Origin of the sequence: Alcaligenes sp. AB3, from assembly GCF_031844565.1 — a bacterium.
Lineage (GTDB): Bacteria > Pseudomonadota > Gammaproteobacteria > Burkholderiales > Burkholderiaceae_B > Alcaligenes > Alcaligenes faecalis.
On the sequence record NZ_JAUZVM010000003.1, the window covers coordinates 1 to 56,792 of the forward strand.

A 56,792-nucleotide genomic window follows, 5' to 3' on the forward strand; every position below is an offset into this window, starting at 1 on the left:
TACATCCCTACATCCCTACATCCCTACATCCCTACATCCCTACATCCCTACATCCCTACATCCGGCTTCAGTTTCGGGGCTTGAGCACGCCTGTACAAGTCGTTAACCTCCTTCTACTGACCTATGTTTATGAATCCTTTTGTTCTTATCTCCGGCTGCTCCGGCGGCGGCAAATCTACTCTGTTATCCGAACTGCAAAATCGTGGCTATACGGTTATCCAGGAGCCTGGACGGCGTATCGTTCAGGAGCAGTTAGCCAATGGTGGCTCTGCCCTCCCCTGGCAGGATATGGAGGCATTCCTGAAAGAAGCGATAAAGGTCGCGCAGACTGACTACTCAAACGCGCCCAAAGATGGCCCTTGGGTATTTTTTGATCGAGGATTGATTGATGCGGCAGCTGCTTTAGAGGAATTAACAGGCACTCCACTGCTGGACGAGCTCAACAACACTCACCCTTATCATTCACAGGTGTTCTTTACGCCTCCCTGGCCTGAAATATATGAAGCTGATCCAGAGCGCCGTCATGATATGAACGCGGCTTTGCATGAGTATGAGCGTCTGGAGCGTGTCTATCCCCTGTTGGGATACCAAGTACACCTGCTGCCAAAAACAAGAGTAGAAAACCGCGCTGATTTTGTCTTGGAAACACTAAATCAATAGCGGATCACGTCTTGGGACGCAGCTCATCAGGCCATTGGAAAATGGCTGATCGCCACTAGAGTGGCTATGTTCTCAAGCACCTGTACTGCATTTCATTCCGAGCTTTATGTGCGCCTAAAAAGCACCGGCACACAAAAAGGGCCGCCAGTTTTAGAACTAGCGGCCCTTTGCACTTAACTTACGCGTGACTCAGCCTTTAAAACCAGGCATCACGCGCGACAAGGTTCCCGCCACCGTACGCTCCAGCACATCGACCAGAACAACCGTCTGTTGATCCACTTCGATATTGAGCCTATCGCCCGCCTTGTAACGAGAAAATGTTGTCTGGCGCAATGTTTCGGGAATCAGATTGATAGTCACAACGCCATCTTCCACGTCCGCCACGGTCAGGCTGCAGCCATTAACACCCAGAAAACCACGCGGGAACACATATTTCGCCCAGTCTTCCGGCATCTGAAACCGCAGACGGTTACCGGCCTCGGTAATGCTCAATTCCAGCACTTCAGCCGTTGTGGCGATATGGCCAGCCATCACATGGCCGCCAATCTCCTCGTTCAACTTGGCCGATCGCTCAATATTGACCAGATCGCCGGTCTTGAGTGTGCCCAGGTTCGTACGCTCCAGCGTGACGGGAATCGCATCAAAAGTGACTTTGGGGCCAGAAATACTGGTCACGCTCAGGCATGTGCCTTCCACGCTGACACTGGCGCCCAGTTGCAGATCCACCAGCAATTCGTCGGTGAAATCAATTTCAAACTCGGTACGGCCCAGCTCAGCCTTGACCGCGGTAAGAGGACGAACCGCTTTAACAATTCCGGTATACATCAGCACGCTCCTTCGCAGAATTCATGCAAAAGACCAATGGCTAATGCAGGGGAGAATTTCAGATTTTTCATTTGAACGCATCCTTGATTAAACAATGCGTCCTCCGGGCAGCAATAAAACACGCCGCTGCCTTGATCACAAGGCAGCGATGCTTCATCTTCTTTCATCCGGACTCTTACCGTCGGCTCAGGCTTTTCACCTGATCTGCTGACCTTTCCCAAGGGGAAAGCGCTCGCGGGCTGGGGAATGGCTCCCTTACCGCCGGTGGGGAATTTCACCCCGCCCTGAAGACGTTTGCAGTGTAAGACCGGAGCCCAAGTCTAATCAAGCCAGACCAGGCCGGTCGTCACGCTTAAGCCTTGCGATGCACGCTCAAGCCAGCAAAGCTTTGCGCCACAGGCATCAACTCGATGTAGTTGACGTTCATATGGGCAGGCGCGTTCATGATCCAGGCAATGGTGTTGGCGATATCCTCGGGCGTCAGCGCATCCACGTTCTGGTAAAGCGCAGCGGCTTTGTCTTTATCACCCAGACGCACGGCGGAGAAGTCCGTGCCGGAACAGAGGCCAGGAGCCACAGTAGAGACACGCACGGCCGTACCCGACAGGTCGGCACGCAGATTCAGGCCCAGATGATGCACAAATGCCTTGGTAGCGCCGTACACATTGCCACCCGCGTAAGCGTATTCGCCCGCGGTCGAGCCCAGATTGATGATGTGGCCCTTGTTCTGCTTGACCATACCTGGCAGCAAGGCGTGCGTAATGTGCAGCAACGCGCTGATATTGGTGGCCACCATGGTGTCCCACTGATCCATCTTGGCGTCTTGCGCCTTGTCCACGCCTAGCGCCAAACCGGCGTTATTGATCAGCACGTCGATTTGGGGGTAACGAGCTGTCAGATCGGTCAAAACCGCCTCGGCACGCGCGCGATCAGTCAAATCCACGCTGACCGGTACAAAACGCTCGCCCAGCTCGGCCGCCAGAGCATCCAGCTTGTCCTGACGACGCGCCAGACCCAGCACAGTATGTCCTTCAGATACCAATTTACGGGCAAGAGCAGCCCCAAACCCTGAGGAGGCCCCGGTGACAACGGCGGTTTTCATAGTGCGATCCCTATACAGCTCGCTGCTAGTTAAGCAGGCGACAATTAAAGCATTAAGGATAGCAAACTTCAGGAACTTCGTAGCCCCTTCCCCCTAGGGAAAAAGCGGACAAATCCGTCCATGGAAATGCCCGCTTTTTTCTGATCCGGGCATCAAGCCGCAGGACGCGCCAGACCCAGATGGCCACGCAAAGTGGCGTGCTCGTATTCCTGGCGGAACAGACCGCGTTTTTGCAGAACCGGAATTACCTGCTCAACAAAATCACGAATGCCATTGGGCAAGGAAGGTGGCATCAGGTTAAAACCATCCGCGCCTTCATTGCGCCACCATTGCTCAATCTGATCGGCAATGGATTCCGGCGTTCCGACCATGGTGCAATGACCACCACCGGCAGCGATCCGTCCCAGCAATTGGCGCACTGTCGGTTTTTCCATCTCCACAATACGCAGCATGGTGGCATAGCGCCCTTTGGGACCTTTGAAACTTTTCAAAGGCGGTAGCGGTGGCACAGGCGCATCCAGCTCCCAGTTCATGCAGTCCTGGCCGACAAACATGCCCAGCTGACGCAAGGAAGTCTCGGCTGGCAAAAGCTCATCCAGCTCCTGTTGCTTGCGGCGTGCCTCTTCCATGGTGGAACCCACATAGGTCACCAGACCTGGCATTACGGGCACATCCACGCCTCGACCCGTTTCACGCACGCGTCGTTTGATATCGCGGTAATAGGATTGAGCCGAAGGCAAATCATACGCCACAGCATAAATAGCCTCGGCTTTGCGTGCGGCCAAATCCCGGCCTTGTTCAGAGGCACCCGCCTGAAACAACACTGGCTGGCCTTGTGGCGAGCGCGGCAAGGTCAAGGGGCCATCAACCAAAAAGTGGTCGCCCTTGTGCAGGATCTGGCGCACCTGATCCACTTTGGCGTAATCACCCTTTCGGTCCATGACCAAGGCGCTGTCGCTCCAGGAGTCGAACAGTTTCAGGGCCGTATCCACAAATTCTTCAGCCCGCGCGTAGCGCCAGGCATGGTCAGGCATGGCTTCGTAACCGTGATTACGTGCTTCCGAATCGAACATGGACGTGACCACATTCCAGCCCATGCGTCCGTTGGACACGTGATCCAAAGAGCACAACATGCGCGCTGCCACAAAGGGAGTGTAAAAAGTGCTGGAAACGGTGCTGATCAGGCCGATACGATCGGTGGCTCGCGCCAGCGCGGCCATCATGGTCAAGGGCTCCAGAAACCAGCGTGGGCCATCAGACACGTTATCGCTGGACTGACCATCGGCGAAGAAAATGGCATCCAGCTTGCCGCGTTCCGCGATCTGCGTCAGTTCTTCATAGAACCGCACATCGCCTAAACGCTCGACCTGCGAATCCGGGTGACGCCAGGCTGCTTTGTGATGCCCGCAGCCCATGATGAACAAATTGAAATGCAGCTGTCTCATCCGTTTTTCACCAATCCACCGTCAACAACCAGATTCTGTCCTGTTACGGCACGAGCCCACGGGCCGGCAAAGAACAAGGCCGCATCGGCAAATTCTTCGGGTGTGGTCACGCGACGCAGCGGTGTGCTGGCCGCAATCAAATCAAACACCGCTTCAGGCGTGGCCGCAGACGCATCCGTTGTGCGCAGCAAGCCACCGGAAATCATGTTCACGGTAATCTGATCCGGTCCCAGATCGTGTGACAGGGTGCGTGTCATGGACAACAAGGCAGCCTTGGCGGCGGTGTAGTCGTGGTAAGGCACCACGGGGTTCTGGAACAGGTTCGTACCAATATTGATGATGCGACCAAAACCCGCTTGCTTCATACCGGGCAAAGCCGCTTGTGTGGTGTTCAAGGCACCGCCCACAATGCCTTCCAGCTGCTGGTTCAGTTGCGACCACTTCAGGGTATCCGCATGAGGACGGGCATCCCCGTTAAAAGAAAATTCAGGCAAGGCGTTATTGACGACCGTAGTGATGGCTTGGCCAAAATGCGCCTGGGCCTTGGCAAACAAGGCTTGCACAGAAGCGGCGTCCGTTACGTCGGCCTGCACGGCCAGACATTGCTGCGGAAACTCGGCCGCCAGCGCCTGGGCGGCTGCTTCACTTTTCAGGTAGTTGATGACAACCTTGGCGCCCTGACGTGCAAACGCACGTACCAGACAAGCCCCCAGGCCGCGTGCGCCGCCGGTGACCAGAACAAGTTGTTGGGAGAGTTCCGAGACGTGTTCCACAGACATGACATTCCTTGCAAAAATTCGGCGAGGATGTCGGCCCGGTTCGGACGCAGGGCTATGGCTTCGGACATCCCTTCGCCAGTATGAGCTGGATCAGGTTCGACGGGTTTTATCTCAGCCCTTTCCAAGAAGGACACCCCGTGCCGCAGGCAGACCATAGCATAAATTGGCCTCAACCGTATTATTGACATTTGAAAGAAGCTCTCCTACTCTTTCAGCCTGTTCCTGGGGGAGTCCTTAACGGGCTGAGATTCCGCATTCAAGCGGTAACCCTTAGAACCTGATCCGGATCATGCCGGCGAAGGGAAAGGAAACGCGGCCTGGCAGCCTGCCCGCTCTTGTCTGTGCGGCGCATTCACAAGCTCACACGCCCCATTTCAATCCCTCCATTTTTCTGCGCCCTGCTCTGGTATCCCGCCAGCTTGGCCGGTTTGTGCCTGTTCAATCAGGCTTTTGGGGAGATCTCATGCTGGACCAAACTGCCACCCTCCTGTGGCTGATCGTTTTTTCTGCTGCTTTTGCCCTGGCCGGAGTGCTGTACGCCCGCCACTATAAAAACTCGCTTGAAGACTTTGTAGTGGCCCGCAATAGCCAAAGCTCCGTCGCCACCATTCTGACTTTACTGGCCTCCTCGCTGGGCGCATGGATTCTGTTCTCGCCCGCGCAGGCTGCTACCTGGGGAGGTCTGAGCGCTGTCATCGGCTATGCCATCGGTTCCATGTCGCCCCGTCTGGCCATGATTCCGCTGGGCAAACGCATGCGTGAACTGCTGCCACGCGGCCACAGCCTGAGCGAATTTGTGATTGCCCGCTACGGTCGCCCCATGTATGCGCTGACGTTGGTCATCATGCTGTTTTACATGTTCATCTCCATGACGGCTGAAATCACCGCCATGTCCAAGATGATCACCCTGATTGCCCCGATTCCTTTGTGGGTCACTGCCAGCATTGTGTTGCTGGCCACACTGATCTACACCTCTTACGGCGGGCTGCGTGCGTCCATCTTCACCGACAAGGTGCAGATGTTTGTCATCCTGCCCATGCTGTTCCTGATCGTGATGTTTGGCTGGCAAGCCGTAGGCGGCCCGGTACAGCTGTTTGACAGCGTCAAGCTAGAAGCTCCGCGCCTGATCGAGCTCAGCGACCCGGTCGGTATCAAGGCCGGGCTGACCTTCTTTGTCGCCATCTTGTTAACCGGCCTGTTTCACCAGGGCAATTGGCAACGCATTTATGCTGCCAAAGATACCCAGTCCATGCGTCGCGGCTTTTTGCTGGGTGGCCTGTTTGTGGCTCCCTTCATTTTCCTGATGGGTTTGTTTGGCCTGGCTTTTGTCGGCCTGGGTTCATCCGGTGACAGCTCCGTGGCCTTGTTCAACGTTATTTTGCCGCATGTGCCGGTCTGGTTCCTGGTGTTGCTGATTCCTTTGGGCCTGTCCCTGGTGATGAGCAGTGCCGATACGGCCATCAGTGCTGTCTCCAGCCTGATTGCGGTGGACCTGGGCCGCATCATGCCCCATCGCAATACGGCGCAAATGATGAGTCTGGCACGCTCCCTGATCTGGGTTTGCTCCATCCCGGTGCTGTACGCTTCTTCGCAAGGTTTCAGCGTGCTGTACCTGTTCCTGCTGGCAGACTTGCTGTGCTCGGCAGCGGCGTTCCCTGTGTTCTTTGGTTTGTATAGCCGCCGCTACGATGGCTTTACCGCCACCATCAGCACCCTAGGCGGTCTGGTTGCCGGTCTGGCCGTGTTCCCGCGCCCTGATGGGCCAATGGATTACTTGCTGGAGTCCTTCTTGCTGGCCGCCATCGTGCCGGTACTGATCAGCGTTCTGATCATGCCCTTGCGTCGTCATCTGCCCAAGTTTGATTTGGGAACCTTGGCGTCCTCCACACGCGTACTGGACTGACGTCGAACGCGTTGAACGCAAGGCTCAAAACAACAACCCCGGTTTGTATGTCGCAAACCGGGGTTTTGTTTTAAAGGCTTATTGCACGGGGGTTTCAGCTTGTGGCTGAGGGGTCTGCACAATGATTTCAACCCGTCGATTCGTCGCGCGTCCTTGCTGCGTGGCATTGTCACCTAAAGGACGGGTATCGGCATAACCGACCGCGCTCAGGCGTTGGCTGCCTATGCCATTGGCTTCCATATAACGCACCACGCTGCCTGCACGTGCACCGGACAGCTCCCAGTTGGAAGGATAGCGATAGCTGCGAATAGGCACCGAGTCCGTATGGCCTTCAATCACAATCGGATGGGTGGATTTTTGCAATACAGCCGCCAATTGACGCAAAACCGTCAAGCCTTCCAGCCCCAGATCCGCACCGCCCGAGTTGAACAGGATCTCGCTATTGATGCGAAAGCTCACGGACTGATCATTCATGACCACGTCAATATTGTCGCCCAGGCCATCCAGATCCAGACCGTGATTACCCCTGCCTTGACCTTCACCCAGGCCGGAATCAGGAAACAGACCCGCGCCTGCAGGCAGCACACCGGCTCCATCCTTGCCCGCTTGTGCAACAACCGTCGCCCCGCCCTGGCCTTGCCCTTGCACAGCCGTTTGTGCCCGCTTGCCTGCAAAGGACAGCATCACAATCATCAAGACCAGCAACAAGGTCATCATGTCCAGGTAGGTGGTCAGCCAGGCCTCTTCCTCCTCGGGTACGGCCAGCCCCGGATCATTCCAGGGGCGGCTGCGACGGCGGCTGCCCAGATTGCTGGCCAGTTGCTGTTCAATTTTGGCTCCCCGGGCTTGCTCCAGTTCCTTTTGTACGGCTTTCTGGCGGTCAGCCAGTTCACCCAGGGTCAGGTCCTGCTCCATGTTTCCCATGGGATCAACCTCGCTCCGGAGCCGGGTCCGCGTCATCGTCGCGTCCACCCCGGTCATTGATCTCGTCCTGATACTGGGCCATGAAAGAGTTGAGTGTTTCGCGCATCAAGGCCGGGCCACGACGCTGGCTCATCATGGACACACCTTGCATGATCATGTTCATCAAGACCACGCGCTGCTCGGTACGGCGCTCCAGCTTCACGGCCACAGGCTTGAACACCAGATTGGAGAGCAGCACACCGTAGAACGTCGTCATCAAGGCCAGCGCCATTTGCTGACCAATCGAGGTAATGTCACCATCGCCCAGCAAGAACATCAGGTTGACCAAGCCAATCAGTGTGCCGACCATGCCGAAGGCGGGCGCAAAGCTGGCCATCAAACGGAACAATTGCGCTTCTGCGTGTTCACGAGCACGCAAACGGCTGATGCGCCATTGCAGAAGATCTTCAATATCTTCCTGGGGAGCCCGGTCAATCACCAACTGAACGCCGGTTTTCAGAAACGGGTTGGCCACTTTTTCCAGTGCCTCTTCCACTGCACGGATATCCCCCATCATCCACAGTCGGGAGATATTGATCAGCTCATCCATGTCCTGCTGGGTGTACAAGCGCTCGTTGCGCAGCACAGTTCCGATCAGTCCAAAGATACGGACCACTTCGCTTAAGGGATAGCTGATAAACGTGGCGGCCAAGGTACCTACCAGCACCACGGCCAGACTGGGCAGGTCCACAAACAAGGCGGGGTTTTCTGCCGTAAAAAACAAGATCACGGCAAACAGCAGCACGCTGGCGACGATGCCGATCAGAGTAGAGGGGTTCATGCACAAGTCCTGGTTATGGCCCGATGGGCATCAGGACTACATATCGGCAGTAACGCAGGTTTCTTTAGGCTTGTACTTTGAGGTGGATCAAATACAAACAGAATTAAATCGTTTATGCGGAAACGGTCTCGGCATGTCGGGCTATCGCTGGTAATTCACCCGGATCGATGCCCGCACCCGAACCGCCTCGGTGCTTCCTGCCCAACTCCAGACTTCATGCTCCAGCACAAAGCCATGACGTGCATCCTGGCCGGCAAAGGCCCGCGTGCTTAATACCGAACCGTTCATGTCCACGCAAGAACCGCCTTGCAAGCACAGACGGCTTTTCAGCACGGCTCGGCCGTTATGGTCATAGCTGACCTCCACCTTCCCCAGTGTGCTCGCCTGCGAGCGTATCGCCTCTGGCGGCATGAAGCTTTGTTGCGTGCGAGGAGAGCTTGTGGTGATGGCATTGCTGAGCTGTTCGCCATCCCAGGCCAAGGATGCACTGTGCCCTATTGCAGGGGCACTTCCCAATGCCATAAAAACAAATAAGGGATTTAAAAAACTGTTTATAAAAACAGGTTTTTTATAATTCCGGGATTTCAATAAAGACATAAGCTGTGTTTTTATACAGATAAAAATAAGTTTCATGATGATACGGTACAAATATCTTAAATTTTTTTTAACTTTGAGCCGTAAGATACTAATATAAAGAGGATTTTTTCTGGTAGCATAAGCGCATAAATTCTATCCGCCCTTCTGTTTCTCGCCTACCGGGAACTGAAAAATGCCTCAAACCAGAACAAACAAATTCATTCGACGCGCGCTATGTGTTTTATTTCTAGCGCCTTTTTCGGTTTCGTCCTTTGCGCAGACACTGGCGCTGGCCGAGCCATCCACACTGGATGAAGCCACAGCCGCCATCAGCTACAACGTGCCGCATCTGGTTTTTGAAAAAAACCTGCAGCCCATCAGCTACAGCGAAAACGACAGCCGCCGCGCCCTTAATGCCCTCAAACACGACGCCCTGATCCAGCATGCAGCCCTGCGTTCGGAAATTGCCTTTGTGCAGGATCTGGAATCGTCCACCGTGCTGTACCAGAAAAACAGCGACGCTGTGCGCCCCATTGCCTCCATCTCCAAGCTGATGACCGCCCTGGTCGTGGCCGAATCCGGCCTGCCCATGGATGAAATGCTGGAGATCATCGACGAAGATGTGGATCGCGTCAAACACTCCAGCTCGCGTCTTAGCGTTGGCTCCAAGCTGAGCCGTGCTGACATGATGCACCTGGCATTGATGTCCTCGGAAAACCGGGCTGCCCATGCACTGGGCCGCAGCTACCCTGGTGGCCTGCCTGCGTTTGTGCGCGCCATGAATGACAAGGCTCGCGCCTTGGGCATGCGCAATACGCGTTTTGTGGAACCCACCGGCTTGTCCAGTGATAACGTGGCCAGCCCGCGTGATCTGGTCAAGCTGCTGACTGCCACCAGCCAGCATGCCCGTATCCAGCAATACACCACGAACGATCAGTATTCGGTACAGCCTGTACGGGGTCGTCAGCTGGTGTTCAACAACACCAATCGTTTGGTGAAGAACGCCAACTGGGATATTCAGGTTTCCAAAACCGGCTTCATCAACGAGGCAGGCGAATGCCTGGTCATGCTGACCAAGATCGAAGATCGTGAAGTGGCGATTGTGCTGCTGAACTCTTCAGGCCGCTACTCGCGTATTGGTGACGCCGTACGCATTCGCGATCTGGTTGAGAAATCCAACGGTCTGGCCATGCTTTAAGACGTCTATCGCGCCTGAATACCACCACCTCAAATTCAGCAGTCCCTAACGCCCCAAATCCTGGCTATTCAGCCAGTTTTGGGGCGTTTTTATCGGGCTTTGTTATTGTTCCCTCTTTACCCCTTGCCTGGGGTGTTGACCTGCCTTCCCTCTTGTAAGGAGCGCCCCTTTCGTGTCCCAGCTCAAATTGCTTGAAGACTTTGTGACCCTGGCTCGTGCGGGCAGTTTTGTTCGGGCCGCAGAACAGCGCCATGTCACGCATCCGGCATTTGGGCGCCGCATTCGGGCATTGGAAGCATGGGTAGGAACGCCTCTGGTGGAACGCAGCAGCTTGCCCATCACGCTGACGCCGGAAGGACAGGTGTTCTACAACACGGCCAATCAAGTGCTGGAGCAATTGAACCGCGTACGTCGACAATTGCAGGCCTCGGACCAGGCCGGTCAAGGCAGCTTGCGCATTGCCACCGGCCGCAGTCTGGCGCGCACTCTGGTCACGGACTGGGTCAGCCGTCTGCAAAAAGGCAGCCATGCCCCTTTGTCGGCCCACGTCCCTATCGATATCAGCACGGGCATGATGGCCGATATGGCCAAGTTGCTCGCCCAGGGAAAGACAGACTTTTTATGCTGCTATGAACACCCAGCCTTGTCGATTGAACTCCTGGCCGAGCAAGTGACCTACATGACCATCGCTACTGACAAGCTGGTGCCCACCTGTCAGCGCCGCAAGAACGGTACGCCTTTGTATGAGCTCAATGCCGATAGTGGGCGCAGCATTCCTTTGATCTCTTATTCGGGTGGTTTGGCCATGGCCCGTATTCTGGGCGACAAGCTGCACCACTTTCCTTACCCGCTGGTCAGCACGGTGCGTTGCGACTCGCTGGATACCGCAATGGGTTCGGTACTGAAAGGCATGGGCGTCGCCTGGTTACCCCTGTCCATGATTGCCAATGAATGTCGCCGTGGCAACTTGGTGCAACTGGGCGGCAAAGGCGATGAAATTGCCTTTGAGGTGCGCTTGTACCGCTCCCGGGCTCCACTCTCTGATCTGGCTGAATCTGTCTGGGCGTTCACCCAGCAGGGTCGTTAACTTCACCCCAACCGAAAAAGCACGGTCATGTGCTGTAACGGCACATTCAGACCCGTTGCAACGGACACAATACCCTTTCATAACTAAGGATATACAGGCCCGCAGCGCCAACCCTGGCCGCTGGTCGGAGACCTATCCATCGAACGGGGAGCACATCATGTCTTTTTCCTTCTCCAAGCGCAGCTTGGTTCTTGGCATTCTGGGCGCCTGTAGCCTGCTGCAAGCCTCGGTCAGCCACGCCGACACGTATCCCTCGCGCCCCCTGACTCTGGTCGTGGGCTACCCTGCCGGCGGCAGTGTGGACCTGACAGCGCGTTTGCTGGCTGAGGAGCTGAGCAGCCGTTTAGGCCAGAGCGTCGTGGTCGAAAATGCAGGCGGCGCCGGTGGCACCATTGGTGCTCAACGTGTACAGCGTGCCGCTGCCGACGGCTATACCCTGCTGCTGGGCTCCACCAACGAAATGATCATCGCCGGCATGATCAACAAAGCCGTGCGCTACGACGGGCAAAAAGACTTCACGCCTGTTGGCATGATTGCGTCCCAGCCCTTGCTACTGGCCGCCTCCAAAGAATCCGGCATTCGCTCTGCTGCAGACTATGCTCAAAAGCTGCGTGCTGCCGAACCGGAAGCCTTCAGCTTTGGTTCCTCGGGCGTCGGCACAACGCTGCACCTGGCCGGTGAAATGGTAAATGCCTCTACCGGCACCACCGCCATGCACGTACCCTACCGCGGCGTGCCGCCTTTAGTCTCGGACTTGATGAGCGGACAGCTGGATACGGCTTATCTTGTCCTGTCCTCTGGCCTGTCACAAGCGCGCGCCGGTGCGATTGTGCCTTTGGGTATTACCGAAACCAAGGCTTCTCCTGCCGCTCCGGAAATCCCGCCGCTGGCCGATACTCCCGGCTTTGAGAAGGTCGACATCAACGTCTGGTTTGGTTTGTATGGTCCCAAGGATTTGCCTGAGTCCGTCACCAACACCTTGCGCCAGGCTCTGGACAGCAGCCTGCAGTCCGCCACCCTGCAAGAGAAGATGCAATCCAATGGGGCCACGCTTTACGCCCCTGGTATGAACGCGGCAGAGTTCCAGGCCAAAGAGGTCGAGAAATACGCCCGTCTGGTCGAGCTGGCCAAGCTGCAAGCCGAATAAAACACATGCGCCCCGACTGAGTGCCGGGGCGCTGGAGTCTTCACCATGCAATTTTCTCTTTCTTTCCCTGACATTCACGAAGAGCGTCGGGGCAATACCGGGGTTCCTGGCCTGTGGTGTCTGGATTCGGGTAAAGCAGGCCGTACCGTCATGATCAGCGCCCTGATCCATGGCAACGAGCTGTGCGGCGCCTGGGCCTTGAAAGCGGTGTTAGCCAGCGGCTTGCAGCCCCGTCGCGGCAAACTGATTCTGGCCTTTTGCAATCTGGACGCCTTTGATCGCTTTGACCCTGCGCAGCACGACGCCAGCCGCTACGTGGACGAAGACATGAACCGTGTCTGGAGCGATCAAAAGCTGTCGCAAACACAGACACAAGAACAACGACGCGCGCGGGCCATCTTGCCTTGGCTGGAACAAGCCGACTGGTTGCTGGATCTGCACTCCATGCATGAACCCAGCGCCCCCTTGCTATTGACCGGCACCTTGGCGCGCAATATCGAACTGGCACAAGCCTTGGCCGCCCCCGAGCATGTCATTGTGGATACGGGCCACAAGGATGGCGTACGCATGCGTGATTACGGTCGCTTCTCTGACCCGAATGCCCATGAGACCCGCTCCCTGTTGCTGGAGTGCGGCTTTCATGGCGACCCGGATACGCCAGCTATTGCACTGGACCTGATTGCCCGCTTTCTGCTCGCAGCCGACATTATCGACAAAGAAGACTTACCCGCGGACTGGCGCCGAGCCTCGCCTGATCAGCAGCGCATTTTGCAAGTTACCCATGCGATTGTTGCCCCTTCCATGCAAGTCAGTTTCAGCCAGAACTGGCAAGGTCTGGAAACCTTGACCAAGGCAGGCACATCGATTGGGCAAGCCGATGGCCAGCCCTTGCTGACGCCTTACGATAATTGCACCTTGGTGATGCCTTCACTGCGCCAGCTACGCCCTGGTGTCACCATCGTTCGTCTGGCACAAAACTACGCCGCGCCCTGAGGCCCGCTTAAAGACCGTTTCACGCTGGCGTTCAAACCCTGAACGCCAAGCCCAAAGCGGCATTCTCAATACCGAGAAAAAAAGCAAAACTTGGCGGTACTTTGGCTACCAAAGCCTGCATAGCCATCCTACAATCGGCACATGTGCATCGCTTATATCGCCGTCGGAGTTAATGCAGATTGGCCGCTGATTATTGCCGCCAATCGCGACGAATATCATGCTCGCCCCAGCCAGCCGGCCCAGCCCTGGCAGGACGAACCCCAGATTCTGGCGGGTCGGGACCTGCAAGCCGGAGGCACGTGGTTGGGCCTGACACAACGCCGTGGACGACTGGCCCTGCTGACCAATTACCGCGAAGCTCCCAGTAGCAAAAACAGCAAGCAACGCTCACGCGGCGAGTTGATTCCTCAGTTCCTGGTCGATGAGCGCAGTCCCGCCGAGTATCTTGAACAGTTGGCCAAAGAAGGGGCCGACTACGCAGGCTTCAATCTCTTTGTTCTGGAGTGGCCTGACACGCAACAGCCTGTGCGTCTGGGCTATTACAGCAATCGCCACCCCAACTGCCACCCGCAAAAACTGGAACCGGGCGTGCATATTCTGAGCAATGCCTGGCTTAACACGCCTTGGCCCAAAAGCCTGTTTCTGAAAGAAACCTTGCAGGCACAACGGTTTGACGGCTCGCCACAAGCAGTAGAAGGCTTGTTCCAGGGATTGCGCAATCAGGAAGTTGCTGCCGATGCCGACTTGCCTCAGACCGGACTGAGCCTTGAGCACGAACGCTTGTTAAGCAGCCCATTTATTGTCAGCCCCGATTACGGCACCCGCTGCACCACCGTTATTACCATTAATCAGCATGGGCACGGAATGCTGCGTGAACGCAGCTTCAACCCCCAGGCGGAACCCGTTCGTCAGCATGACTGGCCTCTTTTGTGGCCCAGCTTTCATCCTGACAGCCCGCTCCCCCCCTCTCATAACAGCAACAGGGCCACTGATGGCCTGCTTAGCCACCCTACTTCAAGCAAGGAAACCTCATGAGACCTCATCTTTCTTTGATCGGCATTGCCATGTCGCTGGCCTTATTGAGCAGTCCCGTCGTGCACTCTCAGGAGTTGCCGCCCAGTCAGTACTACGGTTCAACCGAATACATTAGCGGCGGGATAGGCAGTGATGAAGCCCAACTGTTTCGCATGGTGCGCAACACCTTTCCCTTGTCCGTCAATTTTTCAGCCAACCAGGGCGAGCGCGTCGGCTATATCTCCGATGTGCAACTGGTTATCCGTAATAGTGGCGACCAAACTGTGCTGAACAGCCTGATCGATGGTCCCTACTGCCTGATTCGTCTTGCACCCGGCAATTACAAGGTGTTTGCGACTTACCAGGGCCAAACCCAGGAACGCCAGGCCAGTATTGTTGAAGGTCAGCCCCGCGAGCTGAACTTCACCTGGAAGTAGGATAGTTACGTTCATAGGTTTCCAGGCCCATGGCCTGGATCTGCTCTTCGATCAAATGCTCGAAAGGCCGTAGCAAAGGGCTGAAATCCCGCTCCGGCTCCATAATCTGCATCAGCCGGACAATTGCTTCCAAGGTAGATACGGCCTGAGGGTCGGGCGCTTTGCGCAGTCGGTAGCGCGACGCCTCTCCTTCAGGCAGCACCCAATACGGCAAGGTGTGCAAGACCGGATTGCTGTGCAGGATCAGACGTGCCTTGCGCCAGGTGCCATCCGGCACCACGATCAAATCCGGTTTCTCTTCCAGGCCTGTTGAACCTGCCACCTTGGCCTGCGGCCCCGGAAACAGCAAGACAGGGCGATGCGCCCGTGCCAAGCGGGCCTCCAGTTCATCAAACTGCTCTCCCACCCATAGCTCCGTCCCTCTCAATCCCAAATACGCCAGACGTGCGGTATTCAACGCATGCCGGGCTTCGGAATGATGCTGCAAGATCAGCACAGGACACGCCGCGTCTATTGAAGGAATCAAGGAACACAAGCAACGAGCCAAAGGCCGCTGGCATTGAGCGCAACGGCCTGGACGGGAGGAAGCGGAAGAATTCATGCGAGAGCGCCAAACAGAAGGCCACAGTATATAAAAGTTCTGCTTTGAAACAGATGCCTGGTTTGCTGGCAAACAGTTTTACTGTATATTTATACAGCAACCAGGAGCACACCTATGGCAAGCGCACTTCGTTCCCTTTTAGACCTTCATCCCTCCCTTTGGACGGGCAAGCATTATGCGCATGCCGCGGGCGCGTGCCTGCCCAGCGGGTTTGACGCCCTGGATGCCGAATTACCGGGAGGCGGCTGGCCTGTAGGTAGCCTGATCGAGCTGCATGCACCGCAAGACAGCAGTGCCCTATCTTTATTGCTGCCAGCCCTGAACGCTCTGCAAGCAGAGCGCTTGCGGGTTTTGGTTGCCCCGCCCTATCAACCCATGCAACAGCTGTGGCACGGCACCCCTGCGACGACTGAGCAAAGTTCTTCTTCAGAAAACGCCTTGCTCGCCCGGATGATCTGGATACGCAGCCAACACCTGAACGACACCTTGTGGGCCAGTGCCCAGGCCCTGCGCCACGGCCATTGCGCTGCCGTGCTGAGCTGGTTGCCTGCTCATGTCCCTTTAGCGGCCTTGCGTCAGTTGCAGCTATTAGCCAGCCAGAGCGACAGCCTGTTTTTTTGTTTGCGTCCGGCGCACAGCCAGGCCAATAGCCCGGCCCTGCTACGCCTGGAACTTCAGACTCGGCAAGACCAGCAAGGACAGCCTTGGCTGGATGTTCATATCCGTAAACGACGTGGGCCACCTTGCAAGAACAGCATTGCTTTAGCGCCCCATCACACCTTGATGCCGCCAGCGGCCATTCCGTCCCATGTACCTGTGCCTGCGACTGCCCCAGAGCCTGCTTACGCCTGAGGCCAGCCCCAAGCAGCAGGACGATGTTCAAGCGGTTTTGCTGCGCTACAGTCCCCAACTGGCCCAGGTTCAAGCGGATTTATGGGTACTGAATATCAGTGCCAGCATTCGGCTGTTTGGTGGTTTGCGCCGTCTGTATCATCAGGTTCAGGCTGATTTGCAGACTCTTGTTCCCCAGCCCTGTCTGGCCCTGGCCCCAACGGCACGCGCCGCCTGCTTGCTGGCTTTATCCAAACGCAAGCAGCGCCGTTGCGTCCGTCGTTTGCAAGCCTGCTTGAACCCGCTTCCTGTCCACTTGCTGTCCCCACCCGCCGACCAGTTGCAGTGGCTGCATAGTCTGGGCTGTCATACCCTGGGCCAGTTACATCAACTGCCCCGTGATGGTTTATCCCAGCGTGGATTGCGCGGTCTTTTAGTGCAATTGGACCAGGCCTACGGCACACAAAGCTGGACGCTGGAATGGGTGCATGCCGCCCCGCAATTTACGCGCAGGCTGGAAATGGATACCCCGTCCAATAACAAACCCACCGTCTTGCGGGCCTTGAACCGGCTGTTGATCCTGCTGGAGGCCTGGCTGAATCAATATCAACTGGCTTGTGGACGCCTGGAACTGGTGCTTCACACGGAACGGTACAAGGACTATCCCATCGCCACCCGCCTGGAGTTGCAGATGGCCCGGTCCTGCTGGCGCACCCAGGACTTTCTGCCTGTATGGCAAGAACAGTTCCAGCAGCTGCAATTACATGCCGCCGTACAAAGCATGGTGCTGCAAGCCCAACAGCTGCACCCGCGCCAAACCCATGCCAGCAGCCTGTTTCCCGATGCGCGTCATTGGCAAGAGCAAGATCAACAGCTTCTGGAACGTTTGCAGGCCAGGCTAGGGGCTGAACAGATATTGACGCCCGCCGCCCAGGCCAGCTATTTACCGGAACAAGCGAATCAATGGCTGCCCCTGTCCAGCAGCCAGCCTAGCGCTCCTAGCAATGCCAGCTGCCCGGCCTTGCAACGTCCCTGCTGGATGCTGGACCCGGCTCAGCCTTTACACCACGATCAGCAATCCCCGCTTCTGGATAATCAGCGCTTGCGCCTGGTTCAAGGCCCGGAACGGATACAGACAGGCTGGTGGAGCGGTGCCGGGCATCAACAGCGGGACTACTTTATTGGCCTGTGTCCGCAAGGACGCTTGTACTGGGTTTACCGGGACTTGAGCCAGGAACACGCCTGGTATCTACACGGAGTCTTTGGATGAAACCCCACCTAGACCTCCTGTATTCCGAGCTGGACTGCCTGTCCAACTACAGCTTTCTGAATGGTGCATCCCACCCCGAGGAGCTGATCAGCCGCGCCGCCGAGCTGGGCTACAAGGCACTGGCCTTATGTGATTACGCTTCCATGGCCGGGGTGGTACGCGCCTATGCACAGGCCAAGCTGCATCCGGAGATCCGCTTGCTGGTCGGAAGCCGGTTCCGCTTTACGGGCGCGTGGAACAGTCCAAATCCACAAAGCACCAACCCCGAAGCCCGAGCCAGCAACGATGCTCAGGCTCATGAGCTGCTGATTTTGCCGCGCAACAAGGAGGGCTACGGCAATCTCTGCCAATTCATCTCGCACCTACATCAATCGCTGGACTTGAAGCAGGAGGCCTCCATAGACTGGTCTTTTTTGCAGCAAGCCCGCCAAGGTGCCCAACAGCAGGTTTTGCCGGACTGCCTGCTCATCTACAAGCCTGCGTATGGCCTGGATAGCGAGCACATCCAGCGTCAAACACAAAATCTGCTGGACTTGTTTGCAGGCCGCCTGTTTTTAGGGGTCAGTCTGCACAGGCGTGATCAGGATATGCAGCACTTACGTGCTGTCAGGCAGGCGGCGCAAACGTGTGGCGTGCGCTGTGCCGCTTTGGGAGGTGTTCATATGCATGTGCGCTCCCGCCAGCCCTTGCACGATACGTTGGCCGCCATACGCCTGAAAACGCCCGTGCAAGAATGCGGTTGGTCCCTGGCCAGCAATGCCGAGCATCACTTGCGCACTCGCTTTCAGCTGGCCAATCTCTACCCCGCCGAGCTGCGCGAAACCACCGAGTACATCCAGGAGCTGTGCCAGTTTTGTTTAAGCGAAATCAAGTATGAGTACCCGGTCGAGATTGTTCCACCCGGTCTCAGTGGCATTGAGTATCTGCGGCAGGAAACCGAGCGCGGCGCGCAGAGGCGCTACCCCAAAGGAATCAGCGACAGCTTGCGTACTCGCCTGGAAGAGGAACTGAGCCTGATTGCGGACCTGGGCTACGAGTCCTACTTCCTGACCTTGCATGACATCGTCGGCTACGCGCGCAGTCAAGGGATTTTGTGCCAGGGTCGGGGCTCCGCCGCCAATTCGGCGGTGTGTTATTGCCTGGGTATTACCGAAGTTGACCCTGCCAGCAGCCACACCTTGTTTGCACGCTTCATCAGCCGGGCACGGGCGGAACCACCCGATATTGATGTGGACTTCGAACACCAGCGCCGCGAGGAAGTCATCCAATACATTTACCGCAAATATGGCCGCCAGCGAGCGGCCTTAACGGCGGTGATCACCACCTATAGACGCCGTAGTGCCTTGCGAGATACGGGCAAGGCACTGAGCATTCCTCAAGCTTTGATCGAGGCCTTGATTCAATGCGATCGAGCCTGGCTGAAAGACACCCACATTCAGGATGAAGTCCTGGCGCGTTTTCCTGAATGCCCGCCCGAGCAAGCGCATCAATGGCTGTCCTTGACCCGTCAGCTAATGGGTTTCCCTCGCCATCTGTCTCAGCATCCTGGCGGTTTTGTGATTTCACAAACGCCCTTGCACAGGCTGGTGCCCATTCAGAACGCCGCCATGCCGGGGCGCAGCGTTGTGCAATGGGACAAGGATGATCTGGATGTGCTGGGCCTGTTGAAGGTCGACATTCTGGCTTTGGGCATGTTGAGTGCCTTGCGCCGTTGTCTGGACAGTATCAGCCAGCAAAAAGGAAAACCGTTTCGCTTGCAGGACATTCCTTTGCAAAGCGCCAAAACCTTTCGCATGATACGGCGGGCCGACACCATAGGCGTATTCCAGATCGAATCCCGCGCCCAGATGAGCATGTTGCCGCGCCTGCGCCCCCAATGCTTTTATGACCTGGTGGTGCAAGTGGCCATTGTGCGCCCCGGCCCCATTCAAGGAGGCATGGTGCATCCTTATCTGGAACGTCGTCGCGACCACAGCAAAGTCGACTACCCCGCCCCCGAAATCCGCCATGTACTGGAACGCACCTTGGGCGTGCCGATTTTTCAGGAACAGGCCATGGAGCTGGCCATGGAAGCGGCGGGTTTTTCAGCCGACAAAGCAGATGCCTTGCGGCGAGCCATGGCCGCCTGGCGTCGTCGTGGTGGTTTGGGGCCTTTTGAGCAGGAGCTGCTGGATGGCATGGACGCCAAAGGCTATGCCCCCGAATTTGCTCAGCGCCTGTTCGATCAGATCAGCGGTTTTGGGGAATACGGTTTTCCTGAAAGCCACTCGGCCAGCTTCGCCAAACTGGCCTGGTTCAGCGCTTATCTGAAGGCACGTTATCCGGAGCACTTTCTGGCGGCCTTGCTGAACTCTCAACCCATGGGTTTTTACGGCCCCAGCCAACTGGTTCAGGACGCACGCCGGCATGGCGTTCAGGTCTTGCCCGTTGATGTGCAATACAGCCTGTACGACAGTCATGTGTGTTCCGCGCCAGGCAGCTCGCGTCAGGTACGGCTGGGCCTGCACATGGTCAAAGGCTTGAGCGAGCAAGGGGCACAGGCCATTGTCAGTTACCGGCAAAACCACCCGGAACGTAAGCTGAATCTGGCCTGCCTGCGCCAGGAGCTGGCCCTGTCGGCCCACGATCAACAAGCGCTGGCCCAGGCCCATGCCCTGCGCAGTGCTTATAGCCAGCGCCGTCACAGTGTCTGGGATGCCCGCCGCCCCAGTCAGACGGGATTGCTTAGCCATGCGGAAACGCCGGACCACACTCCAGATCTGCCGCGGGCCAGTGTAGGGCTGGAGGTATTAAGCGACTACCAGGCCGTGGGCCTGAGCCTGGATCGTCACCCCTTGTCCTTGTTACGCACACAGCTGGCCCCCTTGCGATTTTCAACGGCAGAGCAGCTGAACCAAGCCTGCCCGGATCGGCGTCTGGCACGGGCTTGCGGGCTGGTGACTACCCGTCAACGCCCCGGCACGGCAAAAGGCACTGTCTTTGTGACGCTGGAAGATGAAACCGGCAGTGTGAATGTGATCGTGCGTGAAGAGCTGGCACAGGCGCAATCCCAGGCCTTGCTTCAATCTCGCCTGCTGGGTGTCTATGGTGTCTGGCAACGTGATGGCAGCGTATGTCATTTGATTGCCCGCCGTCTGGTGTCCATGAATCATCTGGTTGGTGATCTGGCCGCACGCAGCCGAGATTTTCAATAATCGGATTTTTCCCTACCCCGCCCTGCGTTAAACTAGGGCTTTGCCCGTTCAACCAGGAACCACCATGAGTCAAACACTCAAAACCCGTTTAGCTGAAGATATCAAAACGGCGATGCGCGCTCGCGATAGCGGACGCCTGGAGACCTTGCGTTTTCTGCAAGCCGCGATCAAACAACGCGAAGTGGATGAGCGTACCGAGCTGGGCGATGCTGAAGTAACCAGCATCATTGAAAAGCAAGTCAAGCAACGCCGCGAATCCATTCAGGCTTTTGAGTCTGCTGGTCGTACCGAAAGCGCCGAGAAAGAAAAATCCGAATTGCTGATTCTGCAGGAATATCTGCCTCAGCAAGCCGACAGCGCTGAAATTGATGCCGCCATTGCCGAGGCGATTACCCAGGCTCAGGCTGAAGGCGCTCAAGGCCCCGCTCTGATGGGCAAGGTCATGGGTTTGGTCAAAGCCAAGCTGGCCGGCCGTGCGGATATGTCCCAGGTTTCCGCTCAAGTGAAACAAAAGCTGAACCCATGAAGCATTTGCAGGCCGAACTGGCGCAGCCCAAACAGGATTTTTTCGGCACTCATATCCCCCTGATGCAGCACCTGGGCCTGCAAACTGTCAGCAGCACCGAGCAGGAAGTTATCACTTTTCTGCCCTGGCAAGCCTGTAATGCCAACTCCCGTGCCGATGTGCACGGGGGCACCTTGATGGCGATTCTGGACTTTACCCTTAGCGCGGCTGCACGAGCTCAACGCCTCGGCTCGGGCATGGCCACCATAGACATGAACTCTCAGTTCCTGCTGCCTGCGCGTGGCGATGTCTGGTTCAAGGCCCAATGTCTGTACCTGGAAGGCGATACCGCTTACTGCGAAGGGGGCGGGTACGATGAGAAAGAACGCTTGCTGGTCAAAGCAGCAGCCACATTTCGGGTAGTACGCGGCAGCTAAACGCCAAGGGCAATACGGCTTGGCATGAATGGGCCGCCACGAGCTTTCTTCACGTAAAGCACTCAGCCATCCAAGGCCAGCAGCGTGTTTCCAAGCGGCTATCGGATTGAAAAGAAGCGCATTAAAAAAGCCCGTTTGATACGGGCTTTTTTATTTCCGGCTACTTCACCGCAGACAGGATCAATGCGCCTGCAAATCCTCACCCACAGGCTGATCGCATTCAGGGCTGGACTTCAAGAAGGGATAATCCGTGTAGCCTTTGGGTCCCTGGGTATAGAAGGAACTTTGATCCCAAGCATTCAAGGGTGCACGCAATTGCAAACGCAAGGGCAAGTCCGGATTGGACAAAAAAGCCTTACCGAACGACACGGCATCTGCCATGCCTTTGGATAAAGTGGTCTGTGCCGTAGGCAAATCAAAATGTTCGTTGGCGATAATTGCACCACCAAACTGACATTTGATCATGGGCAACAAGCTGTCCGAAGCCGGGCTTTCACGCAGGAACAAGAAGGCAATATCACGTCGATCCAGCTCACAAGCCACATAAGAGAACAAACGGGCAGGATCGGAATCCTTCATCCCATGCAAACCACCACGCGGGGATAAATGCACGCCGACTCGGCCAGCCCCCCAAATGGCCACACAGGCATCCACAACCTCCAACAGGAAACGCGCCCGGTTTTCAATCGAACCGCCATACGCATCCGTGCGGGTATTGGAGCCATCATGCAGGAACTGGTCGATCAAATAACCATTGGCTCCATGGATCTCCACCCCGTCAAAACCGGCGCTGAGTGCATTTTGAGCCGCAACGGAAAAATCATCCACAATGTCGGCAATTTCTTCGCTACGTAAGGCACGCGGCACTACAAAAGGACGCTCGGGGCTTAAATGACTGACCATGCCCTCACAGGCAATTGCGCTGGGCGCCACCGGAATTTGGCCATTCAGAAACTCCGGATCAGAGACACGCCCCACATGCCACAACTGCAGCACGATACGGCCACCCTTGGCGTGTACGGCCTCGGTAATCGTGCGCCACGCATCCACTTGAGCACTACTCCAGATGCCCGGTGTGTGGGCATAGCCCACGCCTTGCGGCGATACCGAAGTGGCTTCGGCTACAATCAGCCCCGCACTGGCCCGCTGACAATAGTACATACGCATCAAATCATTGGGCATACGGCCCTCCGAGGCGCGCGCGCGTGTCATGGGCGCCATGATGATACGGTTCATGAGTTCAATATCACCCAGTTTGATTGGATCAAACAAACTAACCATTGTTTTACACTGTCCACTATTGATGTTTCCGCCAGGGCTTGAACGACACGCGCCCAAGGGAATACCCGATAAGGGTTTTTACCAGATATGTCTTTATACCATCAACGCTTAATTTGGCTTGAAATTGTTTCAAGCATCAAACGGATCAAATAAGCTATGGCACAGTTCGCCGTCATAGGATTAGGCCGCTTCGGTTCGGCCTGCGCCCTGGAACTCATGAAAATGGGCCACTCCGTACTGGGAGTGGATACCAATCCCAAATTGGTCAACAAATATGCGGACCAATTAAACCGTGCCGTCATTGCTGATGTCACTGACCGCCAGGCTTTGGAAGAGCTGGGGCTGGACAATTATGACGTAGTTCTGGTTGCAATTGGGGCTGATATTGAGGCTTGCCTGGTTTGCGTGGTTCACCTGAAAAGTTTCGGGGTTCCCACCATCTGGGCCAAAGCCATTTCCCACGCCCAGCATTTGATTCTGGCCAAAATCGGCGTAAACCGGATTATTCACCCCGAAGAAGAAATGGGCATACGAGTCGCCCAAATGCTGAGCTACCCCATGGTCAACGACTACATCACCCTGGGTAATGGCGATTACATTGTGGAAGTAACGGCCAGCGACAATATGAATGGCCAGACCATCAAAGACGTGTTGCGCGAGCAGATGGACGATGTGCAAGTGCTGCTGGTCAAGCGGCGTGGCCAAACCACCATCCAGCCCGATGCCGATTTTGCCCTGCATGCCAAAGACTTGCTGATTCTGCTTGGACAGCTGCAAGCACTTCGTACCGCCGCCCCCAAACTGGTTTGATGTATGCGCAACTGGCTGCCCAATAGTCTTACTCGCCGTCTTGAGGTCAATCCTCACGCCCGCACCCTGAGTGCCAGCCCGCCGCTGGTGTTGGCCCTGGGCTTTATGGCTCTGATTATCCTGGGCGCTATTTTGCTCAGCCTGCCGCAAGCGGCCGAACACCGCCTGGGTATTTTCCAGGCCTTGTTCATGGCCACCTCGGCCGTCACCGTCACGGGTCTGGCGGTGATTGACCCCGCCACAGATTTAACCCACTTTGGGCAAATTGTTCTGGCATTGCTGGTGCAAATTGGCGGCATGGGCTTTGTAACCTTTGCCGTGATCGCCGCCATCACCATGCACAAGCGCATCAGTGTCAGCCAACAAGCGCTGGCACTGGAAGCCTTTAATCAAACCAGTGTATCCCGCATTCGCAGCACGGCTTTTCAGGTATTCAAGATTGCCGCCCTGATTGAACTGACCGCCGCTGCGATTTTATTTCTGCGCTGGACGATTGATTTTCCCTGGACCACGGCTTTGTATCGGGCCCTGTTCCATGCGGTGACCGCCTTCAATAACGCGGGCTTTTCCTTGTTCCATGACTCCCTGATCCCTATTTCCGGCGATTTTGTTTCGGTCATGACCTTATCGGGCCTGATTATTCTGGGTGGTATCGGTTTTACCGTTCTGGCCGATGTAGGACAAAAAAAGCGCTGGCAAACCCTGTTGCCCTATACCAAGCTGATTTTGCTGGGCACCCTGATTCTGAACCTGATCGGTTTTTTCAGCCTTTGGGCACTGGAATTCAATAACCCCAAAACCCTGGGCATGCTCGGCGTGGGCGACCAGGCACTGGCGGCCTGGATGCAAAACGCCGCCACGCGTACCGCCGGCTTTACCACCATGGACATTGCCAGCCTGCGCGACAGCACCCAACTGACGCTGATCGTGCTGATGCTGATTGGTGGCGGCTCGCTCAGTACCGCCAGCGGTATCAAAATAGGCACCTTGATTGTTTTGCTGGCTGCCGTACGCTCTTACATCCGTCAGCGAGAAGAGGTGGTCCTGATGGAGCGCAGCGTCGCCCCTGAAACCGTCCAGAAAGCCCTGGCCCTGTTTTTGATTACCGGCGCCCTGTATTTCATCAGCGTCCTGCTCTTGACGCTGTTCGAGGACATGCCCATCACCAGCCTGCTGTTTGAAGCCGCCTCGGCCTTGAGCACCACCGGCATGAGCCACGGTATTACTCACAAACTGTCCACGCCCAGCCAGATCCTGATCATGGTGCTGATGTTCGCTGGTCGACTTGGCCCTCTGACCCTGATTTACTCGCTGGCCACACGCAAGCGCAGCCGTATTCGCTACCCGGAAGGCAACTTCCAGGTAGGTTAAGCCCCTCGCTAAACCACAGATATACAAGAAGTTTTAAGAAAAACGACTACTGTCATCGATTTTTGGTATGGTTAACGGATGTAAACATCGAACAACTACTGATCAGGACGCAGGCTTATGGATCACAGGAAGATGGCTACCTTAACCAAGCGCGCTGGAACCGGTCTTAGCGCGCTTTGTCGAGAACTGACCAGTCGTGGTATCAGTTACCACCCCCTGGTCGAGATGTATCAGAGTCAAATGGCCGTCATTGGTTTGCTCAGTGACGAAGTTGTCGCTCTGCGCAAAGAGCTGGACGATCTGAAAAAAGTAGTTAAGAAAAACGGCTCTTGAGCCGTTTATTTTTTGTCTGCCACTGTCGCATCTCCTCCCCCCAACTACACTCAATGAAGCGGCTCTGTTCAACCCCATGATTCTCACCCTGCCCCGTTTTTGGCTGTGCACCGCTTTAGCCTTGTGTTCTGCCACTGCCTACAGTCAAAACGATCGGGTGCTGTCTACTCAACAGCCAGCAGGCACCCCGCGCAGCATCCCCCCTATCCCTCCTGCCGCGCCCGTTCTGAATTACGGGACCGTCCTGTTCACGCCCGACTATCAGGGTGTACGCCTGCATACTTACCTGGATCAATGGCACAGCCAGACCCAGCTGGACTCCGGGGAGCTGGCCACGCCAGCGCGACAGGACAATCTGTTTATCGTCTTGCACTACCGCTATACCAACACGAGTCCACGTCCTCTGAACCCGCAAATCCACCGACCGCGCCTGTTTCTGATAGATCCTTCGGGACAGAAAATAGCCCCCAATCAGCGAGCCACACAGGACTATCGCTACGCTCACGATCTGGATACTGTTGGGTCAGACAAGATCAATCCATTGGTCAGCGTCTCGGATGTCGCGGTATTTGAAATCAGCCCCGCCTTATTTGACTCAAGCCGTTGGGGTTTTGTGATCCAGGAAGGCCAGCTCATCCGCATTCCTTTGAGCGTTGTTCCTGAAAAGTCGCCCGAAAACGCTGATTAAGCCTCTCCGAACCCCCTCTATTCCGATAAATCATTAAACTCTGCGCACAGACAAACCCGTCTTATGGGCAGGCATGGAATAATACGGGGCCATATAAGCGAAATTAATCAATAAAGCTCTCGCTTCGCCTGTCGTTCAGAGTAAGGAACCCAGATTGCGTCATACCCCCGTCCGGATCAGCGCCACCCTCATCGTTGCCAGCGTCCTGCTCTTGCTGGTCCTGAGATCGCTCCCCACGCGCCCCGAACCCGGCCCTGAAATGATTCCGGTAGAAGGCGGCTCTTTTATGGCCGGAAACTTCCAGGTCCCCATGCGCGTGCCCGGCGACGAACACTCCGTGCAATGGGTAGCGCAAGCCGATCAAGGCGCTCTGGACCCGTATCCGGTGGAAGTCAGCGCGTTTTCCATCATGAAAAAAGAGGCGAATAACGCCCTGTATGACCGCTTTCTGAAGCAAACCAAGCGCCCCGCCCGCTGGGAGCCAGTAAAAGGTGACGGCGAACAAGCCGCCAATATGCCCTACGACGAAGCCGAAGCCTTTTGTGCCTGGTTAGGGCAAAGCAATAGCCTGGACATGCGCTTGCCCACTGAAGCGGAATGGGAATACGCCGCCCGCAGCCGTGGCCAACTCTTTCCCTGGGCCACTGATAATGGTCAGTGGCAAGCAGGCCGTAATCTTCCCGAACACGGTAGCCAAGCGGATCGAAACAAGACGGGAGCCTTTCCGTCCAATCCGCTGGGCATCCAGGATATGGCTAACGGCCTGCATGAATGGGTCATCTCCGATCCGACCCGTGACCCGGCGCATGTGCGCATTTTCAAAGGCGGCAGCAATGAGGATGCCAGTTCACACAACACCATCCCCACACGCGGTATTGTCTTCCCCTTGTCGGAAGCGGCTATTGAGGCCAAACCCGAACTGGCCCGCTTGAAAGGCCGCCCCGTCGGCACTGTGCATTTTCAGAACGCCACTGCGCGTTGTGTCGCGCCCTTGAAGTCCAACGGCACACCACCCGTATCAACCACTACAAACACCATTCTGCCGCCTGTGTTTGACAAGGTGACAGACAAGCCCTAAACAATTCCTGGTGGTAAACCGCTGGTACAGACCGCGACAACCTTGGCGTCGTCTTCGCTGGTGGACAGATAGATATGCCCGATGCCGCTATCAAAATATGCCGACTCGTGGGCGTCCAGAAACAGGGTTTCACCGGTTTCAAACTGGATGGCAATAGAGCCGGACAGCACAATCACAAACTCCTGCCCGGCGTGACGGATATAGTCGTCAAACTCGCTGGCATCGCGTGAATCGATGACGGCCAGAATCGGGTTCATGTGCTTGCCGCTCAGCTCGCCAAACAACAAGCCATATTCGTAGTTGCGAGTGGCATAGCCAGGGGTAGCGGTGGATTTGTGGCTGGAAATGCCCACTTCAGTCGTGGGCAAAGGCTGCGCGGTGTCCTCATCCGGTACGGCAAACAAGGACCCCACCTCAATATTCAGGGCGCGGGCCAGAACCACAAACTTTTCATAGCTTAAGGTGACCTGCCCCAGTTCTGCTTTGGAAATGGTAGAAAGCGCCAAGCCGGTTTTTTCAGACACCTGCTTGAGTGTCTGTTTTTGATTATGTCGGGCTTGGCGCAGGCGGGTTCCTACCTGTTCCTTGCTGAGCAGTTCATTACGTAGCATTCCTGGATTGTAAGCGGCGCAAACGGAACCAGGCAATCAGAATCCAGGCCATCAAAACAAAGCCCAGGTAGCCGAAAAACGGGTAGACCGTGCCGACCAGATTGATGAAACCGATCTTGGCCCCCACCAGCCCCAGCACCCCGGCAATCGCCGTACCAATATTGAATTTGAGAGTATTAGGCGTAAAAATCCGGGCCGAAAAGGAATACAACACGCCCACCGAGGTGGTCAGAATCATGGCAAAAATCACCACGGACATGATGGTGCCCAGCAGCTTGGATTGCTCGGTTGCCAGCATCAGCATGGGCAAGGCAGCCGAGCCAATGGTGTCGATACGGCCAAACACGCCGGCGCTGATCAGCACAATCAAGAAGCCCAGCAGCAAACCACCCACCAAACCACCCAACAAGGCATTGCGACGTGATGTGGCCTGCGCCCCCGCAATCATCAGGAACGGCGCCCCCACCACCATGTTGTAGGACACGTACAGCAAAGAGCCCACTAGCCAATGTCCTGCACCCTGGGGTTTGGTATGCGCAATCACATCCAGTTCTTCCAAGGGCAAATCCCGGGTATTCCAGCTGTAAATACACAGGAAGATCATCATCAGAACCAGAAAGGGTGTGACACTGCCAATAAAGGCCATCACCCGATCCACGCGCAAGAACACAATCAGCACGGTAATCAGCATGACGGCAATACTGCCGTACTGCGCCGGTACACCCCACTGTTGCTCCATCAGCGAGCCGCCACCGGCAAACATCACCACGGCAATGGCATACATGAAGAAGGTAATCATGATGTCGACCACTACACCCAGTCGCGGCCCGCAAATCAGATACAAACCCTCTTTGAACGAATGCGATACCGAAACCTGGCTAAGCTCCCCCACGGCCATGCCCAGTATGGTGAAACACAGACCACTGACCACCCCTCCCAGCAGCCCCCAATACCCAAAGCTGCTGAAAAACTGCAATATCTCTTGTCCTGATGCAAAGCCGGCCCCCACCACCACACCGACAAAGGCCATCGCGATGCCCAGGATATTTTTTATATTCGACATGCTTTCTCCTCCGGGAGATCAAAGTGCTGCTGTTTTTATGTTCTGAAACGAGCGGGTGACACCACAGCCGGATCAATCTTCAAGGCCTTCAAGGACTCGGGCAGATCCTGCTTTTGCAACAAACTGGCCGCCAGCAAGGAAGCGCCGGCCGCAGTTTGAATCCCGTAGCCACCTTGACCAGCCAGCCAGAAAAAGCCCGAACATTGCGCGTCCTGACCAATCACCAGCTCACCATCGGGAGCAAAGCTGCGCAGCCCCGCCCAGGTGTGGCTAGGACGGCGAATGCGAAGTTGGGTGCGTTCTTCAATCCGGTAAATGCCGGTGGCCACATCCAGCTCCTCGGCCACCACATCATGGGCATCCACGTCGTCGGCATTGGCTGGCGAACCCAGCAACATGCCTGCATCGGGCTTGAAGTAGAATTCTTCGCCAATATCAATGACGGCGGGCCATTCACGATGGTCCACACCTTCAGGCGGCGAAAACAGGAATGCAGAACGGCGCTTGGGTTGAATGCCCAACGCCTGCACGCCACAGCGCTCGGCCAAAGTGTCAGCCCAGGCACCCGCCGCATTGACCAGAACGCGAGTGCGCAAGGTCGTGGGTTCGGAGTTGAGTTGCACTTCCCAGCATTCGCCATCCCACTTGGCCGACAGCACTTCCGTGTCCAGACGCAGCTTCACACCCTTGGCTTGTGCGCCTTTCAGAAAACCCTGATGCAAGGCATGGACATCCATGTCCTGCCCCTGGCCGTCATACAAGGCACCGGCCAATTGCGCCGGGTCCAGACATGGCACCATGGCCAAGGCTTCTTCGGCACTCAAGCGGCTGACATCCAAGCCTTGCTCATGCCAATCCTGATACTGGCTGTCCAGCAAACCCTGTTGCTCGGCGGTCCCCACATAGAGCACACCGCGTGGCAGCAAAATCGGCTGATCGCTAAAGCCCGCAGGCGGATGGCTGAAAAAATCGTTGCCTGCCACCGTCAAGGCTCGGATCGTTTCAGTACCGTAAGTTTCAACAAACATCGCGGCCGAGCGTCCCGTGGCGTGATACGCAGCATGGGACTCTCTTTCCAGAACCAGCACTTGGGCACTTTCGGGCAAACGGTAGGCCAAAGACACGCCAGCCATCCCGGCCCCAACGATTACGTAGTCATACACCATAAAATTCTCATATCCGATAATTGAGGGCTAATAGTAGGTCTTTCCAGAAAAAACATCCAAGAGGGTTTTTACTAGGCGGACACTTCTAGCTGCCTTGCAAGCTTTGTATGACGCCAGTTCCGAAGCCAATTCGATTTAAAAACAGACACTTCGGCTTGATACCGGTGTTGTCGCTTCGGAAAAACAGAAGAACCCGGACAGCTGACGATTGATCGCCACAGTGTCCGTTCAAACCCCTCATTCTTTTTTAGTTCTCAGTCTGCTATTCAGCCGCCATATAACTGGCACTTTGAGCTTACAATCGCAACCCCGTTATGAGCTTATATATATAACCGTTGAGTTAGATCAATTTTGATCTGAACAAGGGTTTCTCCCCTTTTTGTCTCTCTATACCATCCGTCCTGAGTGTGACGTGAAGTTATTTGACGCATTGATTTAATAATTATGGGTAATGTCTATGAACGTCTTGTCCAAGACCCTGATGCTTGTACTCGTGGGGCTGGGAGCCGCCTATGGCGGTTCTCAGCTTATTTTGTCGCAACGCAGCATCGTCTCCTCCTCGGCACACACCATCAAGCTGGATGATGACGCCCTGATCAAGCAGGGAGCCTACGTCTCCCGCACTGGCGACTGCGTGGCCTGTCATACCGTTCCTGGTGGTCAAAAGTATGCAGGCGGCCTGGCCATGCAAACGCCGCTAGGAGCGATCTACTCCACCAATATCACGCCTGACAAGGAAACGGGCATAGGCAACTACACCCTGGACGAGTTCAAAACCGCCGTCCAGCACGGGGTACGCAAGGATGGCGCTGCGCTCTACCCCGCCATGCCCTACCCGTCCTACTCGGTCATGAGCGAGGAGGACATGAATGCCTTGTACGCCTACTTCATGAATGGCGTTCCGGCGGTCAAGCAACAAAATGCCGGGCCCACCTTGCCCAAGCTCTTCCAGATGCGCTGGACCATTGCTTTCTGGCAATGGATGTTTGCGCCCACCGATCAGACGTTTGTAGCTGACGAGAGTCTGGATGATCTGAAAAACCGGGGTGCTTATCTGGTACAAGGTCCCGGCCACTGTGGCGCCTGTCACACGCCGCGCGGCTTGGCGTATCAGGAACTGGCGCTGAACCTGAAAGACGGCGACGACTACCTGTCCGGCGCCGTGATTGACGGTTGGCGTGCCAAGAGCCTGCGCGGCGAAGGTCGTGGTCTGGCCAGTTGGTCTGAAGAAGAACTGCTGGATTTTTTTGCTACCGGCCGTACCGATAAAGTGGCTGCTTTTGGTGCCATGACGGATGTGGTCGAACACAGCACCCAGTACATGAGCCCTCAGGACCAAAAGGCCATGGTGCAGTATCTGAAATCCCTGCCGCCCGTCAAAGGCCGCAATCCCGAGATTCCGCATCAAGCTGATACCACCACACAGAAACAGCTGGATGGCCAGTACACTTCGCCCGGAGCCTGGTTGTATGCCGCTCACTGTGTGACCTGTCACCGGGCCGACGGGAAAGGCGTACCTCGCATTTTCCCGGCACTGGCTGGCAACTCGGCTGTTTTTGCCAACAACCCGCAGTCGGTCATTCAAGTAACTTTGGAAGGTGGACGCATGCCTGAAAACAGCGTCGACAAAATGACCTTCACCATGCCTGCCTTCCGCCATTTGGGCGACCAGGACATTGCCGATCTTGTTAACTACATTCGCACCAGCTGGACCAACCAGGCTCCCACCGTGCAGGCGGCCGACGTTGCCCACATCCGCCAGTTTGTAGCCAATAAATCGCCCCATATCCAGCCTCAAGGAGCCAGCCATGACTAAAGCCAAAACCCTGTCCGTTCTGGTTGTGGCCATTGCCGGTGTCGCAGCGGCAAGCTGGTCTGCCTTTGCGGCCAGCCCCGCCCTGACAGGCCCGACTCCCGCCTCTTATCCCATTATTAATGTGGAAAGCAAAGAGGTCGTGGGCCAGTACACCATTCCTTCGGACCTGCTGATCGAGAAAGACCCGGATGCCGAAGCCATTTTGTACGGCAAACGCCTCCTGAACGAAACGCGCCGTCTGCTGCCCAACAATGTGGGCGCCGCCATGAACTGCAATAGCTGTCACATTGATCAGGGCAAGACCCCGCGTGGCGCGCACTACATCAACAGCTTTGTCAGCTACCCCAAAGTCATGCCCCGCTCGGGCAAGATGGTGGACTTGGCAGGCCGCATCAACGGCTGTTTCATGCGTTCCATGAACGGCAAGGCCATCCCGGTGGACTCGCCCGAAATGCAAGGCATGCTGGCTTATATGAAGTGGTTGGCGCAAGGAGTTCAACCCGGTCAAAAAGTCCAGGTGCCTATCGATGGCCCGCTGGATCATGATCTGATCCCCAATCCTGAACGCGGTAAAGCGCTCTATGCGGTTCAATGTGCCAGCTGTCACGGCGAGGAAGGCCAGGGCCTGAAAGACGAACGCGGCAATATCGTGTTCCCGCCATTGTGGGGTGAGGAGTCCTTCAATATTGGTGCAGGCATGGCGCGTACTTTCAAGGCCGCGGTGTTCATCAAGTACAACATGCCCATGAGCGTGGCCTCCCACGGAGGCTGGGGCCAGGGTGGTGTGTTGAACGATCAGGACGCCGTGGACATTGCCGAGTACTTCACACATATGCCACGACCTGACTTTGCCGGCAAAGTGAACGACTGGCCCAATGGTAAAAAACCCAAGGATGCCCGATATTAAAAACCCGCATTTCCTGATTTGCGAAAGGCTTTTCTATAGTGTTTTTTGGGGGGTTAAGCCCCAAGACAGACGATCTTGAAGCAATTAACACTGCCCTCTTGATGAGGGCAGTTTTTTATGGACTCGCCGTACACCGACGCTCAATCGCAGACGGTTTCTACTACTTAGTCAGTACGGCCAAACCTGATAAGCCGCTTTCTCCTTAGCCATTGCCATCTGCTCCGTTCCATCCTGATTCCCTATCGTCAGTCCAGTTAGACATCGTTGCTGCCCCTCTCATTAAGCACAATCGTGTAGCATCTTTACCCTTGAAACCCAGTCACTCATCCGGTGAACACATGATCCATGGAAAAAACCTGGCGGCCTGGCAAGACAGCCACCCTCTCATCCGCGATCTGATCGCCCTGAAAGAAAGCACCTGGTTCAATCCGGCCATCGCCCCCACCGCCCAGGCCTTGGCAGATGTCGGACTGAACGCGCAAGATGTGCAGGCAGCCAGTGCCCGTCTGCAGCGCTTTGCCCCATATCTGAAAGCCGTCTTTCCCGATACAGCAGCCAGCAACGGCATCATCGAGTCCCCTCTCAAACCCTTGGATCAACTACGCCAAACGCTGATTCAAGAAAACGCACTGGAGCATGTGGGTGCCTTGTGGCTGAAGGCGGATAGCGAACTTCCCATTTCCGGTTCCATCAAAGCCCGTGGCGGCATCCATGAAGTCCTGAAACATGCAGAGGATTTGGCACTGGAAGCAGGCCTGATCACGCTGACGGACGACTACAGCCAGCTGGATAGCGAACAGGCCCGTACTTTCTTCAGCCAATACTCCATCGCCGTCGGCTCCACCGGCAATCTGGGACTATCAATCGGCATCATGAGTGCCAAGCTGGGCTTTAAAGTCAGCGTCCATATGTCTGCCGATGCCCGCCAATGGAAAAAAGACAAATTGCGAGCCAACGGCGTAAATGTTGTCGAACATCAATCCGACTACAGCGTGGCGGTTGAGCAAGGCCGCGAACAAGCCTCCCAAGACCCGCGCTGCTACTTTGTGGACGATGAAAACTCCCCGGATCTTTTCCTGGGCTATGCCGTGGCGGCCGAACGATTGGCCACGCAATTTCAGCAAGCGGGCATTGTGGTTAATACAGACCACCCCTTGTTCGTCTATCTGCCCTGCGGCGTAGGCGGTGGTCCTGGTGGTGTGGCCTTTGGCCTGAAACTGATTTTTGGCAATGCCGTGCATTGCCTCTTCGCCGAGCCGACACACTCCCCGTGCATGCTGCTGGGCGTGTATACCGGCTTGCATGATGAGATCAGCGTGCAGGATTTCGGCATTGATAATGTCACTGCCGCCGATGGCCTGGCCGTAGGGCGCCCTTCAGGGTTTGTGGGCAAGGCCATGCAGCGTCTGATCGACGGCTATTACACCGTCACGGACGAAGAACTGTACCGCTTGATGGTCATTGCCCACGAAAAAGACCAGGTCAAACTGGAGCCCTCCGCCCTGGCCGGTGTACCCGGTATGGCAAGGGTATTGAACTCGCCAGAGTATTTGCAGCGCATGGGCTTTACACAGGCTCAGCTGGAGAACGCTACTCATCTGGTCTGGGGAACCGGCGGCAGCATGGTGCCCGAGGTGGAGTTTCAAGCCTATCTGGATAAGGGGCGTAATCTGTAATCTCTGAGTCCGGACATTAGGTAAATCAAATCCAATTGAGAAGCAGTTGGAATACAATCGCGCCATGTCTGTCCAACGGCACTGCTCTCTCGCAAAGAATGGCGTAGCCTGGCAAATTCTTTTTTGCCTGGCGATCCTGTCATTTCTGTGCCGTTCGCTGGTTCCGGCGGGATACATGCCGGATCGCTCGGGCGAACAGGACGGCTTCTTTTCCGTCACACTTTGTGCGCCCGGTGGAACGCCCAGCACGATCTGGATGAGCCTGACGGGACAGGCCGACCCGCCGCAATCCAATGAGCATGCGGATATACAGAAGTGCCCTTACGCACTGGTTCTGTCCCAGGTGGCCTTACCCAGCGCCGATATGGCAAGCCTGGATGCTACGGTAGTTCACCAGCCTTTGCTCTTGGTACACCGTAATCAAAGCTTGCCGCCCCTGCCCGCCTTGGGGCCGCCGCTAGGGTCACGCGCTCCCCCTGCCCACCTTGTTTGATCTCTCGTAACCGACTGCCGTCTGTGCAGTCGCTTTTCAGCGAAGTCATTCAAGGTTTTTTTATGTCCATCTTTTCTGTTTCTGCACAGGCATGCGCCGTGCAGGCCGCCCCTTTTCTGCCCTCTGTTCCATTGGCCCAAGGATCAGCACGCGCACGACTCAACGTCCTGACTCTCGCCTTGCTGTTTTCCAGTTCCTGGGCCAGCCTTGCCCATGCACAGACGCCAACGCTGGCCCCCGTCATCGTCACTCCAGAGCGTGGCAAAAGTTTGACTGTCCCAGACCTGCAAACTGCTCAAAAAAATATTGAACACACCGCGGGCGGCGTCGCTCTGGTGCCCGAGAACGCCTGGCGTGATACCAAAGCCGCCACCGTCAAAGACATGCTGGACTACACACCAGGGGTGTTTGCGCAGCCCAAATGGGGTGATGATGCACGCCTGTCCATACGTGGCTCGGGCCTGTCACGTTATTACCATCTGCGCGGCATCAGCCTCTACCAGGATGGCATTCCACTGAACGACCCGGACGGCAGCAGCAATTTTCATCGTATCGACCCTACGGCCTACCGCTATACCGAGATCTATAAAGGTGCCAATGCCTTGCAATACGGAGCCGCCACATTGGGCGGAGCCATCAACTTCGTCACCCCTACCGGCCATAATGCCGACGCCTTTCAAGGACGTCTGGATGCCGGTAGTTTTGGCTGGCGACGCGTGCAACTGAGCAGCGGCTTTGCGGGCGAAAAACTGGATGGTGTAGTTTCCGGCTCCTGGCAAACCCAGGATGGTTATAGAGAACAAAGTGCTGGCCATTCCTCGCGAGCCAGTGCGAACCTGGGCTGGCGTTTGTCAGACCGGGCAGAAACCCGTTTTTTCGTGAGCGGCTACCAGATTCACCAGGATATTCCCGGCTCCGTCAGCCGCGATCAGGCTCTGAATAATCCACGGCAAGCCGCCAAGGAAAACAAGGAGCAGGACTGGCAGCTCAACCTGGACGGCGGCCGCATTGCCAACCGCACAGTGCTGGTCATGGGCGAGACGCAGTACGAACTAGGTGGCTGGTTTGAACAAAGTTCGTTGCGACACCCTATTTATCAATTCGTTGATAGGGACACGAGCAGCTACGGCGTCTACGGTAGGTTGGTCAACACCAGCCCGCTTGCGGGCAGAGACAATCGCCTCACGCTGGGCCTGACCTGGTCGGCCGGCAAGATTGATGCCCAAAACTCGGTAAACGTGGGAGGTAAACGACTGGAAAAACTATCTGCCAGCAAAGACAGGTCCAACAACCTGAGTGCCTATGCCGAAAACGCCTGGAGTCTAGGCTCGGACTTGTCCCTGATCACCGGCCTGCAATACTTGCATGCTCAACGCAAACGCCAGGACCTGTACAACGGCGGCCTGCCCACCACCCGCTCCGGGGACAAGAGCTACCACTTCTTCAATCCCAAATTAGGGCTGTTGTGGGATGCAGGTCCGCAGTGGCAAATCTACGGCAATATTTCCCGCAGCGCCGAGCCGCCTACGTTTGACGATATGACGTTCTCGACCAGCAATGATCTGGATCGCCTGCAAGCTCAACGCGCCACCACCTTCGAAATTGGCACCCGAGGAGAAAGCGGGGACGTGGCCTGGGATGTCTCGCTGTACCATGCGCGCGTCAAAAATGAGCTGCAATGCATCAGCGCGCCCTGGAACATTTGCGACAAGACCGTCAACGCGGATCGCACCACTCACCAGGGTATAGAACTGGGTGTGCAATGGACAGCCGCCCGTGGCTTGTTGGTGCAAGGTCTGCAAAGTGACAGCCTGGACATCAAAGGCGCCTACACCTACAGCAACTTCAAGTTCGACAACGATCAGGACTGGAACAACAATCAAATGCCCGGTGTGCCCAAGCACTATCTGCGCGCAGAGATTATCTACAAGCACCCTTCAGGCTTTCACATTGGCCCCAATGTGGAATGGGTGCCGCAGGCCTATTACGTAGACAACGCCAACACCACCAAGACCAGTTCCTATGCCTTGCTGGGCTTGCGAGCTGGCTGGGAGCGCGGCCCCTACTCCTTCTATATAGACGGCCGTAACCTGACCGATCGTCGATACATCGCCAGCGCTAGCATTACGGACGACGCCACCGCCTCCTCACCCTTGTTCGAGCCGGGTACAGGGCGATCTGTCTTTGCCGGTGTGCAGATCCAGTATTGATCCCGTTTTTGTTGCATCTTTTCAAGGGGTTTGCCATGCACGTCACATCACAGCTGTTGATCCTTGCATGCCAGATCACGGCTCCCAGGCTGCCAAGCAGTCAGATGAGCACTCTGCTCGGAGCGAAAGCCCCACCCTGTCCTTTATTAGCTTGAGAAACAAGGAGTTTTCATGAAAACAGCTTCACAACATCACCAGACCTTCAAGGTGGCACGCCATGGTCTTTTCTTCGCCGTGGCTTTGCTCATCTTGCTCGCCATGATCACCGGCGTGGCTCGCGCTGCGCCTTCAGAGGCTGATCGCATCTCTCACGCCATGAAGGCAATTTGGGACAGCCCCGAAGCGCCTCTGGTGGTGGAACCTGTCGTGATCGAGGGTGACTACGCCCTGGCCGGTTGGACACAACTGACGCGTGGTGGTCGTGCGTTATTAAAGAGTCGCCATGGGGCATGGAATGTTCATATGTGCGGCGGCGATGGCTTGAACGACGTCGAGACCCTGACCATGGCCGGCATGAGCACTGAAGCGGCAGAACGCCTGGTCAAGAACACCAGCGAGGCTGAAGCCAAACTGCCTGCCGAGGTCACCGCCAAATTCTCCACCTTTGGAGACAATATGGTGGTGGATCACAACCATCACCCGGACTAATCCAGGAAGGAAAACCCGCTGCGCAATGACTGAGTCAACAAGCGATCACCGCGCCGGATCGCCGGATCGCAGCTTGCCCTACTCAGTCTGAGTGTGGTCATGTCCGCATTGACCACACTTCTTGCGCGGAAACGGCGAATAGCTGGTGAACAGGCTCTGGCTACCCATGAACGGCGACAGGCCACACTTTGGGCAAGTAAAAACCGTCATGGCCACCAGGCCCTGACCCAGAATGTAAAAGCCAAACACCAAAAACCCCAATGTCCCCAACACACGGTCGAACACCGGCAGCCCAAAATACAAGGCCACCAGGAGCAAGATATTGAACAGGGTAAACAGCCAGGCTTTTTTGTAGAGCGACATTAATGACCTTTTAAAACCAGCTCCCACAGCCTGGAAGTGATTTATCAATTTAATTCAAGCGTGGACAGTTTACGGGATTCAGTCCGCCTGAGAGAGGACTGAGCGAGCTGGTCACAATTTCACCCCCCGCCGTGACAAGCAGCCCCCTCTCCAGCACAAGCGATGAATGTTTCTGAATGCAATGTTCCGGCAATACCCATCCCTCATGATCTAGGATCTTCCAACAAAATCCCCAACGGACCATGAACCTCGTTTCTTTGCACTCTCTTGTCCCCGCCCGACAACAGCTTCAGCGTGCCCTGGGTATCGCCCTGCTGCCCTTGGCCTTGGCAGCCTGCGACAGCGGCTCCAGCACAGGCGGCAGCCACTCCCCCGAAGCCCCCGTCGTGACGCCACCCGTCACTGAAGAGCCGGAACCTCCTCGCAACACCGCCTATCTGGACAGCAAAGCAGGCGATGTCATCAAAGTCCGCATCGAAGAGCTGCATCCCACCCAGGCTGCCATTGGCTACGATCAGGTTTACTACAAGCTCGGCCGCTGGCAAGGCGATCTGAATCGCCCTACCTGGGCTAACAACCCCAAGCAGCACCTGGACTATTTGAATCGCACCATCGGCAAGAAGTTTGACGACTACTGCGAGGATATGGGCGGTACCGAGCGTGCCCAGAAATTTCTGACCATCGCTGAGGTTCAAGCTGCCCGCCTGGACCAGCCCACCACGTATCTGTGTAAAGACCCGTTAGGCTCGCAAACAGAAAACCTTAAAACCGTGGTCGTAGGCTGGGACGGCAATCTGTACCTGACCGATGGCCACCACACCTTCTCCTCCCTGCGCGAGATCCCTGACGGCGGCCCCAAACTGCCCGTCTGGGTCAAAGTCAGCGCCAACTACAGCGATATCCGCGAAGCATCTGCCTTCTGGGAGCGCATGAGCAAGGAAAAACTGGTCTGGCTGCGTGATGGTGACAACCAGGCTATTACTGTCGAACAACTGCCCACTCGTGTTGGCCTGGCCAGCGAAAAAGAAGCCGGTGGCATGCAGGAAGACCGCTATCGCTCCCTGGTCTACTTCACCCGCGACGTTGCCTATAAAAACGGCAACCTGCCTGAATACGCGGAGTTTCTATGGGGCGACTGGCTGCGCCGCCAAGCTTCAGAGGGCCACTTGACCAAACTGGACGACTACCTGATGGCTCCACCCGCCACACCTACCCAGATTCTGGCTGTCAGCACTTTGAACAAGGCCTTGAAGCCCGGTGGTTCGGACGACAGCTACGCCGCTGCCGTGCGCGATGCAGCCCTGAAAATGACGGCTCTGAAATACACGGATCTGGTCTTTGAAGACCGTGATGCCGCTGCTTTAGGCCGCATCATTCTTGAGGCCGACGCTGCTAGTGACTCCGTCACTAAAACAGCGCGTGACACCTTGGAAGAACTGCCACGCAACGACGTCAAATCTGACGGCAGCCCACGGGGCGCGGGAAAGCTGTGGTTTGCAGTGAACTACCGCAATTGCGGCAAGCCTGCGGCCGGAACTTGCTGGGGGTGGTAATAAAGCTAGTCAGGACCTGATCAAATAAAAAAATCCTGAAATCTCATGCTCCTATCAATCTTGAACATATAAACCGAACGAACAAGCAATGACAACATGAAAAACAAGGAGCCACCTGGCTCCTTGCCTTTAAAAGCAAATCGTCATTGGAGAGATTATGAAGATAAAAATAGCCTTGATCGGAACCACTGCTTTTTGCATGTCATCAACCGCTCATGCTGCTGAGCTACCCCGATACGATCCAAACTCCTACTGTGAAAGCGTCTCCGCCGTTTCAGGAGGTTCGGCAATAATCACAAACGAATGCATCAAAATGGAGCAGACTGCCTACAACCACTTAAAAAGAATGTGGGATTCTGTCCCCAGCAAGACAAGCACTTATTGCGACCGCGTGGCACGCACGACCGGCGGCAGTTATTCCATTTTAGAGAGCTGCATCGCAATGGAAATAAGCGAATCTGGGGCTCCCCAAAAGCTCCAGTTTTAAGGCAGATGACCAATCAAGCTCAAAACTCCCTCATCATTCTTCATGAATGCACCGTCCTGGGTGCTCCCGGAACTCCGTTTCTACCCAGCGATAGTGTCAAGCTAGTTTTTGAAGGTGACACGGTAAGCTGCAAGGTACATCTCCCACAAGTTCCCGGCACATAAAAACAAGCCCGCCATAGTGACCTGCATCCCAAGCTGACGACTAATTATTTTAGTAGTTTGATATGTTCTTCCAGCCGCTGAATCCGAGTTTTGATTTCTGCTTTATCAAAAGCACTTTTGATAGTCTGACTGTTCAACAGCCTCTGTTGCTCATTGGCAGGCAAATCATCCCACAAGCTCAACAGCGATGCCCCCAAAAAACCAAGTATCAACTGATCATCTTCGTCTAGCTGATCCACTGCTCGTGCAACGGCCAAGGCTTTCAATTGAGATCCGCCATCATCATCCCATTGCCCACCTCCTGATGAGACTTCTGTATTCATGGCGCCCTCTCTAATCAGCGGTTAAATGAACGGTCAGTATAGCCCTCTCCAGCTTTTCAAACAGATCTAAAGCAGAGCGTACAGACTGAATTTCCCCTTAAAATACAATGATTTACAAATTATCATAGTGGGTATTTTCAGGATCAGCCTAGTATGAACTTAGACCTTCTCATTGACACCTTGAAGGCGCTACTGGCGCTGTTGCTCAGACTCTCTGAGAAATATCCCGCCAGTCATGGCAGGAGTGCCTATGACACACTATCTTCGGTCCATTGGAAGAAAAGTTAACTTGCTTCGCTTCCCCCTTCTCGCGGCCACCGACCCCGCCGAACCCACTGTCCCGGACCCCCGCGACAAACGCCCCGTCGAAATCGAACGGATCCACGAAGACGATCAGACGCTACCTGCAAACGATGAGCCCATCGGCGACAAGAAACCTCGCCACCCTCCTCCAGCGCAAAACGATCAATCCATTTTTAACTAACTATCCGTGCATCAAGGCGCAAAGCAGTACCCTCAACACGTCTGATTTGCTGCAATGATTCACCTATTGGAGTCTCTCATGACACAAACAACGGGCTCTCCCAACAAACCCCAAGCCCCTCCCCAAAACCCATCACCTTCTCCTGATCGAAAAGCGGCCATGCATCCTGACGACAAGAAAGATGGCAAAGCTCCGCAGGACCAACCGAAAGGCAAATAAGTAGCTTTCGCAGACTCGCCCCAACGAGTCTGCAATACGGGACCGCCAAAGATTACGGCGACAGCCCTCCCCCTGACGACTCCAATAACAATAAAAACTTTTCCCCGCTCTGACCAACGTCTGGAGCACAGCCCTTCAGGAGCGTAAAGGGGCCTATCAACGCCCCGGTAATCTGTGCACCCGGTGTCATTTTTTTAACCTTATCCTCTGCACTCAGCCTCAAGCACGAGTTTATGGCTGTTGTTGGCCCCTGTTCGCAAGCCCCTGGAGAAGCTAAAAAAATCCTCATGCCAACGCTCAAAGTGCAAAACATTGTGATTATATGAGTGTGTCCGTTGGAGCTCTTGCCTGGGCTCCAAGCTATCACCGGCTATGTCGCAGAATCTTCAGCACTAGCACGCAGTGCAAATGCCAATCAAAAAGGCCTGCAATGTTGACATTGCAGGCCTTTTCTTTGACACAGGCTAAAAAGAGTCATTCAAGTCTCGAGGGGTTATCTGCCCCGCACTGCGCCTCTTCCTGTAGGTTTATGATCATGAGCAGCACTGGCTCGCTTGATCCCCTCGTTGGGAGCCTGAGCTGGCCACCCCGTTTGCGGCGGGGCGAGCTCAGACTTGCGTGTACTTGCCTTCTTAGGCGGTTTACCTCTCTTGTCCATTGTGACCTCCATTGGTCAATGGCTACCCCAACAAATGTCAGGGCGGTACTACAGGATAGGCCATAAACCGATAAATAGCTTGTCTATCTACGTCCGGGTCTGGCGATCAATACACAAGGAACGTCAGCAAGCCCCAAGCACGAGCTCCAACCCCCGCCGCAATGAAAAAGGCCTACAGCAAAAATGCTGTAGGCCTTTTTAAATTTGGTCGGAACGGAAGGATTTGAACCTTCGACCCCTTGCACCCCATGCAAGTGCGCTACCAGGCTGCGCTACGCCCCGAAAGAATTAAACTATAACCCCGTTCTTCCTTTCTTGCAAGTGTTTTTTAGATTTTTTCTTTCGATTTGAGATTATTGATAGTTAATCCCGGGACCAATCGAAAACTACACTTGTCTGAACAGGCGGCCTGATTTTCAAAGCTCGTTTTACCGAGCTAATCCGCATCAAAACCGTGAAGGCAGGAGTATACCTACTTGGGAAAAAAATGCAAAGCTATTGTGAACAGGCCCGCCCTTCTGATTGCATGACTCGCCATTGAGACAGGCTGGGGCCACCGGGATACAGCAGGCGTTCTGCCGGTAAACGCTCCCACGGCAAGTCGGTCGTGCGCATGGAAACTCCTCCCGGTGCTGCTCCGACAATGATGCGGTCACTGATGCTGCCAAAGTCCGCTCTGAAGTGCACGGCGCTTTTCAGGACCAGTATCTTCATCTGCTCTGGCTCTATCCCAACAAAACGGAACATGCTTTGATCTGCCATCTGCGACTTGTAGGAGGCCAGAACGATACGCACGCCTTCTATGCGCAAACAGGCACTGGGCCCCAGGTTCATGGCACAGCCTGCGTAGTACGGGCCGGTGGCGCGGAACTGGCCATCGGATACGGACTCGATATAAAAGCGAGCATGCAAGGGCATATCGCCGGGGACACCGGATTTACCGCCCAGGGACAGTTCGATGGTTTTACCGGCACCTGCCTGGTGCACCAGAGCAGCGCTTTCCGGGTCCACGATCAAGCCTAAAGCGGCATCCGATACCTTGGCTTTCAGCAAGGCGCGCAAGAGGCCACAGGTATCGGAGCTGGCGCCGCCACCGGGGTTGTCGTGAGCATCGGCAATGATCACCGGGCCTTTACCAGGGTGACTCAGCGCCCATTGCACGGCTTCGTCCGGTTCATAAAGCTTGCCTTGGAAGCCTTGGGCTTTATCGAGCACCTCGTCCAGAAAGGCTGCCAAACGGCTATCGGCTTCTTCCTGTGTCTGGGCGTAGGCCCACAAGACCGCTCCGCATTCCGGCACGTCCGCGGCAGGAAAGCCCATGGCGAACGACACGCTCCCCTCGCCTTCTATTTCTTCCAGCGATGACAAGTGACGGTACAGGCTGGCCGCCGGTTCCATCTCGGTGCTTTGCCAGATCGCCGGGATCAGGAAAGGCAATCGATGCCAGGCCAATTCAGGGCGACGACCGCTTTGCAGACAACGCATCAGCGCCTGGAAAGTACGCTCGCCCGTTTGCCCCATATCCACATGCGGGTAGGTTTTGTAAGCCACCAGCATATCGGCCTGCGCCAGCATGGTGTCGCTGACATTGGCGTGCAAGTCCAGACTGGCGACCACCGGCACATCCGGTCCCACCATCTCGCGCACCAGAACCAGCAAATGCCCTTCCCCATCATCGCGATGCTCGGCCACCATGGCGCCATGTAAATCCAGATACACCGCATCCACAGGCAGAACTTGCTCCAGGCGGTACAGAATCTCCGCCACGATCGCCTCGTAAGTCATTGCCTCGACGGGCGCGGAGGGACTGGCGGCGGCCCACAGTAGCGGGACGCACTCGACCCCGGCTTGTGCGGCGGCGGCCATAAACCCGGCTGCCGGGATATTGGCCCCACGCAAGGCAGGCTCGATGGCCTCGGCCCGGCACATACCTGGCCAGCCGCCCCCATGCTCAAAGTCCGCCATTGTTGCCATGGCCGGGCCAAAGGTATTGGTCTCGTGCTGAAAACCCGCTACTGCAATACGCATCACTTGTCTCCGATTGCTCTTACGCTTGTCCCGCCAGTTGGATACACAGCTGTTCGTAAATGTCCTTGGCCCCCAGAACATCGTCGATCGCTACCGACTCATCAGCCGTATGTGCCTGTGCTTCCTCGCCTGGCCCCAGACCGATGGTGGGAATGCCACGTCGCCCGGCGGACTCGGAGCCATTGGTGCAAAACCACCAGGTATCCATTTCCACCACACGCCCGGCTTGCTGAACCGCTTGCACCATGGCTTGGGCCAAAGGTGCCGACTCATCCAGCCGCCAGGCGGGCAAGTCCCGCTCCGGGCTGGCCTGCTGACCCGTATAGGTTTGTACCTGACTGTCCACCAGTTCCAGCGAAAAGCCCTCCACACCGGCACCCTGCACGCATTGCTCCATTTGTTTCAACACCGATTCGCTGCTTTCTCCGACCAAAGTGCGGCGATCAAAACGTACCGTAACGGAGGAAGGAATCAGGGAAATGGAAGGATGCGGGTCAGAAGTAATGTCAGTAGGCACCAGCAAGGCTTGGCCCACTTGCGCATCCCTGGGCAAATCCAGCGTTTGCAAAGCAGAAATAGCCTTGGCTGCCGCCTGAATCGGATTCACTCCCAGATGAGGCAAGGCCGCATGGGCTGGACGACCTTGTAAGCGCAACAGAATCTCCTGTCGCCCTTTCTGGCCTACCATGATGCGCAAACGCGAAGGCTCACAAATCACCACAGCAGCCGGCGTGCATTGCTCCAGAGCGTGTGACAAGGCATAGCCTTCAATCACTTCCTCCATCACGCTGGCAGACACGGCAATACGCTGTTTCAAGGCACCACTACGAGCCGCTGCCGCCGCGCCACACAGGGCGGCGGCCAAGCCTGCCTTCATATCACTGGTGCCGCGCCCATACATACGGCCATCCTTGATCTGCGCCCCAAAAGGCTCAACCGTCCAGGTTCCGGCGATAGGCACCACATCCATATGGGCATCAAATAACAGGGCCAGCGGAGCCTGGGCCGGGCCTACAAAGCCCAGCACCGACCCCTTGTCGTCCACGCTGATCTGGTCAAAGCCCAGCTCCCGCATGACTTGCTGCACAAAGTCCGCCATGGCCTGCTCTTGCCCGGACAGGCTGGGGATACGCACAAAGGCTTGCGTCAGGCTGACCACATCCCAGGCCAGGTCCATTTTTGTATGTTCGTTCACGCCCATGGCACCACCGCTCCACGTTGCGAGCTGATCAGGCCATACGCTTCTGGCCGACGATGACGCTCAAAGTTGAAGGTCGTACTCTTGTAGGAATGGCACAGGTCCAGATCGCAGCGGGCAATCGCCAGCTCGTCCCCCTTGGTCGAGCAAGCCGCGACAATCTCCCCAGACGGCGCAATGATGGCACTGCCACCAATCATCTCGATGCCCTCTTCACTCCCCGCCTTGGCCACCCCCACCACCCAGGTGCCGTTCTGATAGGCCCCGGCCTGCATGACCAGATGGTTATGGAACATGGACAGATCGTCGTGCTCCGGCGCGGGCGGATTATGAACCGGCGTGTTGTAGCCCAGCATGACCATTTCCACGCCCTTCAAACCCATGACGCGGTAGGTTTCCGACCAGCGACGGTCATTGCACAAGGCCATGCCCATCACGCCCCCGAAGGCCGACCACACACCGAACTCGTGACCGGGCTCGAAATAGTATTTCTCCAGATGCTGGAAAGCACGCCAGGGCTCGTCCTGGCCGTGACCGGGCAAATGCACCTTGCGGTACTTGCCCACAATCGTGCCGGTTTTATCGACCAGAATGGACACGTTGAAGCGACGCTTTACGCCGTTTTCAATGACCAGCTCGGCATAGCCCAGGTAGAAACCAATCTGCAATTTGGCAGCAGCATCAAACAAGGGCTGGGTGTCCGGCCCTGGCATCTGGGTTTCATAAAAACAATCAAAATCGGAAATATCCTCGCTGAACCAGCGCGGGAAAAACGTGGTCAGTGCCAGCTCGGGAAACACCACCACATCAACATCCATTTTCTTGGCCTGATGCAAATGGGCCAGCAAGCGGTCAACCACCTGTTTTTTAGTTTCGTTGCGTGCGATAGGGCCCAACTGAGCCGCTGCTACATTGACAAACCTGGACATGAGATTTGAACTCCATCAACAATTAAGATCCGCCCTGCCACGTTCCAGCAGCAGGATTTAGCTCTGCACAATCAACACAGCCCCAACAGCCGTGTTGATCAGGCATAAGCACAAAAATTCTGAAAATCCCAATGCACACCGGGTGCGGATTCCACCAGTTCACGGGTGTAAGCCTGGCTAGGCTGGCTAATGACACGCCCTGGGTCTCCGGCCTCCACAATCCGACCCTTTTGCATCACCACGATGCGGTCAGAAATCTGCGCGGCAACACGCAAGTCATGGGTAATGAACAGGATGGCCACGCCGGTTTTGCGCTTGATATCGACCAGCAACTTAAGCACCTGCTCTTGCACCAGCACATCCAGCGCCGACACGGATTCGTCCGCAATCAGCACATCCGGCTCCATCACAATGGCGCGGGCCAGACAAAGCCGTTGCCGCTGACCACCCGAGAACTGATGCGGATAGCGCTCCAGCACATCGGCGTCCAGGCCCACAATGGACAAAACTTCGGTCACGCGCTCAATAGCGACTTTGGGATCGACGCCGATGTTGTGCATGCCTTCTGTCAAAGACTGGCCAATCGTCACACGAGGATTCAGCGAGCGATACGGATCCTGAAACACGATCTGCACTTTGCGCCGCTGCGCCAGGCTGCGGTCCTTGCAGGCGGCGGGCAAGGTTTCACCATTCAGGGTGATCTGCCCCGAGCTGGCCTCAACCAGGCCAATAATGCAGCGGGCCAAAGTGGACTTGCCCGAGCCGGACTCCCCCACGACACCCAGCACTTCATCACGGCGTATATCCAGATTGATGTCGCTAAGCGCGTGCATCTTGCGCCCCTTCGAGAACCAGCAGTCCGAGCCATAGACCTTGCCCAAGCCACGGGCGCTCAGCACAACCTCGTTTTGCACTTCCTCTTTTGCAGGCGGATGCACATTGGGAACGGAAGCAATCAGGGAGCGGGTATAGGCTTCTTTAGGGTTGGACAGAATCTGCTGACACGTGCCCATCTCCACACTATCGCCACGCTTCATCACCAGAATCCGGTCGGCAATATCCGCCACCACTCCAAAGTCGTGCGTCACAAAAATCACCGAGGTGCCGCATTCGCTTTGCAGTTCCTTGATCAGACTCAGAATCTGCTTTTGCGTGGTCACATCCAGTGCCGTGGTGGGTTCATCCGCAATCAACAAACGTGGCTGCAGGATCAAGGCCATGGCAATCATGATGCGCTGGCGCTGACCGCCAGACAGCTCATGCGGATAGGCCATGAAGAGCTTTTCCGGCTCCGGCAAACGCACGCGCTCCAGCATATTGATCACACGTTGGCGACGCTCCTGCCGGGAACTGTTCTTCTCGTGGATACGGATCACTTCATCAATCTGTTCACCCACCCGCTGCACCGGATTCAGGGCTGTCATGGGCTCCTGAAATACCATGGACATGGCCGAAGCGCGCAAGGACAGCAAATGCTCCTTGTTCATGGTCAGCAGATTCTCGCCCATCAGCTCGATACTGCCCTGGCTGACACGCAAGGTATCGGGCGGCAGCAAGCCCATGATGGCAAAGGAACTCAAGGATTTGCCCGAGCCGGACTCACCCACAATGCACAAGGTCTCGCCTGCATACACATCGAAGCTGAGCTTGTTCACCAACTGGCGGGGTTGAGCCGCTTTGGTTTCAATACACAAGTCCTTCACTGACAAAACACATGGGGGCTTGGTCGTAGAGGTATTCATTGTTATGTCTCCTGCCCTCGTCACTTACAGCCGTGTGACCAGCTTGGGATCCAGAGCATCGCGCAAGGCGTCGCCCAGGACGTTGATACTGAGAATGGTGATGGACAGCACAATGCCGGGGTACAGCACGATGCCGGGAATCAACTGAAAGTACAGGCGACCTTCAGCGATGATGTTGCCCCAGGAGGCCATCTCGGGAGGGATGCCCGCCCCCAGGAAACTCAAGATCGCTTCCAGCAGCACTGCCGAGGCAAACACATAAGTGCCCTGCACAATCAAGGGTGCGAAGGTGTTGGGGAACATATGGCGCGACAAGATCACGTAGGCCGAGGTCCCCACCGTCATGGCCGCTTCCACATATGGCTCAGAACGTACGCTAAGAATCACGCCCCGTACCAGCCGCGTCATGCGTGGGATCTCCGGGATGGCAATGGCGATCAGTACCGTGGTCAGGCTGGCACCGGACACCGACACCAGCGCAATGGCCAGCAAGATGCCGGGAATCGCCATCACACCATCCATCACTCGCATGATGACCGCGTCCAGACGGCGGAAATAACCCGCCAGCGAACCCAGAATCACGCCAAAGAACACGCTGATGGCCAGGACACCGAAACCCACCATGAAGGACACTTGCGCCCCGTACACCACACGGGAATACAGGTCCCGGCCCAGCGCATCCGTCCCCAGCCAGAACTGCTCGGAAGGCGGTTGCAGACGCACGCTGGGGTCCAGCTGAGTGGGATCTTGCGTGCCCAGAAAGGGAGCAAAAATCGCCATGGCGGCCATCAGGATCAGGAACAGCAAGGCGGCACGGGCCGAATTGCTGGCGACCACTTTCTTCAATTTGTTGAGCTTTTGCATATTGTTCTACCTGTAAAAAGCGAGGGCTCAATAATCGATACGGGGATCGACCAGCATGTAGGAGATATCAATCAGCAGATTCACCCCTACATACACCAGCGAAAACAGTACGATCAGGCTCTGAATCACCGTAAAGTCGCGGGACAGCACCGCATCCAGCACCAAACGTCCCAGCCCTGGAATGTTGAAGACCGATTCCGTTACCACCACTCCGCCGATCAGCATGGTGATGCTGATGCCGATAATCGTCAGGATGGGAACCGCCGCATTGCCCAGGGCGTGACGTGTCAGGACACGACGCTCGTTCAGACCCTTGGCACGGGCGGTGCGGATGTAATCCTCGTTCAAGGTGTCGATCACACTGGTGCGCACAATGCGGGTAATCAGGGCGATATACACCGTGCCCAGGGACACAGCTGGCAGAATCAAATGCCGCAAGTGCTCCCACAGGCCTTCACTCAAGGGCTTGTAGCCCTGTACCGGCAACCAGCGCAGCTCCAGCGAAAACAGCAGGATCAACAAGTAAGCCACGATGAATACCGGCACGGAAAAGCCCGCCACCGACCCTGCCATCACAAAGCGATCCAGAGACTTGCCCCGATACCAGGCCGAGCACACCCCCAGCGGAATGGAAATAGCCAGGGTGTAGGCCAGAGTCAACAAGGTCAGCGAAACCGTCGGCCCCAAACGATCCAGCACCAGATCCTTGACCGGGCGGCTGGAGATCAGGGACGTGCCAAAGTCCCCTTGCACCATGCTGCCCAGCCACTGCACAAACTGCACCGGCACTGGCTGGTCCAGCCCCATCTGATGACGGATTTCCGCGATCTGTGCATCCGTCGCGTTATCCCCCGCCACCAGCACCGCGGCATCGCCATGTGTCATGCGCAGCACCACAAAGATCACCAGCGCCACAATCAGCAATACCGGGATGGTGGCCAGTACGCGCTTGAAAATAAGCCCAATCATCGCTTCTCCACATTCCAGAAGACCGGAACCGGGGTTTGCAAAAAGCCATTCAGGTTCTTGCGCATGGCGCTAACCATCTTGAACTCGCCAAGGGGGACGATCACACCTTCATCCATGATGTGTTTTTGCAGGTCCGTGGCCAAACGACCCAGCACGGACTCACCGCTGGCGCGGGCAAATTCCATGCGTGTCTTTTCAATGGCAGGAACATCCGGCCAGCCAAACCAGGCCTTGTCGCCGTTGGAGGCCACTGCCATGAAACTCAACGGATTGCTTACGTCCACCAGACCCGAATAGGTGGTGATGATGCTCCAGCCGCCCTCTTGCACGGGACGTTTGGACGTACGGCGAGTCTGCACGGTTTGCCAGTCCATGGCTTCCACGTTGACGGTGAACCCGGCATTGCGCAGTTGCTGGGCAATCACCGGCACCACGGGCGAAGTCAGGAAGTCGGTGGGATGCAGCAAGACCACGGGCTCGCCCTTGTAACCGGCCTGCTCCAGCAGTTTTTTCGCACCGGCGGCATCACCCTTGAAGTAGGCTTCAGAACCGGCTTGTGACGGGAATACACTGTGGCAGCCAAACACCGCCCCACACGTTTCAAAGTATTCCGGGTTGCCGACCTGCGCCTGCATCAAGGGCTTCTGGTTCAGCGCCATCATGGCGGCCTGACGCACTTGCTTGTTATTGAATGGCGGCTGCAGGAAGTTAAAGCGCATCTCGGTCTGCGCGCCCCGAGCCGTGGAAGCATTCAGAACAATATCCGACTCGTTTTGCAGCAAGGGCAAGAGGTCCAGCTGAACCTGGTCGATCACATCAATCTCGCCACTGCGCAGCGCGTTCACCCCGGTCATGGCATCCGGCATGGCGACCCAACGCACACGGTCTACCTTGACCTGCTTGCCACCGGCCAAACCGCTGGCGGGCTCATTGCGGGGCGCGTAGTCCGGGTTTTTCTCGAACACGGCCTGCACACCTGGGCGATATTCCTTCTCCACAAAGCGGAATGGTCCCGAACCCACGGTAGAAGTAATTGCCTGGCTGACCGGCGTGCGTGCCACCTCCTTGGGCATGACGAACAAAGGCAAGGAGCTGGGCTTGCCCATGGCGCGCAAGGCAATATCGGTCGGGAAGGAGAACTGCATCACAAAGGAGCGATCATCCACGACCTCCATCTTGGTCAGAAACTCCGTCATGATCTGGCCCATCTTGTCCAGCTGAATCCAGCGCTTGATGGACTCGACCGCATCTTCAGCCGTGACGGGCGAGCCATCATGCCAGCGCAGGTTTTCACGCAAAGTCATGGTGTAGGTCTGGCCGTCCTCGGACACTTTCCAGCCTTCCAGCATCTGGGGTTTGACCTGACCCTGCGCATCTTCTGCCAGCAAGGTGTCATACACCATATAGCCGTAGTTGCGCACAATGTAGGAGGTGGTAATGACCGGGTCCAGGGAGCGCAACGGCGCTTCCATCACGGCGGTCAGCGTGGTTTGAGCACTGACAGCCACGGGGGCAATAGCGGTGATGGCAAGGGCAGCCCAGACGGCGGCTAACGATTTGGCAGGACGCAAGCGGTCCTTAAGCAGGTTGCTCATGTTTTGTCTCTCCAGGTAGTTAAAAGCGGTCCGCCTTTGCTCTTGTGGCGGCGGTCCCGTCATCAGGGGGTTACTGCTTATTCACGGGCCAGCTCCACCAAGGTCGATAGCAGAATCGAACATCCCGCTATCAGGTCTTTGTCGTGGGTAAACTCTGCCGGGTTGTGGCTCAGACCACGCACACTTGGTACAAAAATCATGCCTGTGGGGCAGGAACGCGCCAGCATCTGCGCATCGTGTCCGGCACCGCTGGGCATGCGCTTGACCGAGCAGCCCAGATCCTTGGCGTGTTGCTCGACCTTGCTGATCAAGCGTTCATCAAACTGCACAGGATCAAAGCGGGCCAGATGGCGATGCTTGATCTGCACACCCTCACGCTCGGCCGCTTGTCGGGCGAAATCCAGCACTTCCTGCTCGGCCTGATCCAGGCTGGCCTTGTCCACATTGCGCAAATCCACGGTAAACACGGCTTTGCTGGGGATCACATTGACCAGATTCGGAAACAGCTCGCAGCGCCCTACCGTGCCCAATTGCGGCGGGCCGTAGCGCTCAGTCAGCTGACGCACAAAGCTGCCAATCTGCTGAGCCACCACACCGGCATCGTGGCGCAGGTGCATGGGAGTGGTGCCTGCGTGGTTGGAGACGCCTTGCACCTCGAACTCCAGCCAGCAAATCCCTTGCACGCCCGTCACTGCACCAATATCAATACTTTCATGCTCCAGAACCGGGCCCTGCTCAATATGCAGTTCCATATAGGCATGCACATCGGGTTGGCCGCAAGGCACGGAACCGGCGTAGCCAATACGCTCCAGGTTCTCGCGCACGGTGCTGCCATCAATACCCACGGTGTCCAGTGCCTCTTGCAAGGACAAGCCACCTTGAAACACCAGGCTGCCCATCATGTCCGGCGCAAAGCGCGCGCCCTCTTCATTGGTAAAGGCCACCACTTGCAAGGGACGATCCAGCTGCACATCGGCATCATTCAAGCTGGCCACCACTTCCAGTCCAGCCAGCACACCCAGATTGCCGTCGTAGCGTCCGCCGGTACGCACGGTATCAATGTGCGAGCCCGTCATGACCGGCGCCACATCCAGACGGCCAGCACGTGTCCCGATAATGTTGCCGATCTGATCGATCTCCACACGCATACCAAGATCACGCATCCAGCTGACCACCTGATCGCGGCCCGCCTTGTCCTCGTCCGTCAGGGCCAGGCGGCACACACCGCCCCCGTCGATCGCACCAATCTGCGCCAACTGCGCAATACGCTGCAGCAGGCGTTGGCCATTAATGGCTAAACAAGTGCTGGCTGCACTGTTCATACCGGCTCCTGAGCCAGCACTTCTTTGGCGCTCATACCGACAATGCGCTGATACAGCTCTGCATCGGTATCGCCTTCGCTGGCAAAAAATAGAATTTGACTGTTTTCATCAATGCCCAAGGCCTGACGCCAGTCCGCTTGCTCGCACGCAGCCATGCAAGCGGCTACACCGGCCACAGCAGACTCACCCGCCACAATCGGCGCATCCCCTTTATCAGCACGGGCCAGACGGCGCATGGTTTGCAAGGCGGCATCGTCTTCCAGCGTCATATAGGCATAGGTGCCAGGATCCAGAATTTCCCAGGCCAGCAAGGAGATTTCGCCGCAAGCCAGACCGGCCATCACCGTATTCAAATCGCCGGTGACCGTAACGGGTTTACCTTGCACAGCACTTTGGAACAGGCAATCAGCCTTGTTGGGCTCGACCACAATCAGACGAGGACGGTGGGCACCCAGGCGCTCCCACATATGAGCGCACACCGCTGCCGCCAAACCACCCACACCACCTTGAATAAAGACGTGAGTGACGGGTTTGCCCGATGCAATCTGATCCAGGGCTTCCTGCACCATGACGGTGTAGCCCTGCATCACATCCTTGGGCACATCCATATAGCCAGGGTAGGACGTATCGGACACCACAAAATAACCATGCTCTTTGGCATCTTCAGCGGCCTGGCGAACCGAGTCATCGTAATTGCCGGGCACGTGTACCACTTTGGCTCCGTAAGAGGCAATGGCCTGCTCACGACCGGTACTAACGTGTTCATGGATATAGATCACGCACTGGCAACCGGCATTCTTCGCCCCCCAGGCTACCGAACGACCATGATTGCCATCGGTCGCGCAGGTCACGGTCAAGCCAGCAATAAAATCCTTGTAGGCAGGGTTTTTCAGATCATCCAGCGTCAAGTTGGGATTGCCGGTATGAGCTTGCAGCTGGCGCAGTAGTAAACGGTTGACCGCATAAGCACCGCCCAAGGCCTTGAAGCTGCCCAAACCAAAACGACCGGCTTCATCCTTGTAATACACCCCGCCCACCTTCATCTGCGCGGCCAGACCGGGTAAATGACGCAAAGGGGTAGGCGCATAACCGGGCCACTGCACAATGCTGGCCTGAGCCTGCTCGAAGGCGGCTACCGACAAAATCGATTGCAAGGAGGCGTCATATTCCTGGCTGTCCTGAACGCAACGAGGGTTCAGATACAGTTGCACCGCGCCTTGCTCCCGAACGGCATGTTTGTTCATGTCTGCTCCACTTTTTATGGGTTTAATTATTGGACTTCAAGTCCTGAAAACTGCGATGGATGGATTCAATCTTCTGCAACTTGCGCGCCACCTGCGTCTCGGCCTGCAGGGCTACCCGGCTGACCAGGTAATTGATCAAGCTGAGCGTGCCGGTATGCGAGTCAAACAAGTACTCCCCGCGTGTCGCCACCGTGAACGCGATGTCTTGCGAACGCAGCAAGGAGCTTTCCAGACCATCGGTCAAAAAAGCCATCTGTACCGACTCGCCCCGCAGATGCTCTACCAAGGAAGGTAAAAGCACCGAGCGACGACGAAAATCCATCACCAATGCCAGATCCCCTGCTTCCACATCAGCCAGTTGCTCGGTCAGATGGGCCACCGTGCCCACCGCCAGATGCACATCCGGGCGCAGTTGCTGCAGTAAAGAGTGGGCGTAGCATGCCAGGATCTGGCCATTGCGGAAACCAAACACCCAGATGCGTCGTGCTTTCAGAGCGGCTTGGGTGAACTTATCCAGATGCTGTTCAGTGATGTTCTGGAAGGTGGTGGAAATGTTCTGTACGTCTGCATTGATAAACGGCGTCATATCGGCCTGAATACCGCTGCTGGACATGGAGTGCAGACGCTTGAAGGGAGCGCCGTCACCCATTTGCTCGCGGGCCGTGACCCGGAATTCGTTAAAACCGTTAAAACCCAAACGTCGGAAAAAGCGCACCGCGGTAGCCGCCGATACACCTGCTTTCTCGGCCAGTTCCTGGGCGGAGTAAGTAGCCAGCTGCCCCATATGAGACAGGACCACATCGGCCAACCGCCGCTCCGCGCTGGGCAGGACATCGAGAATATCCAGGATCGAATCTTTGATGACCATGACACAACCTAAAATTGAAATTTGTTTTTCACATAATACTTAATAAAATTTTAATTTCAATTATGAATGCGATGATTTGGCTCCGTATTTACCCTTGGAGATAGAAAAAAGGGAAAAGCAGGGAAGATTGAAGCCCGCCAAGAACGGCTTTAAATAAGGACTTCAGGTAAAAACAAGGTGTAAACCCTTGCTTGGAAAGTTTCTGCCACCTGAAAGTGAAATCGCAAAGCCCATGATGAAATTCAAATTTCATTATGGGCTTTGGTAAGAGGAATTTCAGTACAAGAGCCGCCAGCAGAAGCCACAAAACGCCTATTCAGTGGACCTATTCTGCTGGCAGTAAAGACAAACAGCGCGTAATCAGAATATCGGCCATGGACAGGTTCTTGGCCACACTTCGGAACCAGAGCGCATAAATCTGGCAAGCCAGCATGGCATCCTCAAGATCAACCGCCAACAACTCACGTCGATATGCGGATGCCTCTTGCAAAGCTTGTCGCATCACGGCAGGTGATGTTGCCGACGGCCACCCCGCCCCCGCAGGCATCCATTGCCATCGGCTCCAACTCATCAACCAATGTTGACCCGCCGGACTGCGTGCCACTCGTCTACCCAACAAGCTGGGCAAGACCAGTTGCCCTGGCAAGGCCTCCAAACGCTCTGAAATCAGAACCTGCTTGTCCCTAAAGCGGTCCAGGCGTTCTCTTGCTGCCTCGTCCTCGGCCATCAGAAGACAGGCTTGCCAATCCAGCTCCTTGAACCAGCGCTCATGCAAAGGAGCATTCGCGCGCTCGTAGCGCGCCTGCAAGTCCTCGGAAATCGAACAGGCCAACAAGCGCGTACGTAATGATGTCCCGCATTTGCGTTTTTCCGACTCACTTAACCATTGCGCCTGCGCTTCCCATGGCCAGATCAAGGCCTGCAGATCCTTGTCCTGATGCACAGCCAGCAAAGGCGGCACAGGCCAATGCGGCAAGGCTTGCTCCAGCAAGGTGCGTTCATGCTCGCCTACCGTTTGCCGACTGGCATCGTAAAGCTTAAGCAGGCTGGTGCTGCTGTGATCCCCTGCTGGTTCCTGAAGTAAGGACACATAAGCGGCATGCCCCTTTTCCACCAGAAAACAGGAGGCCTGCTTGACCTGTCCTTTCAAGCCCAGAAGTGTCGTCAACTCCGTCAAGCCGGTATAGGGCACAGACAGATCCTGGATGTACTTCTGCAAACCCAAGGGCTCTTGAATGGCTTTAGCGCCTTGCACACGATCAGGCAGGAACAGCAGAAACACCTGCTCCTGATTTTTCCAAAGCAGTTGTACACGCAGCAAGGAGGTAAATAGCTGAATCAGCATCTGCCTGCAGGCAATCACGCAGATCACAATCCACACAAGCGCCGGAGCCTGCACATAGGGATAGGTAAAGACAATCCAGGCCAGTACAAAAATGAAACCTAAATGCCAACCGTATTTGGACAGGCCCTCTGCCTGCACCAGCACTCGAAACGCTGGGTAATACCAGGCCAGAACAGCCAATAACGAGCACACCAGCAAATACACAGTCATTCCCAAAGCTAGCGAGGGATACACCCACAAGAGCAAGAACAGCACCGCCAACAGCAAAATACTGGACGACAGCAAGCGGGCCAGAATCATGAAGTACTTGCGTGTCTTGCCTTGGTACCCGATGGGCAAGCCGATCTTGGCATGCGCATCCAGCAGCCTTTGCGCGCCATGCTTTCCAACCTGCCCAATGGCCCATTCACATAAAACGTGCACCACAAAGGCGGCCAGGACGATCAGGCCAATCGCCATCACGGGTTGATCAGCAATCAACCAATGCCAGCGCACCGAACTGCGGCCATCAATGGCGGTCAATAACTGCCAGGGCAAG

General features: G+C 56.1%; 52 protein-coding genes, 1 tRNA gene and 3 riboswitches (1 of these 56 running past the window's edge). Of the genes, 26 read left to right on the forward strand and 27 right to left on the reverse strand.

Translation table 11 applies throughout. The features are described 5' to 3' along the window. Positions 1 to 129: 129 nt before the first annotated feature. Positions 130 to 660 (forward strand): AAA family ATPase, encoded by a 531-nt coding sequence (locus Q9R35_RS07480; protein WP_252606530.1) that lies wholly within the window; start codon positions 130 to 132, stop codon positions 658 to 660. 189 nt (positions 661 to 849) lie between these two features. On the opposite strand, the gene Q9R35_RS07485 is transcribed toward Q9R35_RS07480, so the two are convergent. From Q9R35_RS07485 to Q9R35_RS07505, 5 genes are all read right to left on the reverse strand, one after another. After that, the gene (locus Q9R35_RS07485) at positions 850 to 1,485 is read right to left on the reverse strand and encodes a riboflavin synthase subunit alpha (RefSeq protein WP_086069534.1); all 636 of its coding nucleotides are present in this window, start codon (positions 1,483 to 1,485) and stop codon (positions 850 to 852) included. Beyond that, entirely contained in the window at positions 1,485 to 1,652 is a 168-nt protein-coding gene (locus Q9R35_RS07490; RefSeq protein ID WP_311219609.1) for a hypothetical protein, read from the reverse strand. The genes Q9R35_RS07485 and Q9R35_RS07490 overlap by 1 nt, the downstream gene beginning before the upstream one ends. Next, a riboswitch (FMN riboswitch) is annotated at positions 1,637 to 1,781 on the reverse strand. It overlaps the preceding gene by 16 nt. A 56-nt stretch (positions 1,782 to 1,837) precedes the next feature. Continuing rightward, positions 1,838 to 2,587, reverse strand: coding sequence for an SDR family NAD(P)-dependent oxidoreductase (locus Q9R35_RS07495; RefSeq protein WP_125304493.1), 750 nt, complete (start codon positions 2,585 to 2,587; stop codon positions 1,838 to 1,840). Positions 2,588 to 2,739: 152 nt separating this feature from the next. Further along, positions 2,740 to 4,032, reverse strand: coding sequence for an LLM class flavin-dependent oxidoreductase (locus Q9R35_RS07500; protein WP_311219610.1), 1,293 nt, complete (start codon positions 4,030 to 4,032; stop codon positions 2,740 to 2,742). After that, positions 4,029 to 4,811 carry a 3-oxoacyl-ACP reductase gene (locus tag Q9R35_RS07505; protein WP_042480475.1) on the reverse strand — a complete coding sequence of 261 codons (783 nt, stop codon included), beginning with the start codon at positions 4,809 to 4,811 and terminating at the stop codon, positions 4,029 to 4,031. Before Q9R35_RS07505 ends, Q9R35_RS07500 begins: the two co-directional genes overlap by 4 nt. A 50-nt stretch (positions 4,812 to 4,861) precedes the next feature. Next, positions 4,862 to 4,959: riboswitch (TPP riboswitch) on the reverse strand. Between the two features lie 66 nt (positions 4,960 to 5,025). After that, positions 5,026 to 5,133: riboswitch (TPP riboswitch) on the forward strand. A 141-nt stretch (positions 5,134 to 5,274) separates the two neighbouring features. Here Q9R35_RS07505 and Q9R35_RS07510 point away from each other — a divergent pair. Beyond that, a complete protein-coding gene (locus Q9R35_RS07510) occupies positions 5,275 to 6,714 on the forward strand; it encodes a sodium:solute symporter family protein (RefSeq protein ID WP_063693815.1) in 1,440 nt (479 codons plus the stop codon). Positions 6,715 to 6,792: 78 nt separating this feature from the next. Here the strand turns inward: Q9R35_RS07510 and Q9R35_RS07515 are convergent, their stop codons facing one another. From Q9R35_RS07515 to Q9R35_RS07525, 3 genes are all read right to left on the reverse strand, one after another. Then, on the reverse strand, positions 6,793 to 7,638 hold the full coding sequence (locus Q9R35_RS07515; RefSeq protein ID WP_311219611.1) for an OmpA family protein: 846 nt from the start codon (positions 7,636 to 7,638) through the stop codon (positions 6,793 to 6,795). Positions 7,639 to 7,642: 4 nt separating this feature from the next. After that, on the reverse strand, positions 7,643 to 8,458 hold the full coding sequence (locus tag Q9R35_RS07520; RefSeq protein ID WP_009454185.1) for a motility protein A: 816 nt from the start codon (positions 8,456 to 8,458) through the stop codon (positions 7,643 to 7,645). Positions 8,459 to 8,599: 141 nt separating this feature from the next. Continuing rightward, a complete protein-coding gene (locus Q9R35_RS07525) occupies positions 8,600 to 8,980 on the reverse strand; it encodes a flagellar protein FlhE (protein WP_233249421.1) in 381 nt (126 codons plus the stop codon). Positions 8,981 to 9,227: 247 nt separating this feature from the next. Here Q9R35_RS07525 and pbpG point away from each other — a divergent pair, with 247 nt between their 5' ends. The 6 genes from pbpG (at position 9,228) to Q9R35_RS07555 (ending at position 14,910) form a co-directional block, all read left to right on the forward strand. Next, positions 9,228 to 10,232 (forward strand): D-alanyl-D-alanine endopeptidase, encoded by a 1,005-nt coding sequence (pbpG, locus tag Q9R35_RS07530; protein ID WP_311219612.1) that lies wholly within the window; start codon positions 9,228 to 9,230, stop codon positions 10,230 to 10,232. Between the two features lie 172 nt (positions 10,233 to 10,404). Then, positions 10,405 to 11,319 carry a LysR family transcriptional regulator gene (locus Q9R35_RS07535; protein ID WP_063693796.1) on the forward strand — a complete coding sequence of 305 codons (915 nt, stop codon included), beginning with the start codon at positions 10,405 to 10,407 and terminating at the stop codon, positions 11,317 to 11,319. Between the two features lie 157 nt (positions 11,320 to 11,476). Further along, positions 11,477 to 12,466: a tripartite tricarboxylate transporter substrate binding protein gene (locus Q9R35_RS07540; protein WP_063693794.1), complete on the forward strand. Its 990-nt coding sequence runs from the start codon at positions 11,477 to 11,479 to the stop codon at positions 12,464 to 12,466. Positions 12,467 to 12,511: 45 nt separating this feature from the next. Then, on the forward strand, positions 12,512 to 13,459 hold the full coding sequence (locus Q9R35_RS07545; RefSeq protein ID WP_042480460.1) for a succinylglutamate desuccinylase/aspartoacylase family protein: 948 nt from the start codon (positions 12,512 to 12,514) through the stop codon (positions 13,457 to 13,459). Positions 13,460 to 13,600: 141 nt separating this feature from the next. Then, positions 13,601 to 14,494: an NRDE family protein gene (locus tag Q9R35_RS07550; RefSeq protein ID WP_311219613.1), complete on the forward strand. Its 894-nt coding sequence runs from the start codon at positions 13,601 to 13,603 to the stop codon at positions 14,492 to 14,494. Further along, positions 14,491 to 14,910, forward strand: coding sequence for a carboxypeptidase-like regulatory domain-containing protein (locus Q9R35_RS07555; protein WP_042480454.1), 420 nt, complete (start codon positions 14,491 to 14,493; stop codon positions 14,908 to 14,910). Before Q9R35_RS07550 ends, Q9R35_RS07555 begins: the two co-directional genes overlap by 4 nt. On the opposite strand, the gene Q9R35_RS07560 is transcribed toward Q9R35_RS07555, so the two are convergent. Beyond that, positions 14,897 to 15,511 carry a tRNA-uridine aminocarboxypropyltransferase gene (locus tag Q9R35_RS07560; protein ID WP_063693788.1) on the reverse strand — a complete coding sequence of 205 codons (615 nt, stop codon included), beginning with the start codon at positions 15,509 to 15,511 and terminating at the stop codon, positions 14,897 to 14,899. The two genes, Q9R35_RS07555 and Q9R35_RS07560, sit on opposite strands and share 14 nt — an antisense overlap. A 114-nt stretch (positions 15,512 to 15,625) precedes the next feature. Here Q9R35_RS07560 and imuA point away from each other — a divergent pair, with 114 nt between their 5' ends. From imuA to Q9R35_RS07585, 5 genes are all read left to right on the forward strand, one after another. Then, positions 15,626 to 16,363, forward strand: coding sequence for a translesion DNA synthesis-associated protein ImuA (gene imuA, locus Q9R35_RS07565; RefSeq protein ID WP_252606524.1), 738 nt, complete (start codon positions 15,626 to 15,628; stop codon positions 16,361 to 16,363). Next, on the forward strand, positions 16,320 to 17,612 hold the full coding sequence (locus Q9R35_RS07570; RefSeq protein ID WP_063693784.1) for a DNA polymerase Y family protein: 1,293 nt from the start codon (positions 16,320 to 16,322) through the stop codon (positions 17,610 to 17,612). The genes imuA and Q9R35_RS07570 overlap by 44 nt, the downstream gene beginning before the upstream one ends. Beyond that, complete coding sequence (locus Q9R35_RS07575; RefSeq protein ID WP_063693783.1) at positions 17,609 to 20,806, forward strand: error-prone DNA polymerase; 3,198 nt, start codon at positions 17,609 to 17,611, stop codon at positions 20,804 to 20,806. Before Q9R35_RS07570 ends, Q9R35_RS07575 begins: the two co-directional genes overlap by 4 nt. Before the next feature lie 64 nt (positions 20,807 to 20,870). Beyond that, the gene (locus Q9R35_RS07580; protein ID WP_042480438.1) at positions 20,871 to 21,332 is read left to right on the forward strand and encodes a GatB/YqeY domain-containing protein; all 462 of its coding nucleotides are present in this window, start codon (positions 20,871 to 20,873) and stop codon (positions 21,330 to 21,332) included. Further along, entirely contained in the window at positions 21,329 to 21,748 is a 420-nt protein-coding gene (locus Q9R35_RS07585; protein ID WP_311219614.1) for a PaaI family thioesterase, read from the forward strand. The genes Q9R35_RS07580 and Q9R35_RS07585 overlap by 4 nt, the downstream gene beginning before the upstream one ends. Positions 21,749 to 21,928: 180 nt before the next feature. Here Q9R35_RS07585 and Q9R35_RS07590 read toward each other — a convergent pair whose 3' ends face one another. After that, a complete protein-coding gene (locus Q9R35_RS07590) occupies positions 21,929 to 23,029 on the reverse strand; it encodes an alkene reductase (RefSeq protein ID WP_252606521.1) in 1,101 nt (366 codons plus the stop codon). A 156-nt stretch (positions 23,030 to 23,185) separates the two neighbouring features. Here Q9R35_RS07590 and Q9R35_RS07595 point away from each other — a divergent pair, with 156 nt between their 5' ends. The 5 genes from Q9R35_RS07595 to Q9R35_RS07615 all read left to right on the forward strand — a co-directional run bounded on the left by Q9R35_RS07595 (position 23,186) and on the right by Q9R35_RS07615 (position 27,309). After that, positions 23,186 to 23,839 (forward strand): TrkA family potassium uptake protein, encoded by a 654-nt coding sequence (locus tag Q9R35_RS07595; protein ID WP_042480430.1) that lies wholly within the window; start codon positions 23,186 to 23,188, stop codon positions 23,837 to 23,839. 3 nt (positions 23,840 to 23,842) lie between these two features. Next, positions 23,843 to 25,210: a TrkH family potassium uptake protein gene (locus tag Q9R35_RS07600; protein WP_063693781.1), complete on the forward strand. Its 1,368-nt coding sequence runs from the start codon at positions 23,843 to 23,845 to the stop codon at positions 25,208 to 25,210. Positions 25,211 to 25,342: 132 nt separating this feature from the next. Further along, complete coding sequence (locus Q9R35_RS07605) at positions 25,343 to 25,543, forward strand: hypothetical protein (RefSeq protein ID WP_223254031.1); 201 nt, start codon at positions 25,343 to 25,345, stop codon at positions 25,541 to 25,543. Between the two features lie 76 nt (positions 25,544 to 25,619). Then, the gene (locus tag Q9R35_RS07610; RefSeq protein WP_042480424.1) at positions 25,620 to 26,231 is read left to right on the forward strand and encodes a hypothetical protein; all 612 of its coding nucleotides are present in this window, start codon (positions 25,620 to 25,622) and stop codon (positions 26,229 to 26,231) included. Positions 26,232 to 26,385: 154 nt separating this feature from the next. Next, entirely contained in the window at positions 26,386 to 27,309 is a 924-nt protein-coding gene (locus Q9R35_RS07615; protein WP_311219615.1) for an SUMF1/EgtB/PvdO family nonheme iron enzyme, read from the forward strand. On the opposite strand, the gene Q9R35_RS07620 is transcribed toward Q9R35_RS07615, so the two are convergent. The 3 genes from Q9R35_RS07620 to Q9R35_RS07630 are packed head-to-tail and all read right to left on the reverse strand — an operon-like array spanning position 27,306 to position 30,149. Further along, on the reverse strand, positions 27,306 to 27,920 hold the full coding sequence (locus tag Q9R35_RS07620) for a helix-turn-helix domain-containing protein (protein ID WP_042480416.1): 615 nt from the start codon (positions 27,918 to 27,920) through the stop codon (positions 27,306 to 27,308). The genes Q9R35_RS07615 and Q9R35_RS07620 overlap by 4 nt on opposite strands. Then, entirely contained in the window at positions 27,910 to 28,983 is a 1,074-nt protein-coding gene (locus Q9R35_RS07625; protein WP_197313243.1) for a hypothetical protein, read from the reverse strand. Before Q9R35_RS07625 ends, Q9R35_RS07620 begins: the two co-directional genes overlap by 11 nt. 35 nt (positions 28,984 to 29,018) lie before the next feature. Further along, on the reverse strand, positions 29,019 to 30,149 hold the full coding sequence (locus tag Q9R35_RS07630; protein ID WP_311219616.1) for an FAD-dependent oxidoreductase: 1,131 nt from the start codon (positions 30,147 to 30,149) through the stop codon (positions 29,019 to 29,021). A gap of 457 nt (positions 30,150 to 30,606) precedes the next feature. On the opposite strand from Q9R35_RS07630, the gene Q9R35_RS07635 reads away from it, so the two are divergent. The 6 genes from Q9R35_RS07635 (at position 30,607) to Q9R35_RS07660 (ending at position 37,899) form a co-directional block, all read left to right on the forward strand. After that, complete coding sequence (locus Q9R35_RS07635; protein WP_197313241.1) at positions 30,607 to 31,965, forward strand: cytochrome c; 1,359 nt, start codon at positions 30,607 to 30,609, stop codon at positions 31,963 to 31,965. After that, positions 31,958 to 32,872 (forward strand): c-type cytochrome, encoded by a 915-nt coding sequence (locus Q9R35_RS07640; RefSeq protein ID WP_311219617.1) that lies wholly within the window; start codon positions 31,958 to 31,960, stop codon positions 32,870 to 32,872. The genes Q9R35_RS07635 and Q9R35_RS07640 overlap by 8 nt, the downstream gene beginning before the upstream one ends. A gap of 338 nt (positions 32,873 to 33,210) precedes the next feature. Next, a complete protein-coding gene (locus tag Q9R35_RS07645; protein ID WP_311219618.1) occupies positions 33,211 to 34,548 on the forward strand; it encodes a D-serine ammonia-lyase in 1,338 nt (445 codons plus the stop codon). Positions 34,549 to 34,612: 64 nt separating this feature from the next. After that, the gene (locus Q9R35_RS07650; RefSeq protein WP_404977941.1) at positions 34,613 to 35,041 is read left to right on the forward strand and encodes a DUF2946 family protein; all 429 of its coding nucleotides are present in this window, start codon (positions 34,613 to 34,615) and stop codon (positions 35,039 to 35,041) included. Between the two features lie 62 nt (positions 35,042 to 35,103). Then, positions 35,104 to 37,251, forward strand: a complete 2,148-nt coding sequence (locus Q9R35_RS07655; protein ID WP_311219620.1) for a TonB-dependent receptor — start codon at positions 35,104 to 35,106, stop codon at positions 37,249 to 37,251. 171 nt (positions 37,252 to 37,422) lie between these two features. Next, the gene (locus Q9R35_RS07660; protein WP_052362855.1) at positions 37,423 to 37,899 is read left to right on the forward strand and encodes a copper uptake system-associated protein; all 477 of its coding nucleotides are present in this window, start codon (positions 37,423 to 37,425) and stop codon (positions 37,897 to 37,899) included. A 78-nt stretch (positions 37,900 to 37,977) separates the two neighbouring features. Here Q9R35_RS07660 and Q9R35_RS07665 read toward each other — a convergent pair whose 3' ends face one another. Then, positions 37,978 to 38,262: a hypothetical protein gene (locus Q9R35_RS07665; protein WP_045931401.1), complete on the reverse strand. Its 285-nt coding sequence runs from the start codon at positions 38,260 to 38,262 to the stop codon at positions 37,978 to 37,980. Positions 38,263 to 38,504: 242 nt separating this feature from the next. Between Q9R35_RS07665 and Q9R35_RS07670 the strand changes: the two genes are divergently transcribed. Next, positions 38,505 to 39,815, forward strand: a complete 1,311-nt coding sequence (locus Q9R35_RS07670) for a ParB/Srx family N-terminal domain-containing protein (protein ID WP_311219621.1) — start codon at positions 38,505 to 38,507, stop codon at positions 39,813 to 39,815. A 695-nt stretch (positions 39,816 to 40,510) separates the two neighbouring features. Here the strand turns inward: Q9R35_RS07670 and Q9R35_RS07675 are convergent. Beyond that, complete coding sequence (locus Q9R35_RS07675; RefSeq protein ID WP_042480388.1) at positions 40,511 to 40,789, reverse strand: hypothetical protein; 279 nt, start codon at positions 40,787 to 40,789, stop codon at positions 40,511 to 40,513. A gap of 250 nt (positions 40,790 to 41,039) precedes the next feature. On the opposite strand from Q9R35_RS07675, the gene Q9R35_RS07680 reads away from it, so the two are divergent. Beyond that, positions 41,040 to 41,273 (forward strand): hypothetical protein, encoded by a 234-nt coding sequence (locus tag Q9R35_RS07680; protein WP_042480384.1) that lies wholly within the window; start codon positions 41,040 to 41,042, stop codon positions 41,271 to 41,273. A 1,082-nt stretch (positions 41,274 to 42,355) separates the two neighbouring features. Here the strand turns inward: Q9R35_RS07680 and Q9R35_RS07685 are convergent. From Q9R35_RS07685 to Q9R35_RS07740, 12 genes are all read right to left on the reverse strand, one after another. Further along, positions 42,356 to 42,432 (reverse strand) — tRNA-Pro (locus tag Q9R35_RS07685). Between the two features lie 213 nt (positions 42,433 to 42,645). Then, the gene (locus Q9R35_RS07690; RefSeq protein ID WP_063693633.1) at positions 42,646 to 44,178 is read right to left on the reverse strand and encodes a M81 family metallopeptidase; all 1,533 of its coding nucleotides are present in this window, start codon (positions 44,176 to 44,178) and stop codon (positions 42,646 to 42,648) included. A 19-nt stretch (positions 44,179 to 44,197) separates the two neighbouring features. Then, on the reverse strand, positions 44,198 to 45,379 hold the full coding sequence (locus Q9R35_RS07695) for a YgeY family selenium metabolism-linked hydrolase (RefSeq protein WP_063693631.1): 1,182 nt from the start codon (positions 45,377 to 45,379) through the stop codon (positions 44,198 to 44,200). Then, entirely contained in the window at positions 45,370 to 46,305 is a 936-nt protein-coding gene (locus tag Q9R35_RS07700) for an N-carbamoyl-D-amino-acid hydrolase (RefSeq protein WP_009454329.1), read from the reverse strand. Before Q9R35_RS07700 ends, Q9R35_RS07695 begins: the two co-directional genes overlap by 10 nt. 98 nt (positions 46,306 to 46,403) lie before the next feature. Beyond that, the gene (locus tag Q9R35_RS07705) at positions 46,404 to 48,047 is read right to left on the reverse strand and encodes an ABC transporter ATP-binding protein (RefSeq protein WP_045931406.1); all 1,644 of its coding nucleotides are present in this window, start codon (positions 48,045 to 48,047) and stop codon (positions 46,404 to 46,406) included. Between the two features lie 24 nt (positions 48,048 to 48,071). After that, a complete protein-coding gene (locus Q9R35_RS07710) occupies positions 48,072 to 48,911 on the reverse strand; it encodes an ABC transporter permease (protein WP_009454332.1) in 840 nt (279 codons plus the stop codon). Between the two features lie 27 nt (positions 48,912 to 48,938). Then, positions 48,939 to 49,880, reverse strand: a complete 942-nt coding sequence (locus tag Q9R35_RS07715) for an ABC transporter permease (RefSeq protein ID WP_009454334.1) — start codon at positions 49,878 to 49,880, stop codon at positions 48,939 to 48,941. Then, positions 49,877 to 51,475: an ABC transporter substrate-binding protein gene (locus tag Q9R35_RS07720; RefSeq protein WP_311219622.1), complete on the reverse strand. Its 1,599-nt coding sequence runs from the start codon at positions 51,473 to 51,475 to the stop codon at positions 49,877 to 49,879. The genes Q9R35_RS07715 and Q9R35_RS07720 overlap by 4 nt, the downstream gene beginning before the upstream one ends. 77 nt (positions 51,476 to 51,552) lie before the next feature. After that, complete coding sequence (locus Q9R35_RS07725) at positions 51,553 to 52,797, reverse strand: Zn-dependent hydrolase (protein WP_063693628.1); 1,245 nt, start codon at positions 52,795 to 52,797, stop codon at positions 51,553 to 51,555. Next, positions 52,794 to 54,041, reverse strand: a complete 1,248-nt coding sequence (locus Q9R35_RS07730; protein ID WP_311219623.1) for a diaminopropionate ammonia-lyase — start codon at positions 54,039 to 54,041, stop codon at positions 52,794 to 52,796. Before Q9R35_RS07730 ends, Q9R35_RS07725 begins: the two co-directional genes overlap by 4 nt. 22 nt (positions 54,042 to 54,063) lie before the next feature. Then, complete coding sequence (locus tag Q9R35_RS07735) at positions 54,064 to 54,909, reverse strand: MurR/RpiR family transcriptional regulator (protein WP_051316192.1); 846 nt, start codon at positions 54,907 to 54,909, stop codon at positions 54,064 to 54,066. A 325-nt stretch (positions 54,910 to 55,234) separates the two neighbouring features. After that, positions 55,235 to 56,792: the 3' portion of a hypothetical protein gene (locus Q9R35_RS07740; RefSeq protein WP_311219624.1), read on the reverse strand. It continues 122 nt past the right edge of the window; 1,558 of the gene's 1,680 nt are visible here — the last part of the coding sequence; the start codon falls outside the window, past its right edge; its stop codon occupies positions 55,235 to 55,237.

Bases quoted from the DNA above. Each gene is read 5' to 3' on its own strand.
- Q9R35_RS07505 (WP_042480475.1), bottom strand. From the start codon at position 4,811: ATGTCTGTGGAACACGTCTCGGAACTCTCCCAACAACTTGTTCTGGTC.
- Q9R35_RS07730 (WP_311219623.1), bottom strand. From the start codon at position 54,041: ATGAACAAACATGCCGTTCGGGAGCAAGGCGCGGTGCAACTGTATCTG.
- Q9R35_RS07700 (WP_009454329.1), bottom strand. From the start codon at position 46,305: ATGTCCAGGTTTGTCAATGTAGCAGCGGCTCAGTTGGGCCCTATCGCA.
- Q9R35_RS07680 (WP_042480384.1), top strand. From the start codon at position 41,040: ATGACACACTATCTTCGGTCCATTGGAAGAAAAGTTAACTTGCTTCGC.
- Q9R35_RS07585 (WP_311219614.1), top strand. From the start codon at position 21,329: ATGAAGCATTTGCAGGCCGAACTGGCGCAGCCCAAACAGGATTTTTTC.
- Q9R35_RS07600 (WP_063693781.1), top strand. From the start codon at position 23,843: ATGCGCAACTGGCTGCCCAATAGTCTTACTCGCCGTCTTGAGGTCAAT.
- Q9R35_RS07525 (WP_233249421.1), bottom strand. From the start codon at position 8,980: ATGGCATTGGGAAGTGCCCCTGCAATAGGGCACAGTGCATCCTTGGCC.
- Q9R35_RS07635 (WP_197313241.1), top strand. From the start codon at position 30,607: ATGAACGTCTTGTCCAAGACCCTGATGCTTGTACTCGTGGGGCTGGGA.
- Q9R35_RS07610 (WP_042480424.1), top strand. From the start codon at position 25,620: ATGATTCTCACCCTGCCCCGTTTTTGGCTGTGCACCGCTTTAGCCTTG.
- Q9R35_RS07520 (WP_009454185.1), bottom strand. From the start codon at position 8,458: ATGAACCCCTCTACTCTGATCGGCATCGTCGCCAGCGTGCTGCTGTTT.
- Q9R35_RS07595 (WP_042480430.1), top strand. From the start codon at position 23,186: ATGGCACAGTTCGCCGTCATAGGATTAGGCCGCTTCGGTTCGGCCTGC.
- Q9R35_RS07665 (WP_045931401.1), bottom strand. From the start codon at position 38,262: ATGTCGCTCTACAAAAAAGCCTGGCTGTTTACCCTGTTCAATATCTTG.
- Q9R35_RS07570 (WP_063693784.1), top strand. From the start codon at position 16,320: ATGTACCTGTGCCTGCGACTGCCCCAGAGCCTGCTTACGCCTGAGGCC.
- Q9R35_RS07555 (WP_042480454.1), top strand. From the start codon at position 14,491: ATGAGACCTCATCTTTCTTTGATCGGCATTGCCATGTCGCTGGCCTTA.
- Q9R35_RS07575 (WP_063693783.1), top strand. From the start codon at position 17,609: ATGAAACCCCACCTAGACCTCCTGTATTCCGAGCTGGACTGCCTGTCC.
- Q9R35_RS07640 (WP_311219617.1), top strand. From the start codon at position 31,958: ATGACTAAAGCCAAAACCCTGTCCGTTCTGGTTGTGGCCATTGCCGGT.
- Q9R35_RS07485 (WP_086069534.1), bottom strand. From the start codon at position 1,485: ATGTATACCGGAATTGTTAAAGCGGTTCGTCCTCTTACCGCGGTCAAG.
- Q9R35_RS07580 (WP_042480438.1), top strand. From the start codon at position 20,871: ATGAGTCAAACACTCAAAACCCGTTTAGCTGAAGATATCAAAACGGCG.
- Q9R35_RS07545 (WP_042480460.1), top strand. From the start codon at position 12,512: ATGCAATTTTCTCTTTCTTTCCCTGACATTCACGAAGAGCGTCGGGGC.
- Q9R35_RS07510 (WP_063693815.1), top strand. From the start codon at position 5,275: ATGCTGGACCAAACTGCCACCCTCCTGTGGCTGATCGTTTTTTCTGCT.
- Q9R35_RS07650 (WP_404977941.1), top strand. From the start codon at position 34,613: ATGTCTGTCCAACGGCACTGCTCTCTCGCAAAGAATGGCGTAGCCTGG.
- Q9R35_RS07540 (WP_063693794.1), top strand. From the start codon at position 11,477: ATGTCTTTTTCCTTCTCCAAGCGCAGCTTGGTTCTTGGCATTCTGGGC.
- Q9R35_RS07710 (WP_009454332.1), bottom strand. From the start codon at position 48,911: ATGCAAAAGCTCAACAAATTGAAGAAAGTGGTCGCCAGCAATTCGGCC.
- Q9R35_RS07590 (WP_252606521.1), bottom strand. From the start codon at position 23,029: ATGGTTAGTTTGTTTGATCCAATCAAACTGGGTGATATTGAACTCATG.
- Q9R35_RS07695 (WP_063693631.1), bottom strand. From the start codon at position 45,379: ATGGGCGTGAACGAACATACAAAAATGGACCTGGCCTGGGATGTGGTC.
- imuA (WP_252606524.1), top strand. From the start codon at position 15,626: ATGGCAAGCGCACTTCGTTCCCTTTTAGACCTTCATCCCTCCCTTTGG.
- Q9R35_RS07660 (WP_052362855.1), top strand. From the start codon at position 37,423: ATGAAAACAGCTTCACAACATCACCAGACCTTCAAGGTGGCACGCCAT.
- Q9R35_RS07655 (WP_311219620.1), top strand. From the start codon at position 35,104: ATGTCCATCTTTTCTGTTTCTGCACAGGCATGCGCCGTGCAGGCCGCC.
- Q9R35_RS07490 (WP_311219609.1), bottom strand. From the start codon at position 1,652: ATGAAAGAAGATGAAGCATCGCTGCCTTGTGATCAAGGCAGCGGCGTG.
- pbpG (WP_311219612.1), top strand. From the start codon at position 9,228: ATGCCTCAAACCAGAACAAACAAATTCATTCGACGCGCGCTATGTGTT.
- Q9R35_RS07670 (WP_311219621.1), top strand. From the start codon at position 38,505: ATGAACCTCGTTTCTTTGCACTCTCTTGTCCCCGCCCGACAACAGCTT.
- Q9R35_RS07620 (WP_042480416.1), bottom strand. From the start codon at position 27,920: ATGCTACGTAATGAACTGCTCAGCAAGGAACAGGTAGGAACCCGCCTG.
- Q9R35_RS07645 (WP_311219618.1), top strand. From the start codon at position 33,211: ATGATCCATGGAAAAAACCTGGCGGCCTGGCAAGACAGCCACCCTCTC.
- Q9R35_RS07500 (WP_311219610.1), bottom strand. From the start codon at position 4,032: ATGAGACAGCTGCATTTCAATTTGTTCATCATGGGCTGCGGGCATCAC.
- Q9R35_RS07495 (WP_125304493.1), bottom strand. From the start codon at position 2,587: ATGAAAACCGCCGTTGTCACCGGGGCCTCCTCAGGGTTTGGGGCTGCT.
- Q9R35_RS07550 (WP_311219613.1), top strand. From the start codon at position 13,601: ATGTGCATCGCTTATATCGCCGTCGGAGTTAATGCAGATTGGCCGCTG.
- Q9R35_RS07625 (WP_197313243.1), bottom strand. From the start codon at position 28,983: ATGTCGAATATAAAAAATATCCTGGGCATCGCGATGGCCTTTGTCGGT.
- Q9R35_RS07515 (WP_311219611.1), bottom strand. From the start codon at position 7,638: ATGGGAAACATGGAGCAGGACCTGACCCTGGGTGAACTGGCTGACCGC.
- Q9R35_RS07705 (WP_045931406.1), bottom strand. From the start codon at position 48,047: ATGAATACCTCTACGACCAAGCCCCCATGTGTTTTGTCAGTGAAGGAC.
- Q9R35_RS07690 (WP_063693633.1), bottom strand. From the start codon at position 44,178: ATGCGTATTGCAGTAGCGGGTTTTCAGCACGAGACCAATACCTTTGGC.
- Q9R35_RS07560 (WP_063693788.1), bottom strand. From the start codon at position 15,511: ATGAATTCTTCCGCTTCCTCCCGTCCAGGCCGTTGCGCTCAATGCCAG.
- Q9R35_RS07675 (WP_042480388.1), bottom strand. From the start codon at position 40,789: ATGAATACAGAAGTCTCATCAGGAGGTGGGCAATGGGATGATGATGGC.
- Q9R35_RS07480 (WP_252606530.1), top strand. From the start codon at position 130: ATGAATCCTTTTGTTCTTATCTCCGGCTGCTCCGGCGGCGGCAAATCT.
- Q9R35_RS07720 (WP_311219622.1), bottom strand. From the start codon at position 51,475: ATGAGCAACCTGCTTAAGGACCGCTTGCGTCCTGCCAAATCGTTAGCC.
- Q9R35_RS07725 (WP_063693628.1), bottom strand. From the start codon at position 52,797: ATGAACAGTGCAGCCAGCACTTGTTTAGCCATTAATGGCCAACGCCTG.
- Q9R35_RS07630 (WP_311219616.1), bottom strand. From the start codon at position 30,149: ATGGTGTATGACTACGTAATCGTTGGGGCCGGGATGGCTGGCGTGTCT.
- Q9R35_RS07605 (WP_223254031.1), top strand. From the start codon at position 25,343: ATGGCTACCTTAACCAAGCGCGCTGGAACCGGTCTTAGCGCGCTTTGT.
- Q9R35_RS07715 (WP_009454334.1), bottom strand. From the start codon at position 49,880: ATGATTGGGCTTATTTTCAAGCGCGTACTGGCCACCATCCCGGTATTG.
- Q9R35_RS07735 (WP_051316192.1), bottom strand. From the start codon at position 54,909: ATGGTCATCAAAGATTCGATCCTGGATATTCTCGATGTCCTGCCCAGC.